Here is a 44,291-nt window from a genome sequence, read left to right on the forward strand (position 1 = left end):
GGCGGGGCCGGCCGCCCAGGCGGTCTCCTCGGCGGTGTCGGCCCGCTCCGCGGTGCGCGCCCGCCGCCGCGCGGACCCCAGCGCCAGGGTGGCGGCGTGCACCGCGGCGGCGGCGTCCTCGACGGCGTGGTCGGCCGCAGCCCACCAGCCGTGCGGGGGTGGCTGGTTGCGGTCGGCCGGCGGATCGGGATCGGCCAGCCCGGCCCGGTCGACATCGACATCGAGGTCTGGATCGCCATCGAGGTCGTGGTCGAGGAAGGCGTCGGGGTCCCGGCCAACGCCGAGGTCGAGGTCGGAATCGGCCGCGGCGTCGCGGTCCGGATCGGCCTCGACTCCGATGGGCGACCGGCCGTCGGGCGCGGGCGGGTCCGGACGCCCGGGGTCCGGAGGCCGCTCGGGCTCGCCGTGGAGTTCCCGGGCGAGCACCCGGCGTTCCATCTCGGCCCACCAGCGCGCCAGCTCCTCCCGCTCGATCTCCCACGGCCGGTCCTCGCCCCCGGCGGCGGGATGGGAGCCGGTCAGCCCGCGCAGCAGCTGCCGGACCAGCTCGGCGGGCACCACCTGCCCGTCGACCTCGCCGGGAGCGTCCCCGCCCAGCAGCGTGGCGACCGAGGCCACCACGGTCAGCAGCACCTGCACCGGCGGCAGCTCCGACTCACCCGGGCGCAGCACCAGGTCGAGCAGGCAGTCGACCATCCTCTGCCCGCGGGCCGCGGCTGGCCGGGCTCGGCGCCGAGGGCGTCGGCGCACGCCGCCAGCGCCCGGTGCAGCGCCTGGGCCTCGGGCAGCGTGCACACCACAGGTGCCCGGCGTGCAGCACGCCGGCCTCGAGGGCGGCCAGCACCCGGGGCAGCCGGTGCACCGGCGTCAGCGACCGCTCCAGCTCGGCCTCGGCCCTCGGCGCGCTCAGGTTCAGCGCGATCGCCAGCTCCGGAGCCGCCCACTCGCTCACCGCCCGCAGCAGCTCCGGCCCGCCGCCCACCGCGCGGCGGACATCGCGCCGGGCTCGCCCTGGGCCCGGTCGGCCGAGGCCGGCCGGGTCGCGGCGAACGCCGCCACCGCCCGCGCCCGCGCCGCGGTCTGCCGGGCGATCTCCCGATCCGCGGCCTGCACCGCCCCCAGCGGACCGGCCGCCCAGCCCACCGCCGGAGCCGAGACGGACACAGCCGCGGGCTCCGCCAGCCCGGTCCCCGCGTCGCCCGTCATGTGTTCGATCATACGTTCGAAACACCCGGCCCCGGGAAGGGCTGTGGACGGCAAAAGACCAGCTCGAGGGCAGGATCATCGGCCGCTGAGGTGCTGGGGCAGGCCGGAGGGGTCGGGCGGGAGGACTCGGGCCGGGGGGCGGAGTGGGAGGCCGCGCCGGGCGCCCCAGTAGACACGCGCGGGCCTCGCGGCGGACCGACAGGGTCGCCGGTCGACCGCCGATGGCCCACGCGCGACGAAGGCTCCGCGGACGTGCCCGTGGAGCGGCCGCCGAGGCGTCAGCCGGTGAAGGCGCCGGTCTCGGCCAGCCGGGAGGGCGTCACCGTCTTCAGCCTCGCCACGGCGTCGGCCAGCGGGACCAGCTCGATCTCGGTGCCGCGCAGCGCGACCATCCGACCGTGCCGCCCCTCGTGCGCGGCGATCGTCGCGTGCAGGCCGAAGCGCGTGGCCAGCACGCGGTCGAACGACGTCGGGGTGCCGCCGCGCTGCACGTGGCCGAGCACGGTCGTGCGCACCTCCTTGCCGGTGCGCTGCTCGAGCTCGTCGCCGAGCTGCTGGGCCACGCCGGTGAACCGCCTGTGGCCGTACTCGTCCACGCCGCCGTCCCGGACGAGCATCGTGCCCGCGATCGGTTGCGCCCCCTCGGCGACGACCCCGATGACGTGCGTGTCGCCGCGGGCGAACCGGTCCTCGACGATCTTGGCCACCTCGGCGACGTCGAAGGGCTCCTCGGGGACCAGCGTCACGTGCGCGCCGGAGGCCAGGCCCGCGTGCAGCGCGATCCAGCCGGCGTGCCGCCCCATGACCTCGACGAGCAGCACCCGCTGGTGGGACTCCGCGGTGGTGTGCAGCCGGTCGATGAGGTCGGTGGCGATGCTGACCGCGGTGTCGAACCCGAAGGTCAGGTCGGTGCAGTCGATGTCGTTGTCGATCGTCTTCGGGATGCCGACGACGGGGACGCCGGCCTGCGACAGCAGGTGGGCGGCGGTGAGCGTCCCCTCGCCGCCGATCGGGATGAGCACGTCGATCCCGTGCGCGGCCAGCACGGCCTTCATCTGCGGCAGTCCGGAGTGCAGCTTCTCCGGCGCGACCCGCGCCGAGCCCAGCGTCGTCCCGCCGCGGGTGAGCAGGCCGTCGACGGCGGCGACGTCCAACGGCGTCGTCCGGTCCTCGAGCAGGCCGCGCCAGCCGTCGCGGAAGCCGACCACCTCGCTGTCGTAGTGGGCCGTCGCCGTGCGGACGACGGAGCGGATGACGGCGTTCAGGCCGGGGCAGTCGCCCCCACCGGTCAGGATCCCGATGCGCACCGGCTGGCTCCTCGTGGTCGTGGGCCGGGTCGCCGCCGACGATACGTCATGACGACATGACGACACGCCGACGCGGCGTCACATCGGTGTGACAAGTAGGAGTCGTGCTGCCGTCGGCCCACACCACCAGCCCCGTGCGCCCCGGCCGCGCGCCCAGCCAGCGGGCGGCGTCCGCGTCCCGGGCGTAGGCGGCGGTGGCGTCGACGTCGGCATCGGTCAGCCTGGCCGCGACGACGGTCACGCTCGCCACGCCCTCCGGGGGCCGCCCGGTGCGGGCGTCCACGAGGTGCGCTCCCCGGTGGGCGGTGCCGGAGGTGGCCACGGCGCCGGTCCGCACCGGGACCACGGCCAGCACCCGGCGGGGGTCGCGCGGGTCCTCGATGCCGGTCCGCCACGGCGGCGCGTCCGGGTCGGCGGTGCGGCAGAGCAGGTCGCCGCCGGCGGAGAGGCAGACGTCGGTCTCCGGCAGCACGCAGCCGCCGGCGCGCGGCCCGCACGCTGGTGACGACCACCATGACCAGGCACGCGGTGCCCGCCACGGCCAGCAGCACCCCGGGGTACTCGATCGTGAGCTCCCGGAGCGTCGCGGGCGTCCGGCCCAGCTCCCCGGCGGCGTAGCCCCAGGTGATGAGCACCAGGTGGGCCAGCAGCAGCGCGAAGGAGGTGAAGCCGACGGTGCGGTGGGAGCGGGCGAGCCGGTCCCGGCCGAACGCGCGCTCCAGCACCGGCACCCGGGCCATCAGCAGCACCTGGGCCAGCAGGAGCAGCGAGGAGACCAGGCCGGCGAGCCGGCCGAGCGAGGTCAGCCCGCTCTCCCACCCGGCCAGGTCGGACACGCCGCCCCCGGCCGCCCACCAGGAGGCGACCAGCAGCACGCCCAGCCAGAGCAGGACGGCCGCCCCGAAGCGGACGACGGCGTCGGTCCGGGCGCGGGTTGCGGACAGCGCCGGCGCGACCGGCACCCGGACCGCGCTCACGCCGGATCGCCGTCGGTGGTGGTCCCGGTCCCGTCGTCGGACGTCGTGCCGTCCTGGTCCCCGCCGGACCCGGGCGGGACGCCGAAGCCGCCGCCCGGCGGGAACCCGCGGGCGCGGCCCGAGGAGTCGTCCTGCCCCGGGACCGCGCTCTCGGTGACCGCGCTGTCGGCGCCGCCGTCCCCGGCGGTCGCGGCCCCGACGGCGAAGCCGCCCAGTCCCCCGGCGAGCACGAGGCCGGTGGCGGCCACGGCGACCAGCAGTCCGCGGCGGCCGGCACGGCGGCGAGCGGCGGGGGCCGGGAGGCCCGGCGTTGCCGGCGGCTGCGGGACCTCAGCGGTCGACGCCGAGGCCGGCGCGTCGGGCGGCGTCGCGGTCGGTGGCGGCGTCGGCGGCTCGCCCTGCCCGGCGGGCGGGGTGGCGGCCGGCTCCCAGCGGGAACCGCTGTGGGCGGGGTCGGGGTGGGTCACGGTCTCCTCCGGTGTCGCGGTGTGCGACCACGGTGACCGGCTCCCCTGTCCGAGCCCGTGCGGTCCCTGTGCGTTCGCTGGACCGCGCGGCCGGTCAGCCGACCTCGGTGACCCCCGCGGCGTGCCGGCGGGCGAGCTCCCGGTAGATCTCCGGGTTGCCGTCGACCCAGCGCGCGGCGCCGCCCGACAGCGGTCCCCGCACGCGGGCCGGCACACCGATGGCCACCACCTCGTCGGGGACCTCCGCTCCCGGCGGCACCAGGCTGTGTGCGCCGACGAGTGCCCGGCGACCGATCCGCGCGCCGTCCTGGACGGTGGCGCCGTTGCCGATCAGCGCCTCGGCCCCGATCACGGCGCCGTGGACCACGCACACGTGGCCGACCGTGGCGCCGGGGCCGACCTCGGTCTCCGGATCGCTGCCCCCGTGGAGCACCGAGTTGTCCTGCACGTTGGCGCCGGCCCGGATCACGATGCGGCCGAAGTCGGCGCGCAGCACGACGCCGTACCAGACCGACGCCCCGGCCTCGACGACGACGTCGCCGACCAGCGTCGCGGTCGGTGCCACCCACGCCTCCGGGTGCACCTGCGGGCTGCGGCCTTCGAAGGAGAACAGCGGCACGCGGGGCAGCCTAGGCCGGGTCGTCGTGCGCCGCTGACCAGGCCCATTGCGATCCGATGACGGTCCGGGACACACCCCGCCGGCTGCGTCCCGGCCCCTGCGCGGGAGGGCAGGGTCGGTGGGGTGACGTCGTCGGTGTGGGTCCAGTCCGTGCACGACCTCCACTGCCCCCGCTGCGGGTCGCGGCTGGTGCAGCAGGCCGGCCGGTACGACCTGCCGCACCGGCCGATCCCCGTCTACGTCGGCGAGGTCGAGACCCTCACCTGCCGCTCCGGGCACGCGCTGCCGGACCGCAGGGCCCTCTACGCGTACCGGGACCGCCGCGGGCTGCCGTGGCAGACGCCGGTCCACGAGGTCACCCCGCCGCACTGACGACCGGGGCGCCCGGTCAGGGGCCGCGGGGCTCGTCGAGCACGAACATCGGCGTCAGCCCGGTCAGCTCCAGCACCTGGCGGAAGCGCGGCGAGGCGCGGCGGAGGACCGCCGGCCGGCCCGCCCCGGCCGCCTCCCGGGCCCAGCGCACCAGCATCGCCAGGCCGGTGGAGTCGATGTAGCCGAGTCGGGCGACGGAGACCGCCACGACCTCCCCGACGGCGAGCCCGCCCGCATCCATCTGCGAGACCAGGGGCGCGTCGACGTCCCCGCACAGGTGCAGCACCGGGCCGCCGGCCTCGTGCACCACCTCGAAGGAGCCGCTCGGCGGCTCGTGACCGTCCCCCCGCAGAGGTCCCACACCGCACACTGTGGCGTCCCGCCGATGCTCGGACAAGGGGCGTGAGAGGAGCGGTTCCGGAAGTGGTGGACCGCACAGCGGGCGTCGTCGGCGAGGGGTCCGGCAGGGCAAGCTGAGGGTCCCGCCCCCTGTCCAGAAAGGCCCGCCATGGAGCCGCTCGCCCCGGCCGCCGCCGTCGCCCGCGCCCGCCAGCACGCCGTCGGCGACCTGCTGCACCGCACCGCCCGCCGGTACCCGGACAAGCTCGCCGTCGTCGCCGGTGACCTGCGGGTCACCTACGCCGAGTTCGACGCGGCGGTCAACCGCACCGCGCACGCCCTCGCCGACCGCGGGCTGGCGAAGGGCGACCGGCTGGCGCTGCTGTCGCACAACTGCTGGCAGTTCGCGGTGCTGACCTTCGCCACCGCGAAGCTCGGCGTGGTGCTGGTGCCGGTCAACTTCATGCTCGGCCCCGAGGAGATCGGCTTCATCCTCGGCCACTCCGGAGCCCGCGGGATCGTGGCCGAGGACGCGCTGGCGCCCACCGCGGAGAAGGCGCTGGCCGCTGCGGACGTCCCGGGCGGCGTGCGCGGCTGGATCGGCCTGTCCGGCGCCGCGCCGGCCCCCGGCTGGGAGGACGTCGACGCCTGGTGGCGCTCCGGGGACGACAGCCCGCCCGACGTCGCGGTCGACGACGACGACCCGCTGCGGCTGATGTACACCTCGGGCACCGAGTCCCGGCCCAAGGGCGTGGTGCTCTCGAGCCGGTCGCTGGTCTCCCAGTACGTCTCCTGCGCCATCGACGGCGGGATGGACGCCGACGACGTCGAGGCGCACTCGCTGCCGATGTACCACTGCGCGCAGCTGGACTGCTTCTTCTCCGTCGACGTCTACCTCGGCGCGACCAGCGTCATCCTCCCCGGGCCGGACCCCGCGGCGCTGCTGGCGACGATCGCCCGCGAGCGGGTCACCAAGCTGTTCTGCCCGCCCACGGTGTGGATCTCGCTGCTGCGGCACCCGGACTTCGACACCACCGACCTGTCCAGCCTGCGCAAGGGCTACTACGGCGCCTCGCCCATGCCGGTCGAGGTGCTGCGCGAGCTGCAGCGCCGGCTGCCCGACGTCGCGCTGTGGAACTTCTACGGCCAGACCGAGATGAGCCCGCTGGCCACCATCCTCCGGCCGCACGAGCAGCTCGAGCGCGCCGGCTCGGCCGGTCGCGCGGCGCTCAACGTCGAGACCCGGCTGGTCGACGACGACGGCGCCCCGGTGCCGCCCGGGCAGGTCGGCGAGATCGTGCACCGCAGCCCGCACGCCGCCCTCGGCTACTACAACGACGAGGAGAAGACCGCCGAGGCCTTCCGGGAGGGGTGGTTCCACTCGGGCGACCTCGGCGTCATGACCGAGGACGGCTACCTGGCCGTCGTCGACCGCAAGAAGGACATGATCAAGACCGGCGGCGAGAACGTGGCCAGCCGGGAGGTCGAGGAGGCCGTCTACGCCGTCGAGGGCGTCGCCGAGGTCGCGGTGTTCGGCGTCAGCCACCCCTACTGGGTGGAGGCGGTCACCGCCGTGGTCGTGCCGAAGCCCGGCGCCACCGTGACCGCCGAGCAGGTCCGAGCCCACTGCCAGGAACGGCTGGCCGGCTACAAGCGCCCCAAGTACGTCGTCCTGGCCGACTCCCTGCCGAAGAACCCCAGCGGCAAGATCCTCAAGCGCGAGCTGCGCGAGCGGCACGCCGGGCTGGCGGCCGAGGAGGGGTGACCGGGCCCGTGCGAGCATGACCGCTCGTGCGGTGGCGGGGGAACGGGGAGCTGCCCCGCGAGGTCGGGGTGCTGTCGGTGGTGGCCTTCGTGGTCGCCCTCGGGTTCGGGATCGTCGCCCCGGCCATCCCGCTGTTCGCCCGGTCCTTCGGCGTGGGCACCACCGCGGTCGGACTGGCGGTCAGCGCCTTCGCGTTCTTCCGGTTCGTCTCCGCCTTCGCCGGCGGCACGCTGGTCGAGCGGCTGGGCGAGCGCGCCGTCCTCACCATCGGGCTGCTCACGGTGGCCGTGACCACCGGGCTGGCCGGGCTCGCGGAGTCCTTCCCGGTCTTCCTGGCACTGCGGGCCGCCGGCGGCATCGGCAGCGCGATGTTCACCGTGGCCGCGTTGTCGCTGCTCCTGCGGGTGTCGCCGCCGTCCTCCCGGGGCCGGGCCGCGGCGACCTACCAGGGCGGCTTCATCCTCGGCGGGATCGCCGGGCCCGCGGTCGGGGGCCTGCTGGCCGAGCTCTCCCCGCGCCTGCCGTTCCTGCTGTACGCGGGGTTCCTCGTGGTGGCCGGCGGGGTCGGCGTGCTGTTCCTCCGGTCCGGCCCGGTCCCCGTCCAGGCCCCGACCCCGGGGGGCCCGGACCTCGCGGCCACCCCCCTGCCGCTGCGCGTCGCGTTCCGGTCGCGGGTCTACGTCGCGGCCCTGCTGGCCAACCTCGGCGTCGGCTGGGTGCTCTTCGGCGTGCGCAACTCGCTGGTCCCCCTGTACGTGGTCGAGGAACTGGACCGCACGGTCGCCTGGGCCGGGGCCGGCCTGCTGGCCGGTTCCCTGGCCCAGGCGCTGGGGCTGCTGCGTTCCGGCCGGCTGGCCGACACGTGGGGACGGCGCCCGTCGCTGCTGCTGGGGACGTCGCTGGGCACCGCGTCGATGGCGCTGCTGGTGCTGCCGCCGGCGACCGGGGCGTTCCTGCTGTCGATGGCGGTGTTCGGGCTGGCCGCCTCCCTGCTGGCCAGCGTTCCCGCGGCGCTGGTCGGCGACGTCAGCCCGGCGCGGGGCGGCCGCGTGGTCGCGGTGTTCCAGATGTCGGCCGACCTGGGCGGGATCGTCGGCCCGCTGGCTGCCGGGTGGCTCACCGACGTCGCCTCGTACCAGGTGGCCTTCGCCGTCACCACCGCCGTCCTGGGGCTCGGCCTGCTCGGGGCGCTGGCCCTGCCGCGGACGGCGGCTCAGGGCGCGGTCGTCGCGCGGTAGCCGGGCGCGCGGCCGGCGGGGCGCGGGGTCCCGGCCGTCAGCAGCGGCAGCACGCGCCGCGGCACCAGCTCCGACAGGGCGACGACGCTGGTCGAGCGCACCACCGACGGCGAGCGGCCCAGCCGCACCAGGGTCTCCTGCAGCGCACCGTGCGACTCGGCGGCGACCCGGCACAGCACGTCGCCGGAGCCGGTGGTGGCGTGCGCCTCCAGGACGCCGGGTATGGCCCGCAGGTCGGCGGTCACCTCCTCCAGCGCGCCCTGGGCGATCTCCAGCGTCACGAACGCCTGCACGCCGTAGCCCGCGGCGGCCACGTCGACGTCCGGGCCGTAGCCGGTGACCACCCCGGACTCCTCCAGCCGGCGCAGCCGCGCCTGCACCGTCGCCCGCGCCACCCCCAGCCGGCGCGAGAGCTCCAGGACCCCCGCGCGGGGCTGCTCGGTGAGCGCGGTGAGCACCGCCAGGTCGAGTGCGTCGAGCTGCTGCGCCACCGCCACCTCCGCTGTGACCTCGAGCACCTGTGCAGACCGGACAGCTCGGTGCCCGATCCGGTCGCCCGACTGGCCAGACGGACCAGTCGCTGCGAGACATCTTGCCCACCCCAGGGGCGGAGAGGTGAGCTGGATGCGCCATCGGAGCACACGGGAGGGCGCCATGAGCCTCGAGCACACGCTGACCGACGACGAGAAGCTCGCGAGCCTCACCCTGGAGGAGCTGCGCCAGCTGGTCGGGCTGGTCGAGCACGACCCGGCGGCCGACCCGTTCCCGGTCAGCGGCTGGGACGCGCTCGTCTGGGTCGTCGGCAACGCCACCCAGACCGCGCACTTCTTCCAGTCCGCGTTCGGCATGGAACTCGTGGCCTACTCCGGGCCGGAGACCGGCAACCGCGACGCGCGCAGCTACGTGCTCACCTCCGGCGCCGCGCGGTTCGTCGTCCAGGGGGCCTACGACCCGGCCAGCCCGCTGGCCGACCACCACCGCCGGCACGGCGACGGCATCGTCGACATCGCCCTCGCCGTCCCCGACGTCGACCGGTGCACCGCGCACGCCGCCGCCCAGGGCGCCACCGTGCTGGAGCAGCCGCACGACGTGACCGACGAGCACGGCACGGTCCGGCTGGCCGCGATCGCCACGTACGGCGACACCCGGCACACCTTGGTCGACCGCTCCCGGTACTCCGGCCCGTACCTGCCCGGCCACGTCGCCCGGACGTCGTCGTTCGTCAGGCGGCCGGGCGCCCCGAAGCGGCTGTTCCAGGCGATCGACCACGTCGTGGGCAACGTGGAGCTCGGCGCCATGGACCGCTGGGTCGACTTCTACAACCGGGTCATGGGCTTCACCAACATGGCCGAGTTCATCGGCGAGGACATCGCCACCGACTACTCGGCGCTGATGAGCAAGGTCGTCGCCAACGGCAACCACCGGGTGAAGTTCCCGCTCAACGAGCCCGCCCCCGGGAAGAAGCGCTCGCAGATCGACGAGTACCTGGAGTACTACGGCGGCCCCGGGGCCCAGCACGTGGCCCTGGCGACCAACGACATCCTCGCTACGGTCGACGCCATGGTCGCCGAGGGCGTGGAGTTCCTCGCGACCCCCGACTCCTACTACGAGGACCCGGAGCTGCGCGCCCGGATCGGCGAGGTGCGGGTGCCGGTCGAGGAGCTGCAGCGGCGCGGGATCTTGGTCGACCGGGACGAGGACGGCTACCTGCTGCAGATCTTCACAAAGCCCACCGGCGACCGGCCCACGGTCTTCTTCGAGCTGATCGAGCGGCACGGCTCGCTGGGCTTCGGCAAGGGCAACTTCAAGGCACTGTTCGAGGCGATCGAGCGCGAGCAGGCCCGCCGCGGCAACTTCTGACCCGCCCCCGACCGGCCTTTGTGGCCACGAAGGCCGGTCGGGGGCCGCGTCGTCCGGGCCCCGTCCGGCCTCGCTCCGCTCCTCGGTCGCTGGCGCTCCCTGCGATGCCCACCAGGCCGTCAGTGGCCGCGGAACGCCTCCTCGAGCCACCACGACGGCTCGTCGGCCACCACCTTGGCGTCGAGGAACAGCGGCGCGGACCGCGGCCCCGCCACCCACTCGGCCACCGCGGCGAGGTCCTCGACGGCGCGCACGGTGACCGCCTCGAAGCCGTGGCCGCGCGCGATGGCGGCCAGGTCGGCGTCGGGGAACCGCACCGTGTCCAGCGGGTGCCCCTCGGGCCCGAAGTGGTGCACCTCGGCGCCGTACGCCGCGTCGTCGTAGACCACGACCACCATGGGCAGCCCCAGCCGGACGACGGTCTCCAGCTCTGCGGCCCCCATCAGCGCGCCGCCGTCGCCCAGCGCGGCCACCGGCAGCCGGTCGGGGCGGGCCAGCGCCGCGCCGATCGCCGTCGCCAGCCCCAGGCCGACGGACTGGAAGGCCTGGGTGAAGCAGAAGCCGAACTCGTCGGGGACGTCGAGGAACATGCTCGGGTAGCCCATGAAGTTGCCCGAGTCGACGGCGACCACGCGCTCGGCCGGCAGCAGGTCGTCGAGGGCGATCGTGAGGGTCCGCGGGTCGATCCGGCCCGGCCGCTCGACCGGCGTGAACGGGATGTCCCGCCAGCGCACCCGCTCGGCGATCGCCGCCCGCACCGCGGGCGTGCGGCAGCCGGTCGCCGCGCCCCCGCCCCCGAGGCCGGCGGCCACGGCCTCCGCCGTCCGGCGCACGTCGCCGGCCACGCCGAAGGTGAGGTCCCGGTGGACGCCGAGCGCCGCCGGGTCGTCGTCGACCTGGACCACGACGGCGTCGTCGGCGATGAGCCGGCCGTGCCGCGTCGTCCACATGTTGAGCGCGCAGCCCCAGCCGACGACCAGGTCGGCGCCGCCGATCAGCTCGGCGGCCAGCGGGGAGGCGAAGCCGCCCGAGACGTCCAGCGACCACGGGTCCCCGCGGAAGAGCCCCTTGGCGACGGCGGAGGTGGCCAGCAGCGCCCCGGACCGCTCGGCCAGGGCCGCCAGCGCCGCCCGGCAGCCGGCGCCGCGCGCGCCGCGGCCGGCCACGAACACCGGCCGGCGGGCGTGCTCGAGCGCGTGCACCAGCCGCTCGACGTGCTCCGGGGTCACGCCCGGCTCCGGCGCGGGCGGCAGCGGCGGCGGCCCGGCCGGCACCGGCAGGACGCCGACCTGCACGTCCAGCGGCAGGTTGAGCAGCACCGTCCGCCGGCCGTGCACCGCGGTGCCGACGGCGGCGGCGACCTGGTCGAGCGCGTCGCCGGCCGAGGTGACCCGCATCGGCACCGCGCCCACCGCCGTGGCCAGCGCGGCCTGGTCGACGGCGAAGTTCGACCGCGGCGAGGTCGCCTCGGCAGCCAGGACCACCAGCGGCGTCCGGCTCTTGGCCGCCTCGGTGACGCCGGTCAGCGCGTTGGTGAGCCCGCAACCCTGGTGGACGCTGAGCGCCGCCGGGCGGCCGGTCATCCGGGCGTACGCGTCGGCCATCGTCGCCGCGCCGCCCTCGTGCCGGGCGGCGACGAACCGCGCGCCCGCCGCGACCATCGCGTTGGTGACGGCGAAGTTGCCCGAGCCCACGACACCGAAGACGGCGTCCACCCCGCAGCCGACGAGCGCGGCGCCGACCGCCTCGGCGACGGTCGCGCGGGCGGTCACCGACGCTCGACCAGCGCGACGACCCGGGCCGGCGAGCCCGAGCCGGACACGATCGGCAGCGGCGCCGCCACGAGCACCGCGCCCGTGGGCGGCAGCGCGGCCAGGTTCTGCAGCTGGGTCAGCCCGTACTTGCCGCTGCCCATGAGGGCCGCGTGGCACGGGAACGGCGGGTCGAAGGAGTGCGCGGCGCCGGCGTCGGTGCCGACCGTCTCCACGCCGACGCCGATGACCGGCGCCTCCTCGGCGAGCCACCGGGCGCAGGCCGGCGAGATGCCCGGCGTGTGCGCCCCGGTGTCGTCGGCGTTGAGGAACTCCTCCTGGGAGCCGCTGCGGACGTCCCAGCCGGTGCGGTAGAGCAGCCAGCCGCCCTCGGGCAGCGGCCCGTGCTCGGCCTCCCACGCGCGGACGTGGTCGACCTCGAGCAGGAAGTCGGGGTCGGCGGCGGACTCGGCGGAGAAGTCCAGGACGGCGGCCGGGCCGATCAGCCGGCGCGCCGGCACCGAGGCGACGTCCTCGCCGTCCTTCCCGGTCACCCAGTGGTTGGGCGCGTCGAAGTGCGTCCCGGTGTGCTCCCCGCTGCGGAAGTTGTTCCAGTACCACGCCGGGCCGCGGTCGTCGTACCGGGACAGTTCCTCGAGCTCGAACCGCGCCGTCTGGGCGAACTCCGGCGGCAGCGCGATCACCGGCGTCTCGGCCGACAGCGGGGCGGTGAGGTCGACGACCTCGATGCTCCCGTCGGCCAGGGCGGCGGCGAAGGCGGGCAGGATCGACATGGCGGTTCCTCCGGCGGGGTTGTCGGCGCTGGTCGCGCCGAGCATGCCGCACGCGCAGGTCAGGCCGGTGCGGTGCCGTCCTGCGCTCCGCAGCGGACCGCCACGATCGCGACGTCGTCGTCGGGACGGTGCCCGACGATCCGCGCGAGCAGCGCGTCGCACAGCGCGTCCACGGTCGTCGTCCCCACGTCCTCGACGACGGCGACCAGCCGGTCGGTGCCCTCGTCGATGGAGGTGCGGCCCTGCTCGACCAGCCCGTCGGAGTAGAAGAGCAGGGTGTCGCCCGGGCGGGCCTCGGCGACCGAGTCGGTGCGCAGCCGGTGCGACTCCGCACCCAGCAGCGTCTGGGGGGCGGAGTCGAGCACGCGCACGGTGCCGTCGGCGCACAACAGCAGCGGCGGCAGGTGCCCGGCCGAGGACCAGCGGAGCGTGCGCCGCCCCTCCCGCGCCTGCTCCGGCGACTGCTCGATGCGGGCGATGAGCGCCGTCGCCAGCGTGCCGATGCGCAGCCCGGTGAGGACGCCGTCGACGCGGGTGAGGATGCGCGCCGGCTCCTCCTGCCGGTCGTAGGCGATGCCGCGCAGGATGCTGCGGATCTGGCCCATCGCGGCCGCGGCGTCGACGTTGTGGCCGACGACGTCCCCGATGACCAGCAGCGTCGCGCCGTCGGGCTGCTGGAAGGCGTCGTACCAGTCGCCGCCGACGTGCATCGTGCTCGACGCCGGCAGGTAGCGGACGGCGATCGCCAGGCCGTCCGGCTGCGGCGGCGGCGTGAGCAGGCTGCGCTGCAGGGTCTCGGCCACCTTCAGCTGCCGGCCGTAGAGCCGCGCGTTGTCGATGGCCAGCGAGGCGCGGCGGGCCACCTCGACCGCGGTGGCGATCTCCATCTCGCCGTGCGGCGGCCGGCCGGAGCCGTTGACCAGGCCGAGCACGCCGAAGGTCTCCGCGCGGGCGCGCAGCGGCACGATCGTGAGCGACCGGGCGTCCAGCCGCTCCCACGCCTCGCGGACCTCGTCGTTCGGCAGGGTGGGCGCCACGAGTGCCGCGTCGATCGAGGTCAGCTGGATCGGCTCGCCGGTGAGCAGCGCGGCGGTCATCGGGTTCTCCTCGCCCTCGGCCTGCACCCGCCCGCGCATGTAGACGTCGAGGTCGTCGCGCCGGGCGGGATCCCGGTGCGCCCAGCGCTCCTCGGGCACGCCGCCGTCGTCCACCAGGACGGTCACCACCGCCCAGTCGCACAGCCGCCGGACGACGAGGTCGGCCAGCGCGCCGATCGACTCGCCCGTGTCGAGGGTGCTGATCATCGCCTCGCTGACCTCGGCGAGGAAACGGAGCCGGTCGTCCTCGGCCGCGGCGGCCGCGGCGTCGTCCGTGCCCGCCTCCGGCAGCCCCTCCGGCAGCGGGCCGGTGCTCTCCCGCAGGGAGACGTGCAGGTGCTCGCCGACGCGGACTGCGGTCGCGTCGAGCCAGCGGCCCGCCGGCGGGTAGAAGCCCCGCCACGTCACCCGCTCCCCCACGCTGCGGGCGTGCAGCAGGAAGCTGTGGAAGATCGTCCCGGCGAGCTCGGGCAGGGCGATCCAGATATTGCGGTCGACCAGCTCCTCGCGGCGGCGGCCGAGCAGGTCGGCGGTGGCGTCGTCGACCGACACCAGGGTCCAGTCGGCGTCGAAGACCGCCAGCGCCCGGGACCGGTGCCCCCCGGTCCCGGCGACGCGCGCCGCGCCCCCGACCGCATCGCTCACAACGTCCCCATCACCTCGGCCGGCGAACACCCCTGTGCGTGACGGAGGCACAGTACGCCAGCGCGCGGGGACGTGCCGGGGCCCCGCGTCGGCCGCCCGGGGAGGGTCAGCCGAGGCGCTCCTCGAGGTGCACGGTGACCGGGTCCCCGACCTCCTTGCCGATCGCCGTCCGGACCTCGGCGGTCACCGGCAGCTTGTGCGTGCCGTCGCCGAGGGCCATGAACGAGCTGCGGAAGGGGTGGCCGTCGACGGTGCCGCGGACCTTCACCAGACCCCGGGTGCCGAAGAACTCCGCGGAGCCGGGCATCTGCACGTAGGTCCAGCCGCCCTGGGAGGGGCTGCGCACCAGCGGCGCGGTGAACTCGACGTCCAGCGGGCCGGGCCCGCTCCAGGTGGGGGTGTTCCTGCTCATGGTCGCCGTCCTCTCCTGTCGCTCACCGGCTTGGACGGCGGACGGCGGCCGAACTCATCGCGGGACCCCCGCGTGCCCGCCCGCCGGCTGCCCGGAAGACTGCGGAGGTGCACGCGGAGACGATGGTGGTGCTGGTGCTGGCCGCGGTGGCGGTGATCGTGGCGGTCCGCTGGCTCGCCGACCGGACGGGGTTGCCGGCCGCCGCGCTGCTGACGCTGGCCGGCATCGCCTACGCCTACCTGCCGGGCCCGAACGTCACGCTCGACCCCGAGCTCGTGCTCACCCTGGTGCTGCCGCCGCTGCTCTACAGCGCGGCGCTGGACTCCTCGCTCATGGCGATCCGCCGCAACCTGCGCACCGTGGTCAGCCTGTCGGTGCTGCTCGTGCTGGTCACCGCGGCCGGGATCGGGGTCGGCTTCGCGCTGTTCGTCACCGGGGCGACGCTGGCGGCCGGCATGGCCCTGGGTGCCGCCGTCGCGCCCCCGGACCCGGTGGCCGCGCTCGCCGTCGGCCGCAAGGTGGGGCTGCCGCCGCGGCTGATCACCCTGGTCCAGGGCGAGGGGCTGCTCAACGACGCGACGGCCCTGACCCTGCTGAGCGTCGCCGTCGCCGCCGCGGTGGGCGACGGTTTCTCCACGCCCGCGGCCCTGGGCCAGTTCGTGGTCTCCGCCGCCGGGGGCGTCGCGGCCGGGGTGGCGGTGGCCTACGGCGTGCGGCCGCTGCGGCGGATCCGGCGCGACCCGCTGGCGTCCAACGCCATCTCGCTGGCCACGCCGTTCGTCGCCTACCTGCTGGCCGAGAGCGTGCACGTCTCCGGCGTCCTGGCCGTGGTGGTGGCCGGCCTGGTCATCGGCCACCACAACCCCAGCTGGGCGTCGGGCCCCTCCCGGCTGCAGACCGAGGCGGTGTGGCGGCTGGTCGACTTCCTGTTGGAGGGCGTGGTCTTCCTGCTCATCGGCCAGCAGCTGCCCGCCGTCATGGCGGGCCTGGACCAGTACGACACGGGCACGATCGTCACCGCGTCCCTGATCACCGTGGGCGTGGTCCTGCTCGTCCGCCCGCTGTGGCTCTGGCTCACCGAGCACCTGCCGCAGTCCCTGCACACCCGGCTGGGCGGCGAGGACGTCGCCGGGGACGACGGCGACCCGGCCACCACCCGCACCCGGCTGTCCGGGCGGGAGATCGTCGTCCTGAGCTGGGCCGGGACGCGCGGGGTGATCAGCCTGGCGGCGATCTTCACCCTGCCGCTGACCACCGACTCCGGCGCGCCCTTCCCGGACCGGGAACTGCTGCAGTTCTGCGCCTTCCTCGCCGTCCTGGTCACGCTCGTCGGCCAGGGGCTGACCTTCGCGCCGCTGGTGCGGGCGCTGGGGCTGCGGGCGGACGAGGCCGACCAGGCGCGGCTGCGCAACGAGGCGCGGGCCGCGTCGGTGGACGCCGGGCTGCGGCGGCTCGACGAGCTCGCCGCCGAGCAGCACGACCACGTGGACGACGAGGCGATCGAGAGCATCCGCACCCAGCTGCAGGCACGGCTGGACCGCTACCGGCGGCGGCTGGACGTGCTGCAGGGCGCCGAGGGCGGCGAGGTCCCGCTGTCGCCGGAGTACGAGGCGGCGCTGAGGGTGCGCCGGGCGGTCCTCGCCGCGCAGCGGGAGGAGCTGCTGCACTGGCGGGACGTCGGCCGGCTGCCCGACGAGGGCCTGCGCCGGCTCGAGCGGGAGCTCGACCACGAGGAGGGCCGCCTGCCCGCCCGCCGCTGACCTCCTGATGGCCGAAGTGGCCACAAAGGCCGGCTCCGAGCGGGCCTTTGTGGCCACTTCGGCTGGACGGGGTCCTCTCAGGCGAAGGGGCGCAGGCCCTCGACCAGCGAGGTGGTGGGCCGGCCGGCCAGCCGGGAGAGGTCCCCGGGGGTCGCGGCCAGGGCGCCGGCCCTGATGCCGCCGTCGAGCGCGACGACGAAGCCCGCCGTCCCCGCGTCGAGACCGGCGGCCTCCAGCGCCGCCTGGTGCTCCGTGGGCGAGAGCCGCTGGTAGGTGACCTCGCGGCCGAGCAGCTCGCCGTAGGCGGCGGCCAGGTCGTCGAAGCTCCACGCGACGTCCCCGGAGAGCTCGTAGACCGCGTTCTCGTGGCCCCCGGTGCTCAGCACGGCGGCGGTCGCGGCGGCGTAGTCGGCACGGGTGGCGCTGGCGACCCGGCCGTCGCCCGTGCTGCCGGCGACGACGCCGGTCGTCTTGGCCTGCGTGAGCCCCTGCGCGTAGTTCTCGGTGTACCAGCCGTTGCGCAGCAGCGTGAACGGCAGCCCGCTGTCGCGGACCATGCGCTCGGTGGCCTGGTGGTCGGGCGCCAGCACCAGCGGGGTGTCGTCGGCGCCCAGGATGCTGGTGTAGGCGATGCGGGCCACGCCGGCGCGCACCGCCGCGTCCACGACGGCCCGGTGCTGCGCCACGCGGGCGCTGGGGACGGTGCCGGAGACCAGCAGCAGCACGTCGCCCGCGGAGAGGACGGCGTCGAGGGTCGCGGGGTCGTCGTAGTCGATCCGCGCGGTCCGCACGCCCCGGTCGGCCAGGCCGGCCAGCCGCGCGACGGCGCGGCCGCCGGCGACGACGTCGCCGGGAGCGACCCCGCGCGCGAGCAGCTCCTCGACGACCAGGCGGCCGAGGGAGCCGGTGGCACCGGTGACGACGACGGACATGCGGGACCTCCGGAGAGTCGGGACGGCGTACGGCGCGCGCCGTGCTCGTCCGGCCAACCCGGCCCGTGGCAGGCCTGTTCCCGCCCGGCGGGAGACCCGTCCGCTCAGGCGATCGGCAGCCCGGCCAGCCCGGCGGCCAGGCCCAGACCGGCGCAGACGCCGAGGGTGCGCAGCACCGACCACCGGAACCGGAACAGCAGCACGGCGGCCAGGAGCGCGATGACCAGCGGCACCGGGCGCAGCGTGGCCGGGTCGGGCAGCTCGAGGGAGAGGACGCCCCGGTCGACCTCGACGGTCTCCGAGAAGAGCGTGTGGACGGCGAAGTAGACGCCCAGGTTCGCGATGACCCCGACCACCGCCGCGGTGATGCCGGTGAGCGCCGCCGACAGCGACCGGTTGCCGCGCAGCCGCTCCATGTAGGGGGCGCCGAGCAGGACGAACAGGAAGCTCGGCACGAAGGTCACCCAGGTGACCAGGAGCGAGGCCAGGACGGCGGCGACCCACGGGTCGAGCTCCCCGGGCGCCCGGTACGCCCCGAGGAAGGCGACGAACTGCACCACCATGATCAGCGGGCCCGGGGTCGTCTCGGCCAGCGCCAGCCCGCGGACCATCTCCCGGGGACCCAGCCAGCCGTAGACCTCCACCGCCTGCCGGGCCACGTACGCCAGCACCGCGTAGGCGCCGCCGAAGGTCACCACCGCTGCGCCGGAGAAGAACAGCCCCTGCTGGGTGAGGACGCTCCCCGCGCCGGTGAGCAGCGCGACCGCGGCCACCGGCACGCCCCACACCAGCAGCCCGACGACCAGCACCCGCAGCGTGCGTCGCCCGGTCGGCACCTCGTGGTGGAGGACGTCGTCGGAGATGACCGGCGGTGGGCCGGCGTCGGACCCCTCCGCCGTCTTCTTCTGCGGCAGCGCGGACGGCCGCCACCGCCCGAGCGCCCAGCCGGCGACCCCGGCCAGCGCGACCACGATGGGGAACGGCACGCCGAACAGCGCCAGCGCGAGGAACGCCACCACCGCGAGGACGACCAGGGCGCGGCTGTCGAGGGCGCGCTTGGCGACCCGGACGACCGCCTGCGCGACGATCGCCAGCACCGCGGCCGCCAGCCCGACGAACAGCGCCGTGATGGCGGTGGTCGTGCCGAAGGCCACGTAGACGGCGGAGAGGGCGAGCAGCGCGACGACCCCGGGCAGCACGAAGAAGCCGCCGGCGACCAGCCCGCCGCGCGTGCCGTGCAGCAGCCAGCCGACGTAGGTGGCCAGCTGCTGCGCCTCCGGGCCGGGCAGCAGGGTGCAGTAGTTCAGCGCGTGCAGGAACCGGCGTTGGCCGATCCACCGCTTGTCGTCGACCAGCGACCGCTGCATGACGGCGATCTGACCGGCCGGGCCGCCGAAGGTCTGCAGCGAGATGAGGAACCAGGCGCGGACCGCCGTCCGGAACGGGACGACCTCCTGGACGTGCGTCTCGGGGTGCATGTCGGTCCTCCGGGGGTCAGGCCGGCTCGCGGCCGAGCAGCAGGCGGCGGCGGTGGTACTCGTAGAGCCCGTCGAAGAGCGGGCCGGAGACGGCGAGGGTCTGCTCGTCGGTGCCGGTCATGGACAGGCCGCGCAGGAGGACGTCGAGGCCCGGCGCCTCGGGGGCGTCGAACCGCCCGTCGTCGAGGTCGGCCTCGTGGACGGCCTCGGCGATCCGCCAGAGCACCGGGTCGGTGAGCTCGTGGCGGCGCAGGATGGTCTCGAACGAGCAGTCGCCGCCGTGGTGGCCGAGGTCGACCCCGCGCACGTCGAACGGGGTGGCGTCGGCGGGCACCTCGGCGGGGTCGGCGACGAAGAGGAACTCGGCGGCCGGGTCCAGGAAGCGCCGGATCAGCCAGGCGCAGGCGGCACGGTCGATGTGCACCCCGGCCCGGGTCGCCCACCTCACGGCGCGACCGCCACGGTGCCGGCCGCCGCGAGCTCGCGGAGCGCGGCGGCGGCCACCTCGCGCTCGGGCGGGGGGAAGAAGTCGCGTCGCCCGATCGCGCGGAACTCCGAGCGGAGCCGGCGCAGCGCCCGGACGCGGTCGGTGGACCCCGCCGTCGCGGCGTCCCGGCACTCCGCGGCCAGCGCGCGGTACTCCTCGGCCCGCGCCTCCGCCATGCGGGTGGCCAGTTCCCGCTCCTGCGCGACGGTCGCCGGGCGGGCCACCCACAGCCCCGCGGTGCCGGCCGCCGCCAGCACGTCGTCGGCCAGCCACTCCAGCTGCTCCCGGGTGCGCGCGTCGGCCGGCAGCGCGACCAGCCCGTCGGCGAGCTGGGCCACGCCGAGCCGCCGCAGCCGCCGCCACAGGGTCGTCCGCGGGCCGGAGGGCTCGCGCGGCAGCCGGTAGGACAGCAGCACCCACTCACCGGGCGTCATGCGGCAATGCAACCATGGTTGCAGCGCGGCGTCGAGGGGTCAGCCGGTCGCGGCCAGGGAGGCGCCGATCAGGCGGCTCCGGCCGGTGGTCCCGACGAGGGCGGGAGCGGCGTCGGCGCTCAGCCGGCGCCACAGGTCGCGGGCCAGGGCGTCGTTCTGGCGGAAGAAGGGGGCGTTGGTCCGGGGCCGCGCGAAGGCGGCGACCTGCGCGCCGGCGGTCCAGAACCCGACGGCGGACACCCGCGGGTGCGGGGTGCCGTCGGCGGTGACCAGCCGGCCGGCGGGGTCGACGTCCAGCCGCCCGGTGCGCCGGGTGCGGCCCGCCGCGGGGTCGGCCAGCACCCGCTCGCGCCCCTCGCCGCGCCGCAGCAGGCCGGCCACCACCGCGTCGGGGGTGGCGGCGACGTCCGGCGAGGGCAGCCGGGCCTCGACCAGGGCCCGCGCCGCCACGACGCCGGGCACGCTCGACGAGCGGGCCCGGAAGACGCCGGCGTCCTCGTCGAGCACGACCTCGACGTCGGCGCCCAGGAAGTGCAGCAGGCCCGCCTCCGACAGGGCGAGCAGCTCCTCCAGGCGCGGGCCGGGCGGGCCGCTGGCCAGGTAGCTGAACAGGTTCATCCACCACCCGGACAGGTCCTCGGCCTCCGACCGGGGCGTCAGCCGCCCCGCGGCCACCAGGCCGGCGATGGTGCCGTGGCACTGCAGCAGGGCGGTGAAGACGGCGGCGTCGGTGCTGTGCCCCGGGTCCGCGGCCCGGCGCAGGTCCGCCCGCACGTGCCGCCGCACCGCCTCCTGCAGGGTCGCGGGGTCGGCGAACTGCCGCCCGGCCAGGGGGCGGTCCAGCGCGGCGAGGTCGAACCGGTCGACCAGGTCGGGGACCGCCCGGGCCACGAGCGCCCGCTCGGCGCGGGGGCCGGCCGTCGCGGCGAAGGCCTCGGCGAACTCCTCCCACGGCAGCGCCGTGCGCTCCGGGTGGGCGCGGAACAGCTCGGTGTAGTGCGCCCAGGCCAGCTCGCGCTCGATCAGCGGCGCGAGGTCGGTGCGCAGGTCCAGCCGCGTGGAGGGGCCGAAGGCGGCGTCGACGGCGGCCGGGGTGAAGAAGCGCAGCGGCACCGGCGGCCCGGCCCAGGGGTAGGCCAGCTTCGACCGGTACGGGACCCCGCGGCGCGACCCGACGTGCAGCACCGGCTCCCGCCCGGAGGGCAGGTAGTGCAACCGGCCGTCGTCGCCGCGCTCGAACCGCCCGCCGCGACCGCTGGTGAGCAGCACCGCCAGGTCGACGAAGGCCAGGCCGGCGCCGCGGACCAGCACGTCCTCCCCCGGTGCGAGGGCGGAGAGGTCGAGGTCGGCGGTGTAGCCGGTGGGCAGGTAGGTCAGTCCGTGCCGGGCGGCGACCGCCGCCGTCGCCTGCTCCGCCCGCGTCGGGTGCACGTCCAGGTGTCCCTGGGCGAGCAGGACGGCGTCGGCGGCGAGCACCGTGCCGTCGGCGAGCCGCACCCGCGCGCCGCGCGGGCCGTCGGTCACGTCGACCGCGCGGGTCGCGTGCAGGTGCACGTCGAGCCACGGCGCGGCGTCGGCCACCACCGACTCCAGGACCCAGCCGAGGTAGGCGTTGACCAGCGGCCGGGAGGGGAAGGACGCCGGGCCGAGCCGGCGTGCCTCGCGGCCGACCGGGTCCCCCTCGGGCCGGGCGCGGGCGACGTCGCGCAGCCACTCCCACAGCGTCGTCCCCTGACCCACCGGGCCGTCGACGACCACCGAGGGGTCGGGCAGCACGGTGACGTCGCCGACCAGGGAGTTCGCCCAGAGCAGCTCGGGTTGCTCGGCGCGCCACACGCGGCCACCGCCCGGGGGGAAGGGGTCGACGAGGTGGACCCGCAGCCGGGCGCCGGCCGACAGCTCGGGAGCGGAGGCGACCAGCCGCTCGAGGACGCCGATGGCGGTGGGGCCGGCGCCCACGACGACGAGGGTGGGCAGGCGGGCGGGATCGGACAGGGACATGCGGGGGCGCTCCAGGGGCGGGGTCGGGAGGGGGTCGGTCAGCCCTCCGGACACAGCGCGCTGCTGGTGCGGAGCAGGTCGACGTGCCGTCGCTGCGCCAGTTCCGCCCGGGTCACGTCGCCTCCTCCCGTCGTCCGATGCGCCCAATGTCTATCAAACCGATCGGGTTTGACGTGATTGTTGCCCGGTGTCTATGGTCCCGGCCAGGTCCTGAGAGCCAGCACCAAGCCCCGGCTCGCTGGCCGGCAACCCTCCGCTGCGACGGGGTGCCCCGGGTGACGACCTGGCGGACGCACGCCGCGTCCGCAAGTCCGCAGCCCTCCGGGGCTCCGACCGAGGAGCACCAGCCGTGAGCACGCCGACCAGGCCCGACGACGGAACCGTCCTCGTCGGTCGCCCGACGATCGACCTGCTGCGCACCGACAGCGCGCTCTGTCGCTGAGACATTCCCTCCCCCGACCGGCTCCGGCCGGTCCCCCGCGGCGCCGCCCGCTCCTGCCCACCGCCTCCGTGCGGTGCCGGTGGCCTGCCCGCGCACCCCCCACCCGCTCGTCCTCCTGGGAGCACCCGCATGTCCCGCACGCCCCTGCTCGGCGTCGAGCTGTCCGACGCCGGGGCGTCCCCGGCCGCCTGGCGGCTGCCCGCCGCCGACCCGGCCCGCCTGCTCGACCCGGCGCGCTGGGTCGAGCTGGTCGGCACCGCCGAGCGCGGCGGCCTCGACCTCGCCCTGTTCCCCGACGCCCTGGGCGTCCAGGACGCCGACGGCGGCGTGCGCGGCCGGCTCGACGCGCTGCTGACCGCCTGCCGGGTCGCCCCGCCCACGAGCGGCATCGGCCTGGTGCCGACGGTGACCAGCACCCACACCGAGCCGTTCCACGTCGGCAGGGCCGTGCAGACCCTCGACTGGGTCAGCCGCGGCCGGGCCGGCTGGGAGGTCGCGGTCAGCCGCACGCCCGTGGAGGCGGCGCTGTTCGGCCGCAGGGCCGCCGAGCCGGACGAGGAGCTGTGGGCCGAGGCGGACGACGTCGCCGAGGTGGTCGCCCGGCTCGCGGACAGCTGGGAGGACGACGCCGAGATCCGCGACGTCGCCACCGGCCGGTTCGTCGACCGCGACAAGATCCACGCCATCGACTTCCGGGGGCCCCGGTTCTCGGTGGTGGGCGCGTCCATCACCCCGCGCTCGCCGCAGGGGCGGCCCCCGGTCGTCGTCCGGGCCGACTCCCCCGCCGCCCTGCGGTTCGCCGCCCGGCGCGCCGACGTCGTCCGCGTCGCGGCTCCCGGGGTCTCGGCAGTCGCGGCCCTCGCCACCGAGGTCCGCGCCCTGGTCGCGGCGGCCGGCCGGGACCCGCGGCAGGTCGCCGTGCTGGCCGACGTCGTCGCGTGGCTCGGGCCGGACGCCGCCGACCGGCGGGACCGCCTCTCCGTCGTGTCGCCCTGGGACCCCGGGACCGTCGAGCACGTCGGCGACGCCGACGCCCTCGCCGACCTGATCGCGGTCTGGACGACGGCCGTCGACGGCGTCGTGGTGCGCCCCGCCGTGCTCCCGGTGGACCTCGACGCCCTCGTGGACGACGTCGTGCCGCTGCTGCGCGAGCGGGGACTGCGCCCGGCCGGGCCGCCGGGGCCGACCCTGCGGGACACCCTCGGCCTGGCCCGCCCGGCCGGCCGCTACGCGACCACCGCCGGAGGCGCCCGATGAGCCGCAAGCAGGTCCACCTCGGCGCGCACTTCCCCGGCGTCAACAAGACCACCGTCTGGGCCGACCCGCGCTCGGGCAGCCAGGTCGAGTTCGCCTCCTTCGAGCGGCTGGGCCTGGTCGGCACGATCAACACGACGTTCAACGAGCCCTACGAGCTGGCCCGCCAGTGGGCCACGCTCGACCTGCTCTCCGGCGGGCGGGCCGCGTGGAACCTGGTCACGAGCTCCGACGCGTTCCACGGCGCCAACTTCCGTCGCGGCGGCTTCCTCCCGCACGCCGAGCGGTACACCCGGGCTGCGGAGGTCGTGCAGGTCGCCCGGCAGCTGTGGGACTCCTGGGACGCCGACGCGGTCGCCGCCGGGAGACCTTCCTGCGCCCGGGCAGCGTGCGGCCGTTCGCCCACACCGGCCCGCAGTTCGACGTCCGGGGGACCTTCGGCACGCCGCGCGGGCCGCAGGGCCACCCGGTGCTGTTCCAGGCCGGCGACTCCGCCGACGGCCGGGAGTTCGCCGCCCGGGACGCCGACGTCGTGTTCACCGCGCACTCGACCGTCGAGGCCGGGCAGGCGTGCTACGCCGACGTCAAGGGCCGGCTGGCCGCACACGGCCGGCAGCGGGACGACCTGAAGATCCTGCCCGCGGTGACCGTGGTGCTGGGCGACACCGGGGCCGAGGCCCGCGACCGGGCGCGGCACATCCGCGAGCAGCAGGTCAGCGGGCCGACGGCGATCGCCTTCCTGAGCAGGTGTGGGGCCGCGACCTCACCGCGCACGACCCGGACGGGCCACTGCCGGCGGAGGACCCCGACCCGGAGAGCGTCTCGATCACCCGCGGACGGGTCCGCCACCACCGCGACCCGGCGGCGCCGGCCCGGCAGTGGCGGGAGCTGGCCGAGGCCAACGGCTGGTCGATCCGCGAGCTGGTCATCCAGGTCGGCGACCGCGGCGGCTTCGTCGGGACGGCGGAGTCGGTCGCGCGGCAGATCGACGACGCGGTGCAGGCCGACGCGTGCGACGGCTACGTCCTCGTGCCGCACCTGACCCCGGCCGGGCTGGACGAGTTCGCCGCCCGGGTGGTCCCGCTGCTGCAGGAGCGCGGCTCGTTCCGCGCCGACTACACCGGCCCGACGCTGCGCGACCACCTCGGCCTCGGCCCGGCCCGCAACGCCCGCCGGGCTGGGGGCTCCGGGGCCGACCGCCGGCAGGTGGCCCGGTGACCGCCGCGCCCGGGCTGGTGGTCGTCGGCGTCCACCCCGACGACCCGCTCGCCGCGCCGCTGTTCGCCGAGCTCCTGCACGAGTACGACAGCCGCTACGGGGACCTGTACGGCGGCGCCGCCGCCGAGCTCACCCGGTACCCGGCCGCGGAGTTCCTGCCCCCGGACGGCGAGCTGGTCCTGCTGCTGGAGGACGGCGCTCCCGGTCGCCGGCGGCGCCTACCGCCGGCACGGCGACGCGGGCACCGCCGAGGTCGAGCGGATGTGGACCGCCGCCGCGCACCGCCGCCGCGGACTGGCCCGCCGGGTGCTCGCCGAGCTCGAGACCCGCGCCGCCGCGCGGGGCTACACCCGCGTGTACCTGACCACCGGCCTCCGCCAGCCCGAGGCCGAGGCGCTCTACCTGGCCGCCGGCTGGACGCCGCTGTTCGACCCCGCCGTCCCCCGCCCCACCGACCTGGCCACCCTCCGCACGCTGCCCCCCGGCCAGCTCGGATACGCCTTCCAGAAGCCCCTGGGAGACCTGTCATGACGACGCTCGCCCCGACGCCGGAGACCGCCGCGCCACCGGCGTCCGGGACCCCCTACGACCAGCTGAAGGTGGTCCCGGCCCGGCACCCCGGCCGCTGGGTGGCCACCGCCGTCGTCGCCGTCCTGCTCGCGATGGTGGTCAACTCGCTGGTCACCGACCCCCGGTGGGAGTGGGACGTCGTCGCCGCCTACCTCACCGAGGAGTCGATCGTCCGGGGTGTCTGGACGACGATCCAGCTGACGCTCATCACCGCCGTCCTCGGCTTCGCCCTCGGCACCGTGCTGGCGCTCATGCGGCTGTCCCGCTCGCCGCTGCTGCAGGCGGTCAGCTGGGGCTACACCTGGGTGTTCCGCTCGGTGCCGCTGATCCTGCAGCTGCTGCTCTGGTACAACCTCGCCTACCTGTACCAGTCGCTGGACCTCGGCATCCCGTTCGGCCCGTCGTTCGCCAGCGTCGAGACGCTCTCGCTGATCGACGAGTTCGGCGCCGCGATCCTGGGTCTTGGCCTGCACCAGGCGGCCTACTCCGCGGAGATCGTCCGCGCCGGCATCCTCTCGGTCGACCAGGGCCAGCTGGAGGCGGCCGCGTCGCTGGGCATCCCGCGGCGCCGGCAGACCACCCGGATCGTGCTGCCGCAGGCGATGCGCTCGATCGTCCCGACGGCGGTCAACGAGGTGATCGGCCTGTTCAAGGGCACCTCGATCGTCTACGTGCTGGCCCTCGGCGAGCTGTTCTACACGGTGAGCGTCATCTACGGCCGCACGCAGCGGGTGCTGCCGATGCTCGTCGTCGCGGCGGTCTGGTACGTCGTCCTGACCACCGTGGTCACGGGGATCCAGTACCACGTCGAGCGCTACTACGCCCGCGGCGCCGTCCGCACCCTCCCGCCGACGCCGCTGCAGCGGCTGCGCGCCAACCTGACCGCGGGCCTCGCCCGGGTCCGTCCCGTCCGCGAGGTGTCCCGGTGACCGCCGCTCCCGCCGTCCGTCCCGGCCGCATCGAGGTGCACGGCGTGCACAAGTCCTTCAGCGGGGTCGAGGTGCTGCACGGCGTCGACCTGGTCGTCGAGCCGGGCACCGTCACCGTCGTCCTCGGGCCGTCGGGCTCGGGCAAGTCGACGCTGCTGCGCAGCATCAACCACCTGGAGAAGGTCGACCGCGGCTTCGTGGCGCTCGACGGCGAGGTCGTCGGGTACCGCCGCCGCTCCCACCGGGACGGCGACCGGCTGCACGAGCTGCCGGAGAAGGACCTGCTGCGCCAGCGCACCCGGTTCGGCTTCGTCTTCCAGAGCTTCAACCTGTTCCCTCACCTGACCGCGCTGGAGAACGTGGTGGAGGCGCCGGTGTCGGCGCAGGGCCGCCGGCGTGGTGAGGTGGAGGCCGAGGCCCGGGAGCTGCTCGCCCGCGTGGGCCTGGCCGACCGGGCCGGCGCCCACCCCCGGCAGCTGTCCGGCGGGCAGCAGCAGCGGGTCGCCATCGCCCGCGCGCTGGCCATGCGGCCGGCCGTGCTGCTGTTCGACGAGCCCACCTCGGCGCTGGACCCCGAGCTGGTCGGCGAGGTGCTCGGCGTCATCGAGGACCTCGCCCGCGACGGCACCACGATGGTCGTGGTCACCCACGAGGTCGGCTTCGCCCGCAAGGCCGCCGACCAGGTGGTCTTCATGGACGAGGGCCGCATCGTCGAGGCCGGCCCGCCCGAGCAGGTGCTCGACGCCCCGCGGCACGAACGGACCCGCGCCTTCCTCGCCAAGGTCCTGTAGCCCCAACCCGGCCCCGTCCAGAGGCTGGCCGCGAGTTCGCGAGCGGTGAGGAGGACGGGGTCCTTCCAGGCGCAGCCCGCGCCGCCCGTCGATGGCACGCGCCCGCGTGCCCTGCCCGAGGAGAACGCCCGTGACCGCCCGTACCCGACGAGCCCGCCTCGTCCCCGTCCTCGCCGCCGTGTCGCTGCTGGCGCTCGGGGCGTGCAGCAGCTCCGCGGAGATCGAGGAGCAGGCCCGCGCCGACGAGGGCGGGGAGCGCACCGCCCTGTCCGTCGACACCGGTCCGGAGCAGGACCGCATCCACACCACGCCCAGCGAGGAGGCGATCGCCCTGCTGCCCGAGGGCGCGTTCGCCGACGGCGTGCTGCGGGTCTCGGTGACCCAGGGCGCGGTGCCACCGGCCTTCTCCGCCGACGACAACTCCACCGTGATCGGCAGCGAGACCGACATCGCCACCCTCGTCGCCGACGCGCTCGACCTGGACCTGGACCTGGAGTTGGTGGTCAACGACTGGTCCAACTGGCCGCTGGCCACCCAGTCCGGCGAGGTGGACGCCACCATCTCCAACGTCACGGTGACCGAGGAGCGCAAGCAGCTGTTCGACTTCTCGTCCTACCGGGTCGACCAGCTCGGCTGGCTGGTCCGGGCCGACAGCGACCTGCAGATCGACGAGGCCGCGGACATCGCCGGGCTCACCGTCGGCGTGGGCTCGGGCACCAACCAGGAGCAGATCCTGCTCGCCTGGGACCAGCAGAACACCGACGCCGGCCTGGAGCCGGTGACCATCGACTACTACGAGTCCTACAACGACGCCGTCCTCGCCCTGCAGTCCGGCCGGCTGGACTCCTACGTCGGCCCGAACGCCATCGCCGCCTACAGCGCCGCGGTCTCGCCGGACGACGTCACCGTCGCCGGCACGGTCAACGGCGGCTGGCCGGACACCGCCGGCATCGCCGTCGCCACGGCCAAGGGCAACGGCCTGGCCGAGGCCTTCACCGCCGCGCTGAACTCCGCCATCGAGGACGGCAGCTACCAGCAGGTCCTCGACCGCTGGGGCCTGGGCGCCGAGGCGATCGAGCGGTCCGAGACCAACCCGCCCGGCCTGGGCGCCTGAACGAGGACTCGAGGAGAACCCCGATGACCCGCACCCGCACCCGCGGCCGCGCCGTCCGCCCGGCCGCGCTCCCCCTGCGGACCGCCCTCACCCTGTCGACCGTCGTCTTCCTCTCCGCCTGCACCAGCTCCGCCGAGATCGAGGCCGGGCAGCGCGCCGACACCGCCGCGGCCACCTCCGAGGCCGGCGGGACCGCCTCGGTCCTGGAGGTGGACACCAGCCCCGAGCAGGCCGGCCGGGTCCACACCGACGAGGACGCCGGTGCCGCCGCGCTCGTGCCGGCCGACATCGCCGAGGACGGGGAGCTGACCGTCGGCGTCGTCGGCACCGGCGAGCCGCCGCTGGGCTTCCTGGCCGACGACAACAGCACCGTCGTCGGCAGCGAGGTCGACATCGCCTCGCCGGTCGCCGACTCCCTCGGCCTGGAGCTCGAGGTGGTGAACGTGGCCTGGGAGCAGTGGCCGCTCGGCGTGCAGAGCGGCGACCTCGAGGCGGTGTTCAGCAACGTCGGCGTCAACAACGAGCGGCTGCAGCTGTTCGACTTCGCCGCCTACCGCGAGGGCGTCATGGCGTTCACCGCGAAGCCCGGCAGCGGGCTGTCGATCGCCGGTGCCGAGGACATCGCCGGCCTCACCGTGGCCGTCGGGTCCGGCACCAACCAGACGCGCAGACCCTGGAGCGGTGGGGTCTGTCGGACGAGGCCGTCGACGAGCCGGTGGTCAACCCGGCGGTGGGCTCCTGACCTCGGGCCGGTGCCGGCCGGACGGCATCAGTCGCCCGGCCGGCACCGGTCCAGGAACCGCAGGATCGCGTCGTTGACGAATTCCGGCTGGTCCTCGTGCAGGAGGTGCGAGGCGCCCGGGACCGTCAACTGCTCGGCCCGGGGCAGCAGGGTCCCCAGCCACCGGCTCAGTGCCCGCACGACGCGGGGGCTCCGGGCGCCGGTCAGCAGCAGGGCAGGCACGTGGACACCCCGGACGGCGGACTCGGGCAGCGGCGGGAAGCCGGCCCGCAGGGCGGCCGCCAGCGTGCTCGCGTTGTCCCGCATCTGCTGCTGCCGGTCGGCCGTCAGCCTGCCGAACGCCTCCCGGCCCAGCACGCCGCGCGCGAAGACCTGCCAGGCGCGCTCGGCATCCCCCCGCCGGTGGGCCCAGGCCATCGGCGCGAAGGTGCGCAGGCCGAACGCCAGGACCGCGAGCGTGGCGCCCGGGTGCCGGAACAGGCTGCGCGCGAGCACCCGGGGGTGCGGGCGGGAGCCGGGGCCGAGCACCAGGGGCAGCAGCGGTGGTTCCTCGAGGACCAGGCTGCGGACGGCGTCCGGGTGGTGGATCGCGGTGAGCAGGCAGATGAACGCCCCCCACGAGTTGCCGACCAGGTGGGCCGGCGCCGCGTCGAGCTCGCGGAGGAGGGCGACCAGGTCGTCGACGTGGGTGGGCATCGGGTCGGCGGCGCCCGACGGGACGTCGGCGTTGGGCCGGGCGAACCGGCGGCTGTAGGCGATCACCCGGTACCGCGCGGCGACCGGTCCCAGCTGCCGTGACCAGGACCGCAGGTCACTGATCCCGCCGTGCACGAGGACGACCGGCTCGCCCTGCCCCAGCTCCCGACAGGCCAGCGGCACCCCGTTGACCGCCACGCGCCCGACCCCGGGGAAGCCCGGGCCGTCGCCCGCTCCGGTGGTCGCCATCGCGCGCCCCCTCGTCCGGTCGCGCGGGACACCCTCCTCGATCACACGCGCAGCCGCAACGACCGCGGCAGCATCCTCAGCGGGGGCGCGGGGGCACCGGCGGCAGGCCGAGGTGGTCGCGCAGCGTCGTCCCCGCGTAGTCGGTCCGGAAGACCCCGCGCTCCTGCAGCAGCGGCACCACGCGGTCGACGAACGGGTCCAGCCCGCCGGGGGTGATGTGCGGGACGAGGATGTACCCGTCCGCGGCGTCGGACTGCACCAGGTCGTCGATGGTCGCGGCGACCGTCGACGGGCTGCCGATGAACGACTGGCGGCTCTGCACCTCGATCATCAGCTCCCGGATCGAGTAGCCCTTCTCCGCGGCCAGCTCCCGCCACTGCCGCGCGGTGGCCAGCGGGTCGCGGTACGCGCGCACCTGCGCCCGGCCCTTGGCCACGTGGTCCTCCCCCACCAGCGGGTCGACGTCCGGCAGCGGCCCGTCGGGGTCGTGGTCGGACAGGTCGCGGTTCCACACCTGCTCGAGGAACCGGATCGCCGTCTGCCCGGACACCTGCTGCCGTCGTACCTCGTGCGCCAGCTCCGCGGCCTCGGCGTCGGTGTCCCCGATGACGAAGGTGGCCGCCGGCAGGATGAGCAGGGAGTCGTGGGTGCGGCCGTACCTGGCGAGCCGGCCCTTGACGTCGGCGTAGAACGCCTGGCCCGCCTCCTTCGTGCTGTGCCGGCTGAAGATGGCGTCCGCACTCGACGCGGCGAACTCCCGGCCCTCCTTGGAGTCGCCGGCCTGGAAGACGACCGGCCGGGCCTGGGGGCTCCGCGGGACGTCGAAGCGCCCGGCGATGTCGAAGTGCGCGTCCCGGTGGGCGAACCGGCCGGCCTGCGGGTCACCCAGGAAGACCCCGCGCTCCTTGTCCGCGACCACCTCGTCGCCCCGCCAGGTGTCGACCAGCTCCAGCACCGTCTGCAGGAACGTGCGGGCCCGCTCGTAGCGCTGGTCCTGCGGCAGGAACCCGCCGCGCCGGAAGTTCTCGCCGGTGAAGGCGTCCCAGGAGGTGACCAGGTTCCAGGCGGCCCGGCCGCCGGAGAGGTGGTCGAGGGTGGCGAACTGGCGGGCCACCTCGTAGGGCTCGTTGAACGTCGAGTTGATCGTCCCGGTGAGCCCCAGCCGGTCGGTCACCGCGGCCAGGGCGGCCAGCACGGTGAAGGTGTCCGGCCGGCCGACGACGTCGAGGTCGTAGATGAGGCCGTTCTGCTCGCGCAGCCGCAGGCCCTCGGCCAGGAACAGGAAGTCGAACCTCCCCCGCTCGGCGGCCTGCGCGAACCGGACGAACGACGAGAACTCGATGTGGCTGCCGGCGGCCGGGTCGCTCCATACGGTGGTGTTGTTGACCCCCGGGAAGTGCGCCGCCAGGTGGATCTGCTTGATCATCGCTGGTCTCCTCGGACCGGGGCGTAGCGGTTGGCGGGGCGGGGCAGGCCCAGCAGGCCGCGCAGCGTGGTCGCCTCGTAGGTGGTGCGGAACAGGCCGCGCCGCTGCAGCTCCGGCACCAGGCCCCCGGTGACCTGGACCAGGTCGTGCGGCAGCGTCGCCGGCCGCAGCCGGAAGCCGGTCAGCCCGGCGTCCGACCACTCGGTCAGCAGGTCGGCCAGCTCGGCCGGTGTCCCGGCGAACACCCGCGCGTCGCAGACGTACTCGCTGCCCGCGGTGTCGTCCAGCCGCCGCCGGCGGGCGGCCGCCGCCTCCGCCGTCGCGTCGAGGAACACCACGAGGTCGCCGAACACGTGCACGGTCTCCTCGGCCCGGCCGGCCGCGACCTGCGCCGCGCGGATCTCGCCGACGATCGCCGCGGCGTCCACGGCGTCCCCCGGGGTCACGTACCCGACGTCGGCGCTGCCGGCCACGAGCTCGTACGGGATCGTCTGGTGGGCCAGTGCGGAGACGACCGGCTGGCCCTGCGGCGGCCGCGGGGTGATCGACGGCCCCTTCACCGAGAACCAGCGGCCGGTGAAGTCGATGTAGTGCAGCTTCTCCCGGTCGACGAAGCGGCCGGTGGCGGCGTCCCGGATCTCGGCGTCGTCCTCCCAGCTGTCCCACAGCCGGCGGACCACCTCGACCCAGTCGGCGGCCTCGTCGAACAGGTCCCGCAGCGCCGCCTGGACTGCGGGGTCGTGCCGGTCGGAGCTGCGCAGCTCCGGCAGGGTGCGCCGGCCGAAGTGCGCGGCCTCGGCCCGGCTCGAGGAGACGCGCACCCGGACCCCGGCCCGGCCGCCGCTCACGAAGTCCAGGGTGGCGATCGCCTTGGACAGGTGGAACGGCTCGGTGTGCGTGACGACGGCCGTCGGCACCAGCCCGATGCCCTCGGTGACCGGCGCGACCCGCGCGGCGACCTGCACGGCGTCGAGCGGGCCGCGGACCTGGTCGGTCCGCTCGTCGGGTCCCTCGCGGTCGGCGGACTGCAGCGAGAGGGCGTCCTCGAAGGTGACCAGGTCCAGCAGCCCACGCTGGGCCTCCTGCACGAGGTCGACCCAGTAGCCGGCCGTGAACAGCTCGGCCGGGCGCGCGTCCGGCTCGCGCCAGGCCGCCGGGTGCCAGCCGGCGCCGTCCAGGGCCACGGCCAGGTGGAGGCGGGCGGGCACGCTCATGCCCGGCGCTCGAGCGGGATCTGCTCGCCGGCCTCGACCGCCACGGGCAGCCGGTTCTCCGGAGGGGGCAGCGGGCAGGTCGCGAAGTCGGTGTAGGCGCAGGGCAGGTTGACCGCCCGGTTGAAGTCGAGGACGACGCGCCCGTCGGCGTCCGGCACGCCCAGCGCGAGCGACCGGTTGGCGGCGTAGGTCGTTGCGCCGGAGGTCGAGGCGGTGAACAGGACGACCAGGCTGCCGGGGTCCTTGCCGTTGAACGCGGTCAGCGACAGCGACCGTCCGGCCAGCGCGAACTCGACCACGCCGGGGGCGTCGTACACGTGCTCGAGGCCCGCCACGGCCGCCCCGACGGTGGTGGGCCGTGGCGCGGCGAACGGCACGAACCGGCCGGAGGCGACCCAGCGGGGGTCCGGCGGGAACGCCGGCGTCCCGGCGTACCGGGTGCGCAGGGGGTGGTCGGGGTGCCGCGGCCGGACGACGTCGTGCCCGCCCCGGCGGGCGACCTCCACGACCAGGTCGCCGGAGGTGGCGAGCACCCCGCCGCGCTCGGGGACGTGGCCGAAGACGTGCTCCCCGGTCACCGGCATGCCGTCGACCGACAGCTCCTCGCCGTCGTCGAGGCTCACCACGACGCCGCGCGGGCCGGTCGACCACGCACCGGGCACTCCGGGGAACCGCTGCGGGTCGCCGGTCAGCCAGTGCAGCCCGGTGACGGCGAGGAACCCGTGCGGATCGGCGCGGACGGCCTCGTGCCGGCGGTGCCAGTCGGCCCAGTCGCGGGCGAAGTCGTCGGTGCCGGGGACGGCGGGGGTGGAGACGGTGGTCATGGTCGGTGCACCTCGGAGAGCTGCCCGGTGGCCACGTCGAAGACGAAGCCGCGGACGCTGTCCTGTCCCGGGATGAACGGGCTGTCGAGGACCCGCTGCCGCTGGGCCCGGACGTCCTCCTCCAGCTCGGGGAACGCCTCGGAGTGCCAGTGCGGCCGGGTGCCCACCTCCTGCTCGATCGACGCGCGGAAGTCCTCGTCGGTGGAGGTCAGCATCCCGCACTCGGTGTGGTGGACGGGCACGATCTCCCGCGTGCCGAGCAGCCGCTGGCTGAACGCCAGCGAGCGGATCTCGTCGTCGGTGACGACGCCGCCGGCGTTGCGGATGACGTGCGCCTCCCCCTCGGCCAGGCCCAGGGCGCGGTGGACGTCGAGCCGGGCGTCCATGCAGGCGACGACGGCGACGTGCTTGGCGGGCGGCAGCGGCAGCGGACCGGCGAAGGTCTCGGCGTAGCGGGCGTCGTTGGCGACGAGGTCGTCGGTGACGGTCATGGGGGTTCCTCTCCTGGGTCAGGTCAGGTCAGGTCTGGGCCGAGCCGGCGGAGCGGGACCGGAAGTCGCCGCGGCCGGTGTCGCCCTTCCAGTCGGCGAAGGACTCGCCGGTGAGCTCCTCGAGCAGGGCGATGTCGTCGAGCAGCGGGGCGAGCACCTCGCGGCGGACCTCGACCGGCATCGCCGGCCGCGGGGCCCGCCCGGCGTGCAGCGCCGCGACGAGCGGGCGGCTGGCCTGGCGCCACACCTGCGGCGGCGCGTAGGCGCCCAGTGCCGCCCCGGCGCGCACGACCCGCGACAGCGCGCGGTACCGCGGGGTGTCGGCCACGTGGGGCTTGACGTTCTCCGGGGCCACCGTGTGCGCGACGCCGGGCTCGACACCGAGGAAGGTGCTGACCCGGTCCAGCGTCTCCCGCGGGGTGTCGACCAGCTGCCGGTAGCGCAGCAGGAACACCTGCTCGCGGGGCACGCAGCGGTACAGGTCGCGCAGCTGCTCGCCGTAGCGGCCCAGGCCGCGGTAGTGCCAGAACGGCGCGAAGCCCTCGGCGATCCGCTGCTGCTCGGCCCGGACGGCGGCGAGGAAGTCGGCCACCGGCTCCAGCCCGTCGGCCCGCAGGTGCACCCAGTTGGACCAGGCGCGGTCCACCGGGTCGCGGACGACCACCACCACCTTGACGTCGGGCACGTCGGCGGCCAGGCGTTGCTGCGCGCCGCGGTCGTAGAGGTAGAACGGCGTGCTCTCGCCGCGGACGGCGTCCTCCGGGGCGGCGGCGAACAGCGCGAGGTACTGCTCCCGCCGCCAGATCCACTCCTGCGCACTGTGCGCGTCGCCGGGACCGCGCTGCCCGCTGCGCGGCGGGGGCCGGCCGTCGGTCAGGTAGTACTTGGGCTCCTTGACCGGGGAGAGGTACAACCCCGGGTGCGTGGCCAGCGCGGCGTGCAGGGCCGTCGTCCCCGCCTTGGGCGCGCCGGCGATGACGAACTGCGGCAGTCGGCCGCTCATGCGGACCCCTTCCTGGATCGGTGTGCACACTGGGCGCCGTCCCCGTCGCCCGAGACCGGAGCCGCCGCGTGCCCGAGAATCCCGCCCGCCACCCCGACCCGCACCGGTTCTGGGCCGACGCCGAGGTGGTGCTGCCCCCCGAGGACCCGCGCCCGGGCTCGTGGGCCGGCGGGCCGTCGGCGCAGCTGGTCGACGGGACGTGGTGGCTGGCCTACCGGCTGCGGCGGCCGCTCGGCGAGGGCCGCGGCTTCGCCAACGTCGTCGCCCGCTCGGACGACGGCGTGCGGTTCACCCCGGTCGTGGGGATCGGCAAGGACGCGTTCGGCGCCGAGTCGCTCGAGCGCCCGGCGCTGGTGCACACCCCCGAGGGCCGCTGGCGGCTCTACGTCAGCTGCGCGACGCCCGGCAGCAAGCACTGGCGGGTCGACCTGCTGGAGGCCGACACCGTCGAGGGCCTGGGGACGGCGACCCCGCGCACGGTGCTCCCGGGCAGCGACGCCGAGGCGGTCAAGGACCCGGTGGTCCGGCACGACGGGCGGCGGTGGCACCTGTGGGCCAGCGTGCACCCGCTCGACGACCCGGACGCCACCGACCGGATGACCACCGAGCACGCCACCAGCGACGACGGCGTCACCTGGACCTGGCGCGGCACCGCGCTGGCCGGCACCCCCGGCACCTGGGACGCCCGCGGGGTGCGGTTCGCCGCCGTTCTCCTCGACGGCGCCGGGTCCTGGGCGCTCTACGACGGCCGGGGGACGGCGGAGGAGAACTGGGAGGAGCGCACCGGCCTCGCGGTGGCCGACGGCTGGGGGGACGGCGGCGGCCGCTTCACCGCCGCCCCCGGCGGCCCGCTGCTGCAGAGCCCGCACCCGCCGGGCGGTCTGCGCTACGTCGACATGGTGGTCGTGCCGGGCGGCGTCCGCTGGTTCTACGAGGCGACGCGGGCCGACGGCGCCCACGAGTTGCGCACGGTGCTGCTCCCGGGCTGACACGGTCAGCGCCCCGCCGGGCCGCAGCCGGCGCCGCGCGCGACCGCCCGCAGGTCGGCGCCGGCCGGCCCGGGCAGCGGCCGCGGGTCGTCGGCCGGCTGCCAGCGACCGTCCCGCACGACGTACCCGGTCCCCGGCCCGTCGGCGAGGAACGCCGCCAGGCCGTCGAGCAGCCGGTCGACGTCGGCGGCGGTGGTGGCCACGCCGACGCTGGCCCGCAGCGCCCCGTCGCCTGCGCCGAGCCGTGCGAGCAGCGGGTGCGCGCAGAACCGGCCGTCCCGGACGCCGACGCCGTGCTCGGCCGAGAGGACGGCGGCCACCAGCCCCGGGTCGGCGCCCTCGACGGTGAAGCCCACGACGCCGGTGGGGGCGACCGAGTCCGGCCAGACCCGCAGCCGCCGGACGCCGGGGAGCGCGTCCAGGCCGGCCTCCAGCCGGGCCCGCAGCGCCTGCTCGTGGCGCTCGAGGGCCTGCTCCGGCAGCGCGGCCAGGGCCTCGCACGCGGCCGCCAGGGCCACCGCGCCGAGCACGTTCGGCGAGCCGCCCTCGTGCCGGTGCGGCGCCGCGGCCCAGGTCGTCTCCGTCACGGTCACCGCGTGAACCGCCCCGCCGCCGGCGAGGTGGGCCGGCGCGACGTCCAGCCAGTCACGGCGGCCGACCAGGGCCCCGGTGCCGTACGGGGCGTAGAGCTTGTGCCCGGAGAACGCGACGAAGTCGGCACCGGTGGCGGCCAGGGAGAACCGGCGGTGCGGCACCAGCTGGGCGCCGTCGACGGCCACACGGGCGCCGGCGGCGTGCGCCAGCGCGACGACGTCGGCCAGCGGCAGCGCCTCCCCCGTGACGTTGGAGGCGCCGGTGACCGCGACCAGGGCGTACCGCCGGGCGGCGAGCTCGGCGCCCAGCGCCCGCAGCGTCGCCGGGACCGTCGGCCCGGTGGGCAGCACGGTCGTCGTCGCGCGGCGCTGCCACGGCAGCAGGTCGGCGTGGTGCTCGCAGTCGAGCACCAGCACCAGCTCTCCCGGTGGCACGCACCCTGCGAGGAGGTTGAGCGCGTCGGTGGTGTTCCGCGTCAGCACGCACACGTCGTCGGAGCGGGCGCCGACGAAGACGGCGACGGTGTCCCGCGCCGACTCGTAGAGCGCCGTCGACACCTGCGACAGGTAGCCCGCACCCCGGTGGACGCTCGCGTACAGCGGCAGCGCCTCGGCCACCCGGTCGGCCACCGCGACCAGCGCCGGCGTGCTCGCCGCGGTGTCGAGGTCGGCGTAGCGCGCGCGGCCGGACGGCACGAGCGGCACCTCGGTGCCCGCGCCGACGACCGGCAGCAACGGCCGCTCCGGGGCGACGGGCAGGACGACGGGACGGGACAGGACGGCGCCGGTCAACGCAGGCTCCTCGGTTTCGGGGACCCACTGGCGGGTCCGCGCTTGCGGGGGCCGGTCGGCACCCGCCTGGTCGTCACCCGGGGCACCCCATCGCGGAGGAAGGGTTGCCGGCCAGCGAGCCGGGGCTTGTCGCTGGCACTCATGACCTGCCGGGGAGCGTGGCACGACCCCCGGTATCCCGTCAAACCCGATCGAGATGGTAGAGATACACCCGTGTCCGCCCTCGCCGCCTCGACCGCCGCCGCGCCGCGGCTGGTCCGGCGGGTGCACGTGGACCTCGGCCGCGTCTGGTCCGCCCGCTGTCGCTGACGCCGCCCCGCGTCCCTCTTCCCGGCCGCCCGTCCCGCGCGGCCACCCCTCTCCTGCGAGGACCCCCGTGCCGATCCAGCTCCCGGGCACCGCCGCCGACGACGGACCCGCCCGATGACCACCGTCGCCGTCGTCGGCAACCCCAAGCCGCACTCCCGGACCCGCGCCGCGGCCGAGCTGGTCGTCGAGCGGCTGACCGGCGCCCCGGCCGACCGGGTCGTCGACGTCGTCGATCTCGGCGCCGGGCTGCTCGGCTGGGGCGACCCCGCCGTCGAGGAGGCCGTCGCCGCGGTGCGGGCGGCCGAGGTCGCCGTCGTCGCCAGCCCCACCTACAAGGCCACCTACACCGGCCTGCTCGAGCTGTTCCTCGACCAGATCGGCACCGGCGACCTCGCCGGGGTCGTGGCGGTCCCGCTCATGCTGGGCGGCGGGCCGGCGCACGCGCTGGCTCCCGAGCTGTTGCTCAAGCCGGTGCTGGTCGAGCTCGGCGCCACCGCGCCCACTCGCGGGCTGTACCTGCTCGACAGGACGTGGGACGACCCCGCGCCGCTGGACGTCTGGCTGGCCGCCGCGCGGCCGCAGGTCGCGGCCGCCCGCCCCATCCGGCGGGGCCCGGCGTGACGCCGTCCCGGACGCGGCTCACCCGGCGCGCCGCCGTGGACCTGCTGCGGGTGGCCAGCGCGCGATGTCGCCGTCACTGACGACCGCGCCACTCCCCCTCAGCCCGCGAAGGACCCCGTCATGACCCGTTCCCTGCTGTCCCCTGCCCTGCCCATCGACCCGACCGTCCGCCGCACCGGCGCGGCCGCGCTGGCCGCCGCCCTCGCCGCGGTCGAGCACCGCTGGTCCCCGCTGGTGGAGTTCCGCGCCGAGCACCGCTGGACCCACCTGCTCGACCCCGGGCTGGCCGCCGACGCCCTCGACCTCGACCTGCACGCCGACCTCGCCGGGGCCCAGGTGTGGCTGCTGTCCTGGCTGCCCGGCCAGGGCACCGACCTGCACGACCACGGCGGCTCCTCCGGGGCCTTCGCCGTCGTCCGCGGCACGCTGTCGGAGGAGGTCGGGGCGCTGCCGGAGGCCCGGCAGCTCGCTGCCGGGCGGGTGCGCCCGTTCGGTCCGCACCACGTGCACCGGGTGACCAATGCCGCCCACGAACCGGCGGTCAGCGTGCACGTCTACAGCCCGCGGCTGACCGTCATGAACACCTACCGGGTGGACCGGGGCGGGCTGGTCCGCACCGGCAGCGAGCGGGCCGGCGTCGACTGGTGACCGCCCCCTGAGACGACGGAACGGGCCGTGCCGCCCCGGAGCAGGGGTGGCACGGCCCGTTCCTCGCACGGCCCCGTCCAGGGGCCCACCATGGGACGGCGGCCCCCCTGCAGGGCCCGCCGCGAGCCTGCGAGCGGTGGGGGGCAGGGGGGCCTCTGTCAGGCGGGCTGGGGCACCCGGTTGTCGAACAGCGCGATCGCGGCGGCGGTGTTGGACGCCGGCACGAAGTAGTGCGAGTGCACCTTCGTGACCTGCTCGTTCATCGCGCCGCGCATGATCAGCCACATGATCATCTCGATGCCCTCGGAACCGGCCTCGCGGATGTAGTCCTCGCGGGAGAGCTGCGTCAGCTTCGCCGGGTCCTTCTCGATGGCCTCGAGGAACATGTGGTCGAACTCGGGGTTGATGTACCCGGCCCGCGCCCCCGCCAACTGGTGGGACATCCCCCCGGTGCCCAGGATCGCCACCTTGACGTCCTCGGGGTAGCTGCGGATGGCCCGCCCGAGGGCCTGGCCCAGGGCGTAGCACCGAGCCGCGGTGGGCTGCGGGTACTGGATGACGTTGACCAGCAGCGGGATCACCGGGCACGGCCAGGCCTCGCCCGGGTCCGGCGTCCAGACAGACAGGGGCACGGTGAACCCGTGGTCGACGTCGAGCTCCTGGAAGACGGTGAGGTCGAAGCCGTCGTCCACCAGGCTCTCGAGCAGGTGCAGCGACAGCTCCGGGTGCCCGACGACGTCGGGCACCGGGCGCTTGCCGAAGCCCTCGTCGGCCACCTCGTACCGCTCGGCGGTGCCGATGCCGAACGTCGGGACGATGTCGAGGTCGATGCCGTTGGCGTGGTCGTTGTAGACGACGATCGCCACGTCGGGCCGGTGCTCCTTGAGCCACTCCCGCGCCGGGGCGTAGCCGTCGAACAGGCCCTTCCAGTTGGGGTCCTCGGTCTTGCCGCGGTCCATCGCCGCCCCGATGGAGGGGACGTGCGAGGTCGCCAGACCCCAGATCACCTCAGCCACGCCGTCCTCCTGCCCGCATCGCCGCCACGAACTCCTCCTCGGTCATGCCGCTGAAGACACCACCGAGGTACTGCATCGACCGGCCGTCCATCATCGCCAGCTTGTAGACGTAGAAGATGCTGCCGCCCAGGTCGATCATCGCCTGCCAGTTCCGGTCGAGGACGGCCTGCTTCTGCTCCGGGGTCAGCTTGAACTCGTCGCAGTAGGCGGCCTCGTCGGTCAGGAACCGCTCCCGCGCCTCCGCCGAGCGCAGGCTCATGAACAGCTTGTTCATGCGGAAGCCGCGCCGGCTGGTCTGCCCGTCGAAGACCGGCGTCCCCGGCAGGTCGAACCTGCCGGCCGGGGTGTCAGTGCTCATCGGTGCCCTTCCGTTCCTCGCCCGTGAGGTGCTCGTGGTCGTCGAGCCACTCCCACAGCTGGCGTGGGTGCGCGCTGTGACGGGTGCGGCCGCACCAGCAGGTCCCGAGCATCTCACCGTCGAACTGGCGGAACGTGATCCGCAGCTGCTGCCCGGCGGGCGTGGAGGTGGTCATGCCCGCTCCTGCGGGTGCTGGGCCAGCGGCTCGACGTGGACGTCGAGCCACGGGGACATGGGCAGGGACACCAGGGCGTCGTGCAGGGCCGCGGCGTCGGGGGCCTCGTACAGGCCGATGGTGGCGTTGCGCCCGGGCACCCGCCACAGCCGCTTGAGCACGCCCGCGGCCCGCAGCTCCATGGCGCGCGCCCGCTCGGCGGTCCGCAGCTCCTCCCGCCGCTCGGCCGGGGTCTCGGCGGGCAGGCGGTTCTCGGAGCGGACGAGGAACTCCACGGTGGTCTCCTGTCGGATCGGGGGTCAGCGGGCGAGCTGGAGCAGGACGTCGGACAGCGCCTTGGGGGCGGTGACCATCGCCTCGTGACCGGTGTCGAGCTCGTGCACCGGCCAGCCGCGCTCGCGCGCCCGCTCGGCCTGGGCCTGGAAGACCCGCATCCAGGTCACGCACTCGACGAACGCGGCCGGCACCGCGTCGACGGCGCCGGTGAGGTCGAGCCGGTCCAGGTAGGTCTTCCACGGGTGCGGCGTGAGCTTCGGCGTCAGCCAGTCGACGTCGGCCTGCTCAGTGACGCCGAGGACCGACAGCTTGCGCACCGGCACCAGCCAGCCGAAGCCCTGCTCGGCCGCCGACTCGGCCCAGTGGTGCTCCACCTGCTCGGGCAGCAGGTCCCGCGCGGCCTCGCCGTCGGAGCCGACGAAGGCGTCGAGGTAGACCCGCCGGGCGATCGCGTCGGGCCGCCGGTCGGCGACCGCGGTGACGACCTGCCCGGCGTAGCTGTGTCCCACCAGGACGACGTCGCGCAGGCCGAAGGTGTCGATCAGCCGGACGACGTCCTCCACGTGGGTGTCCAGGCCCACCAGCGGGGACAGCAGGTGTGCGCGCTCGGACAGCCCGGTCAGCGTGGGGGCGTGCACCTCGTGGCCGGCGGCGCGCAGCAGCGGGGCCACGCGGTCCCAGCACCAGCCGCCGTGCCAGGCCCCGTGGACGAGGACGAAGGTCGCCACGGTCTCAGCCTCTCAGGCCTGGCCGGCCGGCTGCGCCGCGGCGGGCTGCGCGGCGGCGGGCTGGGCGGCGGCCGGGCGCACGGGGCGCGCCGGGCGGGCCGGGGCCTCGCCGCGGGCGGCCGCCTCGGCCTTGGCCATCTTCTCCAGCAGGCGGCGGCCGCGGATGCCGGCGACGTCGGAGCGGATCGAGGACTCGATCATCCCCGGGTCGGTGGCGACCATCTTCTCCTGGATCTCCAGGGCGTCGACGTCCTCCTTCATGACCGCCAGCTGCTGCTTGAGCTGGAACTCCGACAGCTCCTGGTCGTCGATCTTGTAGTCGCGACCCAGGGCGAAGAAGTCGTGCGTGGTGGTCTCGGTCTCCGGCGTCATGCCGTAGATGACCTTCATGTGGAAGCCCTCGGGCTCCTCGGTGCCGGTCGGGGCGATCCGGATGTTGAGGATGAAGATGCCCGGCGCGTAGAAGTCGCCGTCCTGCCAGCGGTCGATGTTCGTGGTCACGCCCATCGAGGACTGGTAGAAGGGCGGGGCCTCGATGTCGATCATGTGCCGGACGAAGGACACCTTGTTGCCCTCGCCGATCACGTCGATCGGGGTGGCGGCGACCGCGGCGTTGCCGATCGACGTCGGGTGCAGGAACGTCTCGTGGGTCAGGTCGAGCAGGTTCTCCACGAGCAGCACCTGGCGGCCCTTCAGCCCGACCGAGCCCTGCACGTGGGTCCAGTTCGGGTCCTCGAGCCACGAGACGTCCGGGATGTCGTCCGGGTCCGCCTCGTCCGCGTCACCCGGCCAGATCCAGACGATGCCGTAGCGCTCGACGACCGGGAAGCGGTGCACCGTGGCGCCCTTGGGCATGTCCGGCTGCTCGGCGACGCCGACGCACTGGCCCGAGCCGTCGATCTTGTAGCCGTGGTAGTTGCAGGTGATGACGTCGTCGTCCAGCCGGCCCAGCGACAGCGGGTAGCGGCGGTGCGGGCAGCGGTCCTCGATCGCGTTGGCGCTGCCGTCCGACAGCCGGTAGAAGCACACCGGCCGGCCGCAGATCCACCGCTGCATGAGCGTGCGGCCGACCTCGTCGGACCAGGCGCCGATGTACCAGCCGTTCATGACGATGGGGTTGGCTGCCACGGGTACTCCTCGGTGGGTGTCTCGGTTCGGTTCCCGGCCTGGCCGGCCGGGTGGGGAGGGTCAGAGCTCGAGCACGAGGCGCGGCCCACGACAACGCGACACACAGATCATCATCACGTCGCCCGCCGCGCGCTCGTCGTCGTCCGCTGGAGGACCACCTCGACCGCGGTGTCCGTGCCGTCGGCGACGACCGGGGCGGCGGTGGACCGCTCGACGTGCAGCGCGCCGGGGCCCGCGACGACCACCTCGGCGGTCCGGTCCGACGACGTCCGGGTGGGTGCGCTCCGCTCGAGGACGGACGTCACGAGATCGGCCTCCAACGACTCCGGCGGGCTCGGCGCAGCCGGGTGACCACGCTCACGTCCACCGTATGGAGCGACCGACCTGCGCGGATCGGCGCTGCGTCGGCACCGGAACGGCCGGGACGGCCCGCCCCGACTACGTCATCCGTCGTAGGCGCCGGCGGGCCCGGGCTCAGGCCGGCGGTGCGATGAGCCCCTCGCGGATGGCCAGCAGCGCCGCCTGGGTGCGGCTGGACAGCTGCAGCTTGCTCAGCACGTTGCTGACGTGGGTGCGGGCGGTGCGCTCGCTGATCACCAGCCGGTCGGCGATGTCGCGGTTGGAGTGGCCCTGCGCCACGAGGGCGAGGATCTCCCGCTCGCGGGCGGTGAGCGAGGTCAGGCCGGCCTGCGGCGCGGCCATCCGGCGGGCCAGCTGGCGGGCGACGGCGGCGTCCAGGTGCACCTCGCCGGCGGCGGCGGCGGTGATCGCGGTGGCCACCTCGGCGGGGTCGGCGTCCTTGAGCACGTAGCCGGCGGCGCCCGCGGCCAGGGCGGCGTGCACCCGCTCGACCTCCCCGAAGCTGGTGAGCACGACCACCTTCACCTGCGGGTGCGCCCCCACGATCGCGGCGGTCGCCGCGACGCCGTCCATGCGCGGCATCTGCAGGTCCATGAGGACGACGTCGGGCAGCGGCCGGCCGGTGGTCTCCCACTGGCGCAGCAGCTCGACCGCCTGCTGGCCGTCCCCGGCCTCGCCCAGCACCTGCAGGCTGGGCACGCCCGCCACGTACGCCTGCACGCCCCGGCGGACGATCGCGTGGTCGTCGACCAGCAGGACGCCGATCTGCCCGGTCGACGGCGCGGCGTCGGTCGGTCCGGTGCTCATCGGCTCCTCCCCTCACCGCCCGGCGCGGGCAGCGTCACGTCCACGCGCCAGCCGCCGAACGGGCGGGGCCCGGCGACCAGCCGCCCGCCCCAGCGCTCGGCGCGCTCGCGCATCGACACCAGCCCCAGCCTGCCCGAGCCCGGCGCCGGCTCCCCCGGCCCCCGGTCGGGCAGCGCGCCGGTCCCGTCGTCGGTCACCTCGACCACCAGCCCGCCGCCGGTCGCCGGCCGGCGGATGCGCACCACGGCCTCGGTGGCGTGCGCGTGCTTCACGACGTTGTGCAGCGCCTCCTGGACGATCCGGTAGAGGTCCTCCTGCACCTCCACGTCGACGTCGAGGTCGGGGTCGTCGGGTGCGTCGACGTCGACCACCAGCCCGGTGCGCGCCTCGACGCCGGCGGCGTGCGCGGTGACCGCCTCGACCAGGCCGTTCTCCGCCAGGTCCAGCGGGCGCAGCTCGAACACCAGCCCGCGCAGGTCGGCCCGCGCGCTTGCCGCCCGCCCCCCCAGCTCCACGGCGCCGGTGCGCACGGTGCCGGGGTCCGTGTCGGCCCGGGCGACGGGGGTTGGAAGCGCCTCGGCATTAAT

Annotated in this window: 48 protein-coding genes, 4 pseudogenes and 2 riboswitches; of the genes and pseudogenes, 17 read left to right on the forward strand and 35 right to left on the reverse strand. The window is 75.7% G+C overall.

Annotated elements, in window-relative coordinates; translation table 11 throughout:
- The 7 genes and pseudogenes from ACI782_RS22700 to ACI782_RS22730 all read right to left on the reverse strand — a co-directional run.
- Nucleotides 1-696: pseudogene (locus ACI782_RS22700) on the reverse strand (hypothetical protein); the annotation flags it as partial.
- 252 nt (nucleotides 697-948) lie between these two features.
- Nucleotides 949-1,206: a hypothetical protein gene (locus ACI782_RS22705; RefSeq protein WP_456912373.1), complete on the reverse strand. Its 258-nt coding sequence runs from the start codon at nucleotides 1,204-1,206 to the stop codon at nucleotides 949-951.
- Between the two features lie 278 nt (nucleotides 1,207-1,484).
- Complete coding sequence (locus tag ACI782_RS22710) at nucleotides 1,485-2,513, reverse strand: ATP-dependent 6-phosphofructokinase (RefSeq protein ID WP_456912374.1); 1,029 nt, start codon at nucleotides 2,511-2,513, stop codon at nucleotides 1,485-1,487.
- 46 nt (nucleotides 2,514-2,559) lie between these two features.
- Nucleotides 2,560-2,985 (reverse strand): FAD:protein FMN transferase, encoded by a 426-nt coding sequence (locus ACI782_RS22715; protein WP_456912375.1) that lies wholly within the window; start codon nucleotides 2,983-2,985, stop codon nucleotides 2,560-2,562.
- Between the two features lie 16 nt (nucleotides 2,986-3,001).
- Nucleotides 3,002-3,490 (reverse strand): annotated as a pseudogene (locus ACI782_RS22720) (ferric reductase-like transmembrane domain-containing protein); the annotation flags it as partial.
- Entirely contained in the window at nucleotides 3,487-3,957 is a 471-nt protein-coding gene (locus ACI782_RS22725; RefSeq protein ID WP_456912376.1) for a hypothetical protein, read from the reverse strand. The gene ACI782_RS22725 and the pseudogene ACI782_RS22720, both read right to left, overlap by 4 nt.
- A 94-nt stretch (nucleotides 3,958-4,051) precedes the next feature.
- Nucleotides 4,052-4,576, reverse strand: coding sequence for a gamma carbonic anhydrase family protein (locus ACI782_RS22730; protein WP_456912377.1), 525 nt, complete (start codon nucleotides 4,574-4,576; stop codon nucleotides 4,052-4,054).
- Between the two features lie 123 nt (nucleotides 4,577-4,699).
- Here ACI782_RS22730 and ACI782_RS22735 point away from each other — a divergent pair, with 123 nt between their 5' ends.
- Complete coding sequence (locus ACI782_RS22735) at nucleotides 4,700-4,948, forward strand: hypothetical protein (protein ID WP_456912378.1); 249 nt, start codon at nucleotides 4,700-4,702, stop codon at nucleotides 4,946-4,948.
- Nucleotides 4,949-4,964: 16 nt separating this feature from the next.
- Here the strand turns inward: ACI782_RS22735 and ACI782_RS22740 are convergent, their stop codons facing one another.
- Nucleotides 4,965-5,309 (reverse strand): STAS domain-containing protein, encoded by a 345-nt coding sequence (locus tag ACI782_RS22740; protein ID WP_456912379.1) that lies wholly within the window; start codon nucleotides 5,307-5,309, stop codon nucleotides 4,965-4,967.
- Nucleotides 5,310-5,456: 147 nt separating this feature from the next.
- Here ACI782_RS22740 and ACI782_RS22745 point away from each other — a divergent pair, with 147 nt between their 5' ends.
- Complete coding sequence (locus ACI782_RS22745) at nucleotides 5,457-7,052, forward strand: acyl-CoA synthetase (RefSeq protein ID WP_456912380.1); 1,596 nt, start codon at nucleotides 5,457-5,459, stop codon at nucleotides 7,050-7,052.
- A gap of 26 nt (nucleotides 7,053-7,078) precedes the next feature.
- Complete coding sequence (locus ACI782_RS22750; RefSeq protein WP_456912381.1) at nucleotides 7,079-8,290, forward strand: MFS transporter; 1,212 nt, start codon at nucleotides 7,079-7,081, stop codon at nucleotides 8,288-8,290.
- On the opposite strand, the gene ACI782_RS22755 is transcribed toward ACI782_RS22750, so the two are convergent.
- Nucleotides 8,266-8,808 (reverse strand): Lrp/AsnC family transcriptional regulator, encoded by a 543-nt coding sequence (locus ACI782_RS22755; RefSeq protein ID WP_456912382.1) that lies wholly within the window; start codon nucleotides 8,806-8,808, stop codon nucleotides 8,266-8,268. The genes ACI782_RS22750 and ACI782_RS22755 overlap by 25 nt on opposite strands.
- Before the next feature lie 136 nt (nucleotides 8,809-8,944).
- On the opposite strand from ACI782_RS22755, the gene hppD reads away from it, so the two are divergent.
- Nucleotides 8,945-10,150, forward strand: coding sequence for a 4-hydroxyphenylpyruvate dioxygenase (gene hppD / locus ACI782_RS22760; RefSeq protein WP_456912383.1), 1,206 nt, complete (start codon nucleotides 8,945-8,947; stop codon nucleotides 10,148-10,150).
- Between the two features lie 119 nt (nucleotides 10,151-10,269).
- Here hppD and ACI782_RS22765 read toward each other — a convergent pair whose 3' ends face one another.
- From ACI782_RS22765 to ACI782_RS22780, 4 genes are all read right to left on the reverse strand, one after another.
- On the reverse strand, nucleotides 10,270-11,922 hold the full coding sequence (locus tag ACI782_RS22765) for a thiamine pyrophosphate-binding protein (RefSeq protein ID WP_456912384.1): 1,653 nt from the start codon (nucleotides 11,920-11,922) through the stop codon (nucleotides 10,270-10,272).
- Nucleotides 11,919-12,695: a cyclase family protein gene (locus ACI782_RS22770; RefSeq protein ID WP_456912385.1), complete on the reverse strand. Its 777-nt coding sequence runs from the start codon at nucleotides 12,693-12,695 to the stop codon at nucleotides 11,919-11,921. Before ACI782_RS22770 ends, ACI782_RS22765 begins: the two co-directional genes overlap by 4 nt.
- 59 nt (nucleotides 12,696-12,754) lie before the next feature.
- Nucleotides 12,755-14,437 carry a PP2C family protein-serine/threonine phosphatase gene (locus ACI782_RS22775; RefSeq protein ID WP_456912386.1) on the reverse strand — a complete coding sequence of 561 codons (1,683 nt, stop codon included), beginning with the start codon at nucleotides 14,435-14,437 and terminating at the stop codon, nucleotides 12,755-12,757.
- A gap of 106 nt (nucleotides 14,438-14,543) precedes the next feature.
- Complete coding sequence (locus ACI782_RS22780) at nucleotides 14,544-14,849, reverse strand: DUF1905 domain-containing protein (protein ID WP_456912387.1); 306 nt, start codon at nucleotides 14,847-14,849, stop codon at nucleotides 14,544-14,546.
- Nucleotides 14,850-14,956: 107 nt separating this feature from the next.
- Between ACI782_RS22780 and ACI782_RS22785 the strand changes: the two genes are divergently transcribed.
- Nucleotides 14,957-16,609, forward strand: a complete 1,653-nt coding sequence (locus tag ACI782_RS22785) for a Na+/H+ antiporter (RefSeq protein ID WP_456912388.1) — start codon at nucleotides 14,957-14,959, stop codon at nucleotides 16,607-16,609.
- Between the two features lie 77 nt (nucleotides 16,610-16,686).
- On the opposite strand, the gene ACI782_RS22790 is transcribed toward ACI782_RS22785, so the two are convergent.
- The 6 genes from ACI782_RS22790 to ACI782_RS22815 form a co-directional block, all read right to left on the reverse strand.
- On the reverse strand, nucleotides 16,687-17,541 hold the full coding sequence (locus tag ACI782_RS22790) for an SDR family oxidoreductase (RefSeq protein ID WP_456912389.1): 855 nt from the start codon (nucleotides 17,539-17,541) through the stop codon (nucleotides 16,687-16,689).
- Between the two features lie 104 nt (nucleotides 17,542-17,645).
- Nucleotides 17,646-19,019, reverse strand: coding sequence for a chromate efflux transporter (chrA, locus tag ACI782_RS22795; RefSeq protein WP_456912390.1), 1,374 nt, complete (start codon nucleotides 19,017-19,019; stop codon nucleotides 17,646-17,648).
- A gap of 16 nt (nucleotides 19,020-19,035) precedes the next feature.
- On the reverse strand, nucleotides 19,036-19,467 hold the full coding sequence (locus ACI782_RS22800) for a chromate resistance protein ChrB domain-containing protein (RefSeq protein ID WP_456912391.1): 432 nt from the start codon (nucleotides 19,465-19,467) through the stop codon (nucleotides 19,036-19,038).
- Nucleotides 19,464-19,940, reverse strand: a complete 477-nt coding sequence (locus tag ACI782_RS22805) for a Chromate resistance protein ChrB (RefSeq protein WP_456912392.1) — start codon at nucleotides 19,938-19,940, stop codon at nucleotides 19,464-19,466. The genes ACI782_RS22800 and ACI782_RS22805 overlap by 4 nt, the downstream gene beginning before the upstream one ends.
- Before the next feature lie 39 nt (nucleotides 19,941-19,979).
- Nucleotides 19,980-21,941 carry an FAD/NAD(P)-binding protein gene (locus ACI782_RS22810; RefSeq protein WP_456912393.1) on the reverse strand — a complete coding sequence of 654 codons (1,962 nt, stop codon included), beginning with the start codon at nucleotides 21,939-21,941 and terminating at the stop codon, nucleotides 19,980-19,982.
- A gap of 38 nt (nucleotides 21,942-21,979) precedes the next feature.
- On the reverse strand, nucleotides 21,980-22,057 hold the full coding sequence (locus ACI782_RS22815; protein ID WP_456912420.1) for a putative leader peptide: 78 nt from the start codon (nucleotides 22,055-22,057) through the stop codon (nucleotides 21,980-21,982).
- Nucleotides 22,058-22,147: 90 nt separating this feature from the next.
- Nucleotides 22,148-22,259: riboswitch (SAM riboswitch) on the forward strand.
- A gap of 253 nt (nucleotides 22,260-22,512) precedes the next feature.
- On the opposite strand from ACI782_RS22815, the gene ACI782_RS22820 reads away from it, so the two are divergent.
- From ACI782_RS22820 to ACI782_RS22860, 9 genes and pseudogenes are all read left to right on the forward strand, one after another.
- Entirely contained in the window at nucleotides 22,513-23,640 is a 1,128-nt protein-coding gene (locus ACI782_RS22820) for an LLM class flavin-dependent oxidoreductase (RefSeq protein ID WP_456912394.1), read from the forward strand.
- Nucleotides 23,637-23,903 (forward strand): annotated as a pseudogene (locus ACI782_RS22825) (LLM class flavin-dependent oxidoreductase); the annotation flags it as partial. The gene ACI782_RS22820 and the pseudogene ACI782_RS22825, both read left to right, overlap by 4 nt.
- Nucleotides 23,904-24,025: 122 nt before the next feature.
- A complete protein-coding gene (locus ACI782_RS22830) occupies nucleotides 24,026-24,679 on the forward strand; it encodes an LLM class flavin-dependent oxidoreductase (RefSeq protein WP_456912395.1) in 654 nt (217 codons plus the stop codon).
- Nucleotides 24,634-24,855 carry a hypothetical protein gene (locus ACI782_RS22835; protein ID WP_456912396.1) on the forward strand — a complete coding sequence of 74 codons (222 nt, stop codon included), beginning with the start codon at nucleotides 24,634-24,636 and terminating at the stop codon, nucleotides 24,853-24,855. Before ACI782_RS22830 ends, ACI782_RS22835 begins: the two co-directional genes overlap by 46 nt.
- 261 nt (nucleotides 24,856-25,116) lie before the next feature.
- Nucleotides 25,117-25,386, forward strand: coding sequence for a GNAT family N-acetyltransferase (locus tag ACI782_RS22840; RefSeq protein WP_456912397.1), 270 nt, complete (start codon nucleotides 25,117-25,119; stop codon nucleotides 25,384-25,386).
- Complete coding sequence (locus ACI782_RS22845) at nucleotides 25,383-26,354, forward strand: amino acid ABC transporter permease (protein ID WP_456912398.1); 972 nt, start codon at nucleotides 25,383-25,385, stop codon at nucleotides 26,352-26,354. Before ACI782_RS22840 ends, ACI782_RS22845 begins: the two co-directional genes overlap by 4 nt.
- Nucleotides 26,351-27,145, forward strand: coding sequence for an amino acid ABC transporter ATP-binding protein (locus ACI782_RS22850; RefSeq protein WP_456912399.1), 795 nt, complete (start codon nucleotides 26,351-26,353; stop codon nucleotides 27,143-27,145). Before ACI782_RS22845 ends, ACI782_RS22850 begins: the two co-directional genes overlap by 4 nt.
- A gap of 130 nt (nucleotides 27,146-27,275) precedes the next feature.
- Nucleotides 27,276-28,259, forward strand: a complete 984-nt coding sequence (locus ACI782_RS22855) for a transporter substrate-binding domain-containing protein (protein ID WP_456912400.1) — start codon at nucleotides 27,276-27,278, stop codon at nucleotides 28,257-28,259.
- A 23-nt stretch (nucleotides 28,260-28,282) separates the two neighbouring features.
- Nucleotides 28,283-28,912: pseudogene (locus ACI782_RS22860) on the forward strand (transporter substrate-binding domain-containing protein); the annotation flags it as partial.
- Between the two features lie 116 nt (nucleotides 28,913-29,028).
- Here the strand turns inward: ACI782_RS22860 and ACI782_RS22865 are convergent.
- The 6 genes from ACI782_RS22865 to ACI782_RS22890 form a co-directional block, all read right to left on the reverse strand.
- A complete protein-coding gene (locus ACI782_RS22865; RefSeq protein ID WP_456912401.1) occupies nucleotides 29,029-29,946 on the reverse strand; it encodes an alpha/beta fold hydrolase in 918 nt (305 codons plus the stop codon).
- Between the two features lie 76 nt (nucleotides 29,947-30,022).
- The gene (locus tag ACI782_RS22870; protein ID WP_456912402.1) at nucleotides 30,023-31,372 is read right to left on the reverse strand and encodes an NtaA/DmoA family FMN-dependent monooxygenase; all 1,350 of its coding nucleotides are present in this window, start codon (nucleotides 31,370-31,372) and stop codon (nucleotides 30,023-30,025) included.
- Nucleotides 31,369-32,586, reverse strand: coding sequence for an LLM class flavin-dependent oxidoreductase (locus tag ACI782_RS22875; protein ID WP_456912403.1), 1,218 nt, complete (start codon nucleotides 32,584-32,586; stop codon nucleotides 31,369-31,371). The genes ACI782_RS22870 and ACI782_RS22875 overlap by 4 nt, the downstream gene beginning before the upstream one ends.
- A complete protein-coding gene (locus ACI782_RS22880; protein WP_456912404.1) occupies nucleotides 32,583-33,410 on the reverse strand; it encodes a DUF1684 domain-containing protein in 828 nt (275 codons plus the stop codon). The genes ACI782_RS22875 and ACI782_RS22880 overlap by 4 nt, the downstream gene beginning before the upstream one ends.
- The gene (locus ACI782_RS22885; protein ID WP_456912405.1) at nucleotides 33,407-33,901 is read right to left on the reverse strand and encodes a beta-class carbonic anhydrase; all 495 of its coding nucleotides are present in this window, start codon (nucleotides 33,899-33,901) and stop codon (nucleotides 33,407-33,409) included. Before ACI782_RS22885 ends, ACI782_RS22880 begins: the two co-directional genes overlap by 4 nt.
- Nucleotides 33,902-33,929: 28 nt before the next feature.
- The gene (locus tag ACI782_RS22890) at nucleotides 33,930-34,904 is read right to left on the reverse strand and encodes a sulfotransferase (RefSeq protein ID WP_456912406.1); all 975 of its coding nucleotides are present in this window, start codon (nucleotides 34,902-34,904) and stop codon (nucleotides 33,930-33,932) included.
- 68 nt (nucleotides 34,905-34,972) lie between these two features.
- Here ACI782_RS22890 and ACI782_RS22895 point away from each other — a divergent pair, with 68 nt between their 5' ends.
- Complete coding sequence (locus ACI782_RS22895) at nucleotides 34,973-35,893, forward strand: hypothetical protein (protein ID WP_456912407.1); 921 nt, start codon at nucleotides 34,973-34,975, stop codon at nucleotides 35,891-35,893.
- A 5-nt stretch (nucleotides 35,894-35,898) separates the two neighbouring features.
- Here ACI782_RS22895 and ACI782_RS22900 read toward each other — a convergent pair whose 3' ends face one another.
- Nucleotides 35,899-37,278, reverse strand: coding sequence for an aminotransferase class V-fold PLP-dependent enzyme (locus tag ACI782_RS22900; RefSeq protein WP_456912408.1), 1,380 nt, complete (start codon nucleotides 37,276-37,278; stop codon nucleotides 35,899-35,901).
- A 33-nt stretch (nucleotides 37,279-37,311) separates the two neighbouring features.
- Nucleotides 37,312-37,425: riboswitch (SAM riboswitch) on the reverse strand.
- Nucleotides 37,426-37,701: 276 nt separating this feature from the next.
- On the opposite strand from ACI782_RS22900, the gene ACI782_RS22905 reads away from it, so the two are divergent.
- Both ACI782_RS22905 and ACI782_RS22910 read left to right on the forward strand, forming a co-directional pair.
- Nucleotides 37,702-38,208 (forward strand): NAD(P)H-dependent oxidoreductase, encoded by a 507-nt coding sequence (locus tag ACI782_RS22905; RefSeq protein WP_456912409.1) that lies wholly within the window; start codon nucleotides 37,702-37,704, stop codon nucleotides 38,206-38,208.
- A gap of 120 nt (nucleotides 38,209-38,328) precedes the next feature.
- Entirely contained in the window at nucleotides 38,329-38,856 is a 528-nt protein-coding gene (locus ACI782_RS22910; protein ID WP_456912410.1) for a cysteine dioxygenase, read from the forward strand.
- Between the two features lie 158 nt (nucleotides 38,857-39,014).
- Here the strand turns inward: ACI782_RS22910 and ACI782_RS22915 are convergent, their stop codons facing one another.
- From ACI782_RS22915 to ACI782_RS22955, 9 genes are all read right to left on the reverse strand, one after another.
- Complete coding sequence (locus ACI782_RS22915; protein ID WP_456912411.1) at nucleotides 39,015-39,872, reverse strand: class III extradiol dioxygenase subunit beta; 858 nt, start codon at nucleotides 39,870-39,872, stop codon at nucleotides 39,015-39,017.
- Nucleotides 39,865-40,230 (reverse strand): protocatechuate 4,5-dioxygenase subunit alpha, encoded by a 366-nt coding sequence (gene ligA, locus ACI782_RS22920; protein ID WP_456912412.1) that lies wholly within the window; start codon nucleotides 40,228-40,230, stop codon nucleotides 39,865-39,867. Before ligA ends, ACI782_RS22915 begins: the two co-directional genes overlap by 8 nt.
- Nucleotides 40,220-40,405, reverse strand: a complete 186-nt coding sequence (locus tag ACI782_RS22925; RefSeq protein ID WP_456912413.1) for a hypothetical protein — start codon at nucleotides 40,403-40,405, stop codon at nucleotides 40,220-40,222. The genes ligA and ACI782_RS22925 overlap by 11 nt, the downstream gene beginning before the upstream one ends.
- Nucleotides 40,402-40,680: a muconolactone Delta-isomerase family protein gene (locus ACI782_RS22930; protein ID WP_456912414.1), complete on the reverse strand. Its 279-nt coding sequence runs from the start codon at nucleotides 40,678-40,680 to the stop codon at nucleotides 40,402-40,404. The genes ACI782_RS22925 and ACI782_RS22930 overlap by 4 nt, the downstream gene beginning before the upstream one ends.
- Nucleotides 40,681-40,704: 24 nt before the next feature.
- A complete protein-coding gene (locus ACI782_RS22935) occupies nucleotides 40,705-41,409 on the reverse strand; it encodes an alpha/beta hydrolase (RefSeq protein ID WP_456912415.1) in 705 nt (234 codons plus the stop codon).
- A gap of 12 nt (nucleotides 41,410-41,421) precedes the next feature.
- Entirely contained in the window at nucleotides 41,422-42,537 is a 1,116-nt protein-coding gene (locus tag ACI782_RS22940) for a Rieske 2Fe-2S domain-containing protein (protein ID WP_456912416.1), read from the reverse strand.
- Nucleotides 42,538-42,650: 113 nt separating this feature from the next.
- Nucleotides 42,651-42,842 (reverse strand): hypothetical protein, encoded by a 192-nt coding sequence (locus ACI782_RS22945; protein ID WP_456912417.1) that lies wholly within the window; start codon nucleotides 42,840-42,842, stop codon nucleotides 42,651-42,653.
- A gap of 169 nt (nucleotides 42,843-43,011) precedes the next feature.
- A complete protein-coding gene (locus tag ACI782_RS22950; protein ID WP_456912418.1) occupies nucleotides 43,012-43,704 on the reverse strand; it encodes a response regulator transcription factor in 693 nt (230 codons plus the stop codon).
- Nucleotides 43,701-44,291: sensor histidine kinase (locus ACI782_RS22955; RefSeq protein WP_456912419.1), on the reverse strand; the 591-nt coding region annotated here is incomplete at its 5' end. The genes ACI782_RS22955 and ACI782_RS22950, both read right to left, overlap by 4 nt.

It is taken from the genome of Geodermatophilus sp. SYSU D00703 (assembly GCF_054050155.1).

Coding starts and splice junctions, on each gene's coding strand:
- ACI782_RS22865 (WP_456912401.1), bottom strand. CDS start 29,946: ATGGCGACCACCGGAGCGGGCGACGGCCCGGGCTTCCCCGGGGTCGGG.
- ACI782_RS22890 (WP_456912406.1), bottom strand. CDS start 34,904: ATGAGCGGCCGACTGCCGCAGTTCGTCATCGCCGGCGCGCCCAAGGCG.
- hppD (WP_456912383.1), top strand. CDS start 8,945: ATGAGCCTCGAGCACACGCTGACCGACGACGAGAAGCTCGCGAGCCTC.
- ACI782_RS22910 (WP_456912410.1), top strand. CDS start 38,329: ATGACCCGTTCCCTGCTGTCCCCTGCCCTGCCCATCGACCCGACCGTC.
- ACI782_RS22840 (WP_456912397.1), top strand. CDS start 25,117: ATGTGGACCGCCGCCGCGCACCGCCGCCGCGGACTGGCCCGCCGGGTG.
- ACI782_RS22820 (WP_456912394.1), top strand. CDS start 22,513: ATGTCCCGCACGCCCCTGCTCGGCGTCGAGCTGTCCGACGCCGGGGCG.
- ACI782_RS22790 (WP_456912389.1), bottom strand. CDS start 17,541: ATGTCCGTCGTCGTCACCGGTGCCACCGGCTCCCTCGGCCGCCTGGTC.
- ACI782_RS22925 (WP_456912413.1), bottom strand. CDS start 40,405: ATGACCACCTCCACGCCCGCCGGGCAGCAGCTGCGGATCACGTTCCGC.
- ACI782_RS22875 (WP_456912403.1), bottom strand. CDS start 32,586: ATGAGCGTGCCCGCCCGCCTCCACCTGGCCGTGGCCCTGGACGGCGCC.
- ACI782_RS22885 (WP_456912405.1), bottom strand. CDS start 33,901: ATGACCGTCACCGACGACCTCGTCGCCAACGACGCCCGCTACGCCGAG.
- ACI782_RS22745 (WP_456912380.1), top strand. CDS start 5,457: ATGGAGCCGCTCGCCCCGGCCGCCGCCGTCGCCCGCGCCCGCCAGCAC.
- ACI782_RS22845 (WP_456912398.1), top strand. CDS start 25,383: ATGACGACGCTCGCCCCGACGCCGGAGACCGCCGCGCCACCGGCGTCC.
- ACI782_RS22880 (WP_456912404.1), bottom strand. CDS start 33,410: ATGACCACCGTCTCCACCCCCGCCGTCCCCGGCACCGACGACTTCGCC.
- ACI782_RS22805 (WP_456912392.1), bottom strand. CDS start 19,940: ATGACGCCCGGTGAGTGGGTGCTGCTGTCCTACCGGCTGCCGCGCGAG.
- chrA (WP_456912390.1), bottom strand. CDS start 19,019: ATGCACCCCGAGACGCACGTCCAGGAGGTCGTCCCGTTCCGGACGGCG.
- ACI782_RS22780 (WP_456912387.1), bottom strand. CDS start 14,849: ATGAGCAGGAACACCCCCACCTGGAGCGGGCCCGGCCCGCTGGACGTC.
- ACI782_RS22705 (WP_456912373.1), bottom strand. CDS start 1,206: ATGACGGGCGACGCGGGGACCGGGCTGGCGGAGCCCGCGGCTGTGTCC.
- ACI782_RS22870 (WP_456912402.1), bottom strand. CDS start 31,372: ATGATCAAGCAGATCCACCTGGCGGCGCACTTCCCGGGGGTCAACAAC.
- ACI782_RS22950 (WP_456912418.1), bottom strand. CDS start 43,704: ATGAGCACCGGACCGACCGACGCCGCGCCGTCGACCGGGCAGATCGGC.
- ACI782_RS22905 (WP_456912409.1), top strand. CDS start 37,702: ATGACCACCGTCGCCGTCGTCGGCAACCCCAAGCCGCACTCCCGGACC.
- ligA (WP_456912412.1), bottom strand. CDS start 40,230: ATGAGCACTGACACCCCGGCCGGCAGGTTCGACCTGCCGGGGACGCCG.
- ACI782_RS22810 (WP_456912393.1), bottom strand. CDS start 21,941: ATGTCCCTGTCCGATCCCGCCCGCCTGCCCACCCTCGTCGTCGTGGGC.
- ACI782_RS22770 (WP_456912385.1), bottom strand. CDS start 12,695: ATGTCGATCCTGCCCGCCTTCGCCGCCGCCCTGGCCGACGGGAGCATC.